At 48.5% G+C, this 57,671-nt stretch carries 37 protein-coding genes, 1 tRNA gene and 3 pseudogenes (2 of these 41 only partly in view); 35 read left to right on the top strand and 6 right to left on the bottom strand.

The window, feature by feature from the left end:
• Window positions 1–715, bottom strand: the 5' end (the start) of a protein-coding gene (locus IEU85_RS08885; protein ID WP_188355247.1) for a VWA domain-containing protein. The gene continues 2,369 nt to the left of window position 1, outside the view; only the first 715 of its 3,084 coding nucleotides appear in the window; its start codon is at window positions 713–715; the stop codon falls past the left edge of the window.
• 465 nt (window positions 716–1,180) lie between these two features.
• On the opposite strand from IEU85_RS08885, the gene IEU85_RS05600 reads away from it, so the two are divergent.
• The 8 genes and pseudogenes from IEU85_RS05600 to IEU85_RS05560 all read left to right on the top strand — a co-directional run bounded on the left by IEU85_RS05600 (window position 1,181) and on the right by IEU85_RS05560 (window position 10,596).
• Entirely contained in the window at window positions 1,181–1,420 is a 240-nt protein-coding gene (locus tag IEU85_RS05600) for a hypothetical protein (protein WP_188355371.1), read from the top strand.
• A gap of 449 nt (window positions 1,421–1,869) precedes the next feature.
• Window positions 1,870–2,253, top strand: a pseudogene (locus tag IEU85_RS08690) (Rid family detoxifying hydrolase); the annotation flags it as partial.
• A 7-nt stretch (window positions 2,254–2,260) separates the two neighbouring features.
• Window positions 2,261–2,443 (top strand): hypothetical protein, encoded by a 183-nt coding sequence (locus tag IEU85_RS05585; protein ID WP_188355244.1) that lies wholly within the window; start codon window positions 2,261–2,263, stop codon window positions 2,441–2,443.
• Between the two features lie 148 nt (window positions 2,444–2,591).
• Window positions 2,592–4,388, top strand: coding sequence for an arginine--tRNA ligase (gene argS / locus IEU85_RS05580; RefSeq protein WP_188355243.1), 1,797 nt, complete (start codon window positions 2,592–2,594; stop codon window positions 4,386–4,388).
• A gap of 242 nt (window positions 4,389–4,630) precedes the next feature.
• The gene (locus IEU85_RS05575) at window positions 4,631–6,253 is read left to right on the top strand and encodes a diaminopimelate decarboxylase family protein (RefSeq protein WP_188355242.1); all 1,623 of its coding nucleotides are present in this window, start codon (window positions 4,631–4,633) and stop codon (window positions 6,251–6,253) included.
• A 194-nt stretch (window positions 6,254–6,447) separates the two neighbouring features.
• Window positions 6,448–7,773, top strand: coding sequence for a homoserine dehydrogenase (locus IEU85_RS05570; protein ID WP_188355241.1), 1,326 nt, complete (start codon window positions 6,448–6,450; stop codon window positions 7,771–7,773).
• 194 nt (window positions 7,774–7,967) lie between these two features.
• Entirely contained in the window at window positions 7,968–9,266 is a 1,299-nt protein-coding gene (gene thrB, locus IEU85_RS05565; protein ID WP_188355240.1) for a homoserine kinase, read from the top strand.
• A gap of 1 nt (window position 9,267) precedes the next feature.
• A complete protein-coding gene (locus IEU85_RS05560; protein WP_188355239.1) occupies window positions 9,268–10,596 on the top strand; it encodes a Maf family nucleotide pyrophosphatase in 1,329 nt (442 codons plus the stop codon).
• Window positions 10,597–10,671: 75 nt separating this feature from the next.
• On the opposite strand, the gene IEU85_RS05555 is transcribed toward IEU85_RS05560, so the two are convergent.
• A complete protein-coding gene (locus IEU85_RS05555; protein WP_188355238.1) occupies window positions 10,672–11,616 on the bottom strand; it encodes an AEC family transporter in 945 nt (314 codons plus the stop codon).
• Between the two features lie 733 nt (window positions 11,617–12,349).
• Between IEU85_RS05555 and IEU85_RS05550 the strand changes: the two are divergent.
• The 4 genes and pseudogenes from IEU85_RS05550 to araA all read left to right on the top strand — a co-directional run.
• Window positions 12,350–13,636 (top strand): annotated as a pseudogene (locus IEU85_RS05550) (LacI family DNA-binding transcriptional regulator); the annotation flags it as partial.
• A 1,391-nt stretch (window positions 13,637–15,027) separates the two neighbouring features.
• Complete coding sequence (locus tag IEU85_RS05545) at window positions 15,028–16,677, top strand: xylulokinase (RefSeq protein WP_188355236.1); 1,650 nt, start codon at window positions 15,028–15,030, stop codon at window positions 16,675–16,677.
• A gap of 146 nt (window positions 16,678–16,823) precedes the next feature.
• Window positions 16,824–17,516, top strand: a complete 693-nt coding sequence (locus tag IEU85_RS05540) for an L-ribulose-5-phosphate 4-epimerase (protein WP_188355235.1) — start codon at window positions 16,824–16,826, stop codon at window positions 17,514–17,516.
• A gap of 214 nt (window positions 17,517–17,730) precedes the next feature.
• On the top strand, window positions 17,731–19,248 hold the full coding sequence (gene araA / locus IEU85_RS05535) for an L-arabinose isomerase (RefSeq protein WP_188355234.1): 1,518 nt from the start codon (window positions 17,731–17,733) through the stop codon (window positions 19,246–19,248).
• A 1,051-nt stretch (window positions 19,249–20,299) separates the two neighbouring features.
• On the opposite strand, the gene IEU85_RS05525 is transcribed toward araA, so the two are convergent.
• Together IEU85_RS05525 and IEU85_RS05520 are read right to left on the bottom strand one after the other, a co-directional pair.
• Window positions 20,300–22,234: an AMP-dependent synthetase/ligase gene (locus tag IEU85_RS05525; RefSeq protein ID WP_229714778.1), complete on the bottom strand. Its 1,935-nt coding sequence runs from the start codon at window positions 22,232–22,234 to the stop codon at window positions 20,300–20,302.
• Window positions 22,235–22,587: 353 nt separating this feature from the next.
• A complete protein-coding gene (locus IEU85_RS05520) occupies window positions 22,588–23,304 on the bottom strand; it encodes an MFS transporter (protein WP_188355233.1) in 717 nt (238 codons plus the stop codon).
• A 241-nt stretch (window positions 23,305–23,545) separates the two neighbouring features.
• Between IEU85_RS05520 and IEU85_RS08785 the strand changes: the two genes are divergently transcribed.
• The gene (locus IEU85_RS08785; protein ID WP_268234211.1) at window positions 23,546–23,668 is read left to right on the top strand and encodes a hypothetical protein; all 123 of its coding nucleotides are present in this window, start codon (window positions 23,546–23,548) and stop codon (window positions 23,666–23,668) included.
• 50 nt (window positions 23,669–23,718) lie between these two features.
• A complete protein-coding gene (locus tag IEU85_RS05515) occupies window positions 23,719–30,390 on the top strand; it encodes an invasin domain 3-containing protein (protein ID WP_188355232.1) in 6,672 nt (2,223 codons plus the stop codon).
• A gap of 217 nt (window positions 30,391–30,607) precedes the next feature.
• Here IEU85_RS05515 and IEU85_RS05510 read toward each other — a convergent pair whose 3' ends face one another.
• A complete protein-coding gene (locus IEU85_RS05510; protein ID WP_188355231.1) occupies window positions 30,608–30,895 on the bottom strand; it encodes a HigA family addiction module antitoxin in 288 nt (95 codons plus the stop codon).
• Between the two features lie 141 nt (window positions 30,896–31,036).
• Between IEU85_RS05510 and IEU85_RS05505 the strand changes: the two genes are divergently transcribed.
• The 21 genes and pseudogenes from IEU85_RS05505 to nusG all read left to right on the top strand — a co-directional run bounded on the left by IEU85_RS05505 (window position 31,037) and on the right by nusG (window position 54,695).
• Window positions 31,037–32,143: an ABC transporter ATP-binding protein gene (locus IEU85_RS05505; RefSeq protein ID WP_188355230.1), complete on the top strand. Its 1,107-nt coding sequence runs from the start codon at window positions 31,037–31,039 to the stop codon at window positions 32,141–32,143.
• Complete coding sequence (locus IEU85_RS05500) at window positions 32,140–33,228, top strand: ABC transporter permease subunit (protein ID WP_188355229.1); 1,089 nt, start codon at window positions 32,140–32,142, stop codon at window positions 33,226–33,228. Before IEU85_RS05505 ends, IEU85_RS05500 begins: the two co-directional genes overlap by 4 nt.
• A gap of 57 nt (window positions 33,229–33,285) precedes the next feature.
• Window positions 33,286–33,579, top strand: a complete 294-nt coding sequence (gene gatC, locus IEU85_RS05495) for an Asp-tRNA(Asn)/Glu-tRNA(Gln) amidotransferase subunit GatC (RefSeq protein ID WP_188355228.1) — start codon at window positions 33,286–33,288, stop codon at window positions 33,577–33,579.
• A gap of 15 nt (window positions 33,580–33,594) precedes the next feature.
• A complete protein-coding gene (gene gatA, locus IEU85_RS05490) occupies window positions 33,595–35,133 on the top strand; it encodes an Asp-tRNA(Asn)/Glu-tRNA(Gln) amidotransferase subunit GatA (RefSeq protein ID WP_188355227.1) in 1,539 nt (512 codons plus the stop codon).
• A 34-nt stretch (window positions 35,134–35,167) separates the two neighbouring features.
• Window positions 35,168–36,667: an Asp-tRNA(Asn)/Glu-tRNA(Gln) amidotransferase subunit GatB gene (gene gatB / locus IEU85_RS05485; RefSeq protein WP_188355226.1), complete on the top strand. Its 1,500-nt coding sequence runs from the start codon at window positions 35,168–35,170 to the stop codon at window positions 36,665–36,667.
• 249 nt (window positions 36,668–36,916) lie between these two features.
• Window positions 36,917–37,675: pseudogene (locus IEU85_RS08685) on the top strand (GNAT family N-acetyltransferase); the annotation flags it as partial.
• Between the two features lie 617 nt (window positions 37,676–38,292).
• Entirely contained in the window at window positions 38,293–38,604 is a 312-nt protein-coding gene (locus tag IEU85_RS05475; RefSeq protein WP_188355224.1) for a DUF2469 domain-containing protein, read from the top strand.
• Between the two features lie 434 nt (window positions 38,605–39,038).
• The gene (locus IEU85_RS05470) at window positions 39,039–40,625 is read left to right on the top strand and encodes an NAD(P)/FAD-dependent oxidoreductase (protein ID WP_188355223.1); all 1,587 of its coding nucleotides are present in this window, start codon (window positions 39,039–39,041) and stop codon (window positions 40,623–40,625) included.
• A 357-nt stretch (window positions 40,626–40,982) separates the two neighbouring features.
• Window positions 40,983–41,351 (top strand): 50S ribosomal protein L19, encoded by a 369-nt coding sequence (rplS, locus tag IEU85_RS05465; RefSeq protein ID WP_188355222.1) that lies wholly within the window; start codon window positions 40,983–40,985, stop codon window positions 41,349–41,351.
• A gap of 213 nt (window positions 41,352–41,564) precedes the next feature.
• On the top strand, window positions 41,565–42,320 hold the full coding sequence (gene lepB, locus IEU85_RS05460) for a signal peptidase I (RefSeq protein ID WP_229714777.1): 756 nt from the start codon (window positions 41,565–41,567) through the stop codon (window positions 42,318–42,320).
• Complete coding sequence (locus IEU85_RS05455) at window positions 42,320–43,153, top strand: ribonuclease HII (protein WP_188355221.1); 834 nt, start codon at window positions 42,320–42,322, stop codon at window positions 43,151–43,153. The genes lepB and IEU85_RS05455 overlap by 1 nt, the downstream gene beginning before the upstream one ends.
• A 90-nt stretch (window positions 43,154–43,243) precedes the next feature.
• A complete protein-coding gene (gene dapE, locus IEU85_RS05450; RefSeq protein WP_229714776.1) occupies window positions 43,244–44,506 on the top strand; it encodes a succinyl-diaminopimelate desuccinylase in 1,263 nt (420 codons plus the stop codon).
• 281 nt (window positions 44,507–44,787) lie between these two features.
• Window positions 44,788–48,078: an Rne/Rng family ribonuclease gene (locus IEU85_RS05445; protein WP_443093423.1), complete on the top strand. Its 3,291-nt coding sequence runs from the start codon at window positions 44,788–44,790 to the stop codon at window positions 48,076–48,078.
• A gap of 148 nt (window positions 48,079–48,226) precedes the next feature.
• The gene (gene rplU, locus IEU85_RS05440; RefSeq protein ID WP_188355354.1) at window positions 48,227–48,535 is read left to right on the top strand and encodes a 50S ribosomal protein L21; all 309 of its coding nucleotides are present in this window, start codon (window positions 48,227–48,229) and stop codon (window positions 48,533–48,535) included.
• A gap of 29 nt (window positions 48,536–48,564) precedes the next feature.
• Window positions 48,565–48,813, top strand: coding sequence for a 50S ribosomal protein L27 (gene rpmA, locus IEU85_RS05435; RefSeq protein WP_188355220.1), 249 nt, complete (start codon window positions 48,565–48,567; stop codon window positions 48,811–48,813).
• A gap of 161 nt (window positions 48,814–48,974) precedes the next feature.
• Window positions 48,975–50,645, top strand: coding sequence for a GTPase ObgE (gene obgE, locus IEU85_RS05430; RefSeq protein ID WP_188355219.1), 1,671 nt, complete (start codon window positions 48,975–48,977; stop codon window positions 50,643–50,645).
• 148 nt (window positions 50,646–50,793) lie between these two features.
• Window positions 50,794–51,906 (top strand): glutamate 5-kinase, encoded by a 1,113-nt coding sequence (proB, locus tag IEU85_RS05425; RefSeq protein WP_188355353.1) that lies wholly within the window; start codon window positions 50,794–50,796, stop codon window positions 51,904–51,906.
• Between the two features lie 84 nt (window positions 51,907–51,990).
• Complete coding sequence (locus IEU85_RS05420; RefSeq protein WP_188355218.1) at window positions 51,991–53,199, top strand: pyridoxal phosphate-dependent aminotransferase; 1,209 nt, start codon at window positions 51,991–51,993, stop codon at window positions 53,197–53,199.
• Window positions 53,200–53,386: 187 nt separating this feature from the next.
• Window positions 53,387–53,459: transfer RNA gene (locus IEU85_RS05415), tRNA-Trp, on the top strand.
• 35 nt (window positions 53,460–53,494) lie between these two features.
• Window positions 53,495–53,725, top strand: coding sequence for a preprotein translocase subunit SecE (gene secE / locus IEU85_RS05410; protein WP_188355217.1), 231 nt, complete (start codon window positions 53,495–53,497; stop codon window positions 53,723–53,725).
• 61 nt (window positions 53,726–53,786) lie between these two features.
• A complete protein-coding gene (gene nusG, locus IEU85_RS05405; RefSeq protein WP_188355216.1) occupies window positions 53,787–54,695 on the top strand; it encodes a transcription termination/antitermination protein NusG in 909 nt (302 codons plus the stop codon).
• A gap of 197 nt (window positions 54,696–54,892) precedes the next feature.
• On the opposite strand, the gene IEU85_RS05400 is transcribed toward nusG, so the two are convergent.
• Window positions 54,893–57,671: the 3' portion of a hypothetical protein gene (locus IEU85_RS05400; RefSeq protein WP_188355215.1), read on the bottom strand. The gene runs 608 nt beyond the window's last position; only the last 2,779 of its 3,387 coding nucleotides appear in the window; the start codon falls outside the window, past its right edge — the gene reads right to left on this strand; its stop codon occupies window positions 54,893–54,895.

Here is a 57,671-nt window from a genome sequence, read left to right as displayed (position 1 = left end):
CATCATTGCCGCCAGCAGTAAGCAGCACCAAACCTGTATGCTTGTCAAGATTATCAACCTGATTGAGAATGCCGTGCTGTGCTTCTCCGGTAATAGTAGCCCCAGAATGCGCGTAATTATTATAAATAACCTTCACACCTTGGCTTTGCAACCAGCGCATATAATGCTCGCTGTAGTTGAGATGTGAGCGGAATGGGCGCACGGTTTTGCCGTTTTCTTGGTAATCGCCATAGTAATTGCCGTACTGGCTGTAATCCATGCCCAAGTACCATTTAATGAGCTGGTCGATGGTCTTGTCCTTGCCGCCACCCGGTAGATTGGTGCCATTGCCAGCAGTGTATGAATCGCCAATTACTGCCATATTCAGCATGTATTGGAAAGTATTAGGGTCATTAGGATCGATATTGCCAGTGCAATGCTCAGCAGTATCTGAACCAACTCCTGGGGTGACGGAGCCATCGCAGATAGTGGGAGGATTGGCGGAAGAAGTTGAGGTAGTAGAGGTAGTAGAGGTAGTAGAGGTAGTAGATGTAGTTATAGATGTTGCTGTAGTTGCGGCTGGTGTTGTAGTTGGGATCGCAGTTGCAGTTGGGGTAGTAGACAGGGAATCTAGAGAATCGCTTGGTTCTGCGAAAGCTAAGCTTGGTGCCAAAGCCATACCTATAATCGCTACAGCTGCACTAATACGTGCAACAAAAGGTGTGTGTTTGTGCATATTTCCCCCCAACCGCTTCGAGGCTTTTGGCCTGTGCTCGGTACTGTGTTCCTGAGTCTGTGTTTCTCAGTCGCTATTTTCCGAGTCTGTTTTCTCAGTCTGTTGACTGGTTTGTTTATTAGTGTCTGTTTCGGCTACTTGGTTTTCCATATGGAATACTGTGTGTACAAGTAGTGCGTATGGTGTTTGCCGAGCATGGCGCTTGCAACTTCCCCAAAGTCTGCAATTGCCTAACCTTACCCATTGTATTTGAAAAAATGGTAAAACGCCAACCCCCTATCTACCACGATTGTATAGCCGTGTCTATTGTTGATATGGTTTTGAAAATCAGTAATAGTTGAGCTTCTCTGACATGCTATACTGTTAGCCACAAATTGTAGTATATGGCAGAAGTAAGGTGAGTATGGGCATATTTACTCCATTGACCGCGCAGTAAGAAGCTGCAAACCGAGCTTTTGTCCTTTCATGCCAACCGGACTTCTTGCGGCATATGTATTTGATACTCCACAGCGTGTAGTAGACCGTCTAGCTATCGAAATGCAGCGTACCAAACTCACGGATGTGGATATCGCAAATAAAACGAAAATCCCACTTGAAAAAGTACAAAGACTGATTACAACAGGACGTGCTGATATCCATGATGCCATAGCTATTTTTGATCTGTTCCAAATCAGACCGTCAACCTTTTTCCAGGTGCAATTATAAGTGCAATCGCAACAGTCGCAAGCATGAAAAATGTGTTCATCCAAAACAACGCTTTCAAGCTATGTAAAGTATGGGCGAATATGATGAGCGGACTTGTAGTACGTAGATTGGTCATTTCATGCGGAATTTGTATTTACATGAAAATGAGATAAATGCGGGGAAACGCAAATGATTGCGCATAAACTGTGTATCAATTGATTGTTGCGTACATGCGGCAGTATAACCACAATATGCAGTATGCGGACAATACATATGCATTATGTAGGCAATATGGTGAAGGAGTAAATATGTGTGCAGAAGAACCATGCAAGTGTGCAGAACATAAATGCCAAGGCGAGCAGAGCGCTTGCCAGTGCGAAAAGGGCGCTTGCCAGTGCGAACAAAAGCAATGCCAAGGCGAGCAGAATGCATGCCAGTGCGGTAAAAACAAGTGTGGATGCGGTGCACAGCAGCCGCTTGAGCAAGTAGCTACAGATCAAGCTCCAGCAGCACTAGGCGCATACTCGCAAGCAGTGAAAGCAAACGGTTTTGTATTCGTTTCCGGTCAGCTCGGCATTAATCCAGCCACTGGTGAACTTGCAGGAGCTACTGCAGGAGAGCAAGCAGCCCAAGCGATGAAAAATATAGCGGCAGTGCTTACTGCGGCAGGCTCTAGTATGGATCGTATTGTGCGCGCTACCATCTATCTCGCAGATGTTAACGATTTTGCTGAAGTAGACGCCGCATATTCTGCAGCGCTGACTGGTGCAGTTAAGCCAGCACGTGTGGCTTTTGGTGGTAACGCCATTCCAAAGGGTGCATTAGTAGAAATTGATGCTATAGCTGCGGTATAGTAGGCACGTGTTTTATGTGTTGCTTACATTCATTATGGTACTTGCGCTCGCAGTGTTCGTCAGTGCCATATATGGGGCTAAGCATACGCATATCGCATTCTTGAAAGTACTAGCCCATGCTGTAGCGCTAGTGGCTTTAGTAGTGTTAGTGGTATTTATTGGTATTACTATTGGAGCGGTGCTGAGCTAGATTGCGTTAACTTGATGCTGAAGTTGTACTGAACTAATGCTGAATTTGGTGTCGATTTTGTGCGGCGTTTGGCGCATCGGAGTATGCGTTATCACTAGTTTGGACGGATATCACGCTCCAATACGGCGCTATCGCTATGCTTATGTTCATGAGTCCAGAAGCGTTAAGTGAACTTATTGCACAAACAGCCAGCACTCTTGTAGAACGCGGAGAAGCTGGAGAACTAACTACCGACCAACTCCCATCAGTTGATGCCATCACCGTGATGCGACCAAAAGATCGCTCACATGGCGATTGGGCAACCAATATTGCTATGCAATGTGCTAAAAAAGCAGGACTAAAACCCCGCGAATTAGCACAAAGTTTCGCCAATGAACTAGAACAGGCATCAGGCATTGCCAAAGTAGAGGTGGCAGGACCAGGGTTTATTAACATCACCCTCGATGCGGCATCAGCAGCATCCATTGTGGACACTATTTTGAGTGAGGGCGAAGCATTCGGGCGTAATCAGCATCTTGCTGATAAAACCCTCAACCTTGAATTTGTGTCCGCTAACCCAACCGGTCCAATTCATATCGGTGGTACTCGTTGGGCGGCAGTTGGTGACTCCATGGCCCGCGTACTTGAAGCCAATGGTGCGACAGTAGTGAGAGAATACTACTTCAACGACCATGGCGAGCAAATCAACCGCTTTGCCAAGTCACTTGTTGCAGCAGCACATGGTGAGCCGGTGCCAGTAGACGGCTATAAGGGCGCCTATATTGATGAAATTGCTAACCGAGTCATCGAACAAGCCAAGGCAGAAGGCATTGATATTCTCACTCTACCTCGCGTAGATGGTGGCGTTGATGAACACGGTGAGCCATTCGGTGAAGGCGATTCCGAGCAGCGTGAAGAATTCCGCAAGCGTGCAGTGCCAATGATGTTTGATGAAATCAAACAATCCATGCGTGACTTCCGCGTCAACTTTGACGTGTGGTTCCACGAAAACAGCCTGTACGAAGACGGCGAAGTAACGCGTGCAATCGAAGACCTGCGCGAGCGCGGTGATATTGAAGAGCATGATGGTGCAACATGGTTTACATCCACCAAGCATGGTGATGATAAAGACCGCGTAATTATTAAGTCCGATGGGAATTACGCGTATTTTGCTGCAGATATCGCCTACTATCGCAATAAGCGCCATCGCAAGGTCAATCCAGCAGATGTTGCCATTTACATGCTCGGCGCAGACCACCACGGCTACATCGGCAGAATGATGGCTATGTGCGCTGCGTTCGGTGACACTCCAGGTGAGAATATGCAGATTCTTATCGGACAGCTCGTCAATGTAATGAAAGACGGTAGCCCAGTGCGCATGAGTAAGCGTGCCGGTAACGTCATCACTATTGACGATCTGGTAGAAGCAGTAGGTGTCGATGCTGCACGATACTCACTGGCACGCACTGACTACAACCAGAGCGTGGATATTGACCTCGACCTGCTACGCTCACACACCAACGAAAACCCAGTATATTACGTGCAGTACGCTCATGCTCGCGCATGCAACGTAGACCGCAATGCTGCGGCAGCAGGTGTCACACACGAAGGTGCAGACCTCGCGCTTCTCGATACTCAAGCAGACAACGACCTACTTGCCGCTTTAGCACAGTATCCAAGCATGCTCTCTGCGGCAGGCGATGGCCGTGAACCACATCGTGTAGCACACTACCTTGAAGATCTTGCAGGACGCTACCACAAGTGGTATGCGGCTGAGCGCGTAGCTCCAATGGCACTTACTGACGATGAAGAGCGTCTGCCAGAGCAAGAACGTGAAGCATTGCGCATTGCAAAGAATCCAAGTGCCGCACGAGCAGCAGCGCGTCTGCGCTTAAATGACGCGACTAAGCAAGTTATTGCTAATGGTTTGCAGTTGCTTGCTGTCAGCGCGCCAGAACATATGTAAAGCGCGCAGACATAAACACAGGTATAAGCCTAAGTATCCAATACTCAGTAGCTGTGTACATAGCTTATGCAATTCGCGCGTGATCACATGTGAGTTGCATAAGCTATGAGTTGCACATATAAGCGATGGGTTGCATAAGTGTGCAGGTCACACGAGTTGTGAGTTGCACAGGCTACAAGTTGTATACATTGTGATTCGCGAAATCAGTAACCAGCACCAGACGATACGGAGGAGGAAGTCGTATGTCGCAGCAGGAAACCTTGCCAGCACAAGCAGAAGGTCAACCAGTAAGCCCAATATGGCCTGAAGCTACGCACATTGATGCTCAAGGAGCTATAACATTCCATGGCATAAGTGCAGCAAGCCTACTCGAACAATACGGCTCACCGCTGTATGTAGTAGATACTGACGAAATTGCAAACCGAGCACAACGATTCGTCAACGCTGCACAAACGGCATTCAACACCACAACCACCCAAGTCAGCTACGCGGGCAAAGCACTACTTACCAAACGCATTGTGCGCATCATGCTTGACGCAGGCATGCATATCGACACCTGCACTATGGGAGAGATGCGCATTGCCCTCGCTGCAGGAGCGCCGGGACGACGACTGGTACTGCACGGCAACAACAAAACGGACGATGAGGTACGCCTCGCCATCAGCGAAGGCTTCGATAAAATCGTTGTGGACTCACCAGATGAACCAGAACGTATTGCACGCATCGCATCGCAGCTCGGTAAACGCGCTCGCGTGATGTTGCGCGTTACCTCAGGCATTCATGCAGGCGGACACGAGTATATTTCTACCGCTCACGAGGACCAAAAATTCGGTGTGCCGCTGCTACCTGTAGATGCAGACGAACATCTGCTCGACTTCCTAGATCTTGCCAACAATCAACAAGCTGTGGAAAGTGCTGGGGATAGGGCGTACAGCGAACAAGCACAAGAAGAGCAAACACAACTCGTACAAGCTATGGAATGCATAGCACAAGGATCCGCGCTCGCTGTCCTTCAAACCATCAAGCAACATAGTGAACACCTTGAATTAGTAGGTATTCACTCCCACATCGGCTCACAGATTCACGATGCTACAGCGTTTATCCATGCAGCTCAGCGTATAATGCTGCTGCGCAAAACCTTCTACGCTACTGACGGCATTACACTGCCAGAGGTTGATTTAGGTGGCGGCTACTCTGTGGCATACACCGATACACAAGATTCGATGAATATTGAGCAAGAGCTAGGAGCGCTCGCATCGGCCGTAATGAACACTAATCGTATGCTGGGCATGCCAATGCCAGTAATCTCATTCGAGCCAGGCCGCTGGATCGTCGCTCCTGCAGGTGTGAATTTATACACTGTTGGCACTGTAAAAGCTGTGCAATTGCAAGCCGAACAGCGTGCTGAGCATCCTGTTGAAGAAACTACACAAGTAGCGCAACCTGCACATATCACGAGAACCTATGTTGCTGTAGACGGCGGTATGAGCGACAATATACGTCCTGCGCTCTATGACGCACAATACACCGCTCGCATTGCTAATAGGTCAGCAGATGCACTCAATACCGCGGACTTGCCGGAGCCGAAGGATACGCAAGCGACTCCTCAGGGGGCAGTGCGTGCACGCATTGTTGGTATGCATTGCGAATCAGGGGATATTTTGGTGTATCACACATGGCTACCAGAAGATATTCACCGCGGTGATATTGTGGCAATTCCAGTAACTGGTGCATACGGGCGCACAATGGCCAGCAACTACAATCAGGCAACTATTCCAGCAGTGGTCGCCGTGAATGCTTCTGGCTCGTCAGTTATGCTACGCCGTCAAAGTGTGGACGATTTGCTTGAATTGGATCAAGACTAGTCTGTAATTGAAGCTGTAATCGAAGTTGTAGTTGACATAGCAATTGAACTTGCAACTGAATGCAGTTGAACTTGTACTTGAACATAATGGAAAGTAGTTGAACTTGTACTTGAAATAGTACGCCAATTTCTAGCGGAATTATGTAGTATTAGATGCAACACCATTGACTGCCAATCGCGGCTGTAGGAGGAAGTATGACAAACACGAACACTCCAACAAATACGCCAATTCGCGTAGCTTTACTCGGAGCTGGCACTGTTGGTTCAGCAACTGCAAGGCTTATCGTAGAGCAGCAAGAAGAGCTGGAAGCGCGCATTGGCCGTCCGCTACAGCTTGTGGGAGTGGCGACACTCAACCCAGACTCTGCAAAAAAGTATCCTTGGATTGATCCTTCCATTATTACTACTGATACTGCTGCCTTATGTAAACGAGCAGATATTGTTATTGAGCTGATTGGTGGTCTGGAGCCAGCCCGCACTTTTGTGCTTACTGCTATTGAGTCGGGAGCAAGCGTTGTTACAGCAAATAAAGCACTGATTGCTAAGCATGGTCCTGAAATTTTTGCAGCAGCAAAACAGCATGGTGTTGATATTTACTTTGAGGCTGCTGTTGGCGGTGCAATTCCAATTATTCGACCACTGCGCGAGTCTCTTGCAGGTGACCGCATTGACAATATTATGGGTATTGTCAATGGCACTACCAACTATATTCTTGACGAAATGACCACTAAGGGTTTGGATTTTGACACAGCATTGCGCGACGCGCAGGCTAAGGGTTACGCAGAAGCTGATCCAAGTGGCGATGTGGAAGGCTATGATGCAGCAAATAAGGCAGCTATTATGGCAACGTTAGCATTCCATACCAATATCAGTATTGACGACGTATCGGTAGAAGGTATTACGTCTATTACCGCAGACGATATTGCTGCAGCCACCGCTGAGCACAAAGTTATTAAGTTATTAGCAGTGTGCGATCGCAGTGAAGCAGGTGTTTCTGCCCGCGTGTATCCGGCGTTGATTCCTGATACACATCCTCTGGCATCAGTGCGCGGGAGCTTTAACGCAGTATTTGTTAAGGCGCAGGCTGCTGACGACCTTATGTTCTATGGCAGGGGTGCAGGCGGCGATCCTACAGCTTCTGCAGTAGTTGGCGATGTGGTGACTGAGGCTCGCCATATTGCACAAGGGTCTATTGGTCCTGACATTCCAATGTATGCGCAGCTTCCAATGGCGCCGGTAGAGGCATCTCGTAGTGCGTTTGCTGTGCGCTTTGTCATTCACGATAAGCCAGGTATTCTTGCTGCTATTGCTAGTGTTTTTGCCCAGCATGGTATTTCTATCAATGGTGTAAACCAAGATTTGAAGCCTACTTTGCATGAGCCAGGCTATAGCGGTGAATTACAGCAACTGCGTTTGGTTACGCATTTATGTGATGAAATTACCTTGCGTAAGGTGGTAGAGGAAGTTAAGCAGTTTGATGCTGTTACTGGAGATGCCACAATTTTGCGTGTAATGGATTAAGTAGGTATGTGAAGTAGGTATGTGCTGGACTAGTTCAGGTATGTGAAAACTAGTGCAAGTATGCGTTGGGCTAGTCCAGGTATGTGCTGACTGGCGCGAGCGCATGGTAAACGGGCATGAGTAAGTACTGAGCACGCACGAGCAGGTACTGAGATTGGCGATTTTGACAGTATGGTGGAAGTAGGAAGTCTGATATGAACACTTTGCATGATGCAACATATACGTGCCAGACGGTGAGCGTTTCCGTGCCTGCGACAAGTGCGAACTTGGGTCCCGGTTTTGACACCCTAGGTTTGGCGCTTGATTACCGCGATCATGCAACATTTACTCTGCTTAACTCTCAAAACCCTGCCGATGTGCAGGTAATTATTGAGGGTGAGGGGGCACAGAGCCTACCTACTGATGCCTCGCATTTAGTGATTCGTGCGTTCTATCAGGCGTGTGATGCATTAGGCTTACCAAAGCGTGCTGTGCGGCTTGAAGCACATAATACGATTCCTCAGTCTCGCGGTCTTGGCTCTTCTGCAGAAGCAATTGTTACTGGCGTGACTGCTGCGGCGGCATTTGCAGGGTTAACAGGAGAACAAGCAAAAGATTTCATTTTTGAACTTGCAGCACGAATTGAGGGACATCCTGATAATGTGGCACCAGCAGTATATGGCGCACTCACAGCATCATGGGTTACGGGAGATGCTTCTGAGCAGCACTATCATACGGTACGCTATCCAGTGCGTGCCGCTATTCATGCATGGGTAATAATTCCGGATTATCAGCTTTCGACGAAGGCTGCTCGGGAGGCGTTGCCACATGATGTGCCACGGGCTGATGCGCTGCTGAATGTTTCACGTGCAACACTGTTGCCGGCGGCGCTAGTTGATGGGATTGCTTATACCAGTACTATTGGTGCTGGTATCTCAACAACTGGGGCAAAGCCAACGGGCGCATGTGATTCTCCAGCTGCGCAACAACAGTCTGAAACAACCAATATTGAGGGCGGTCAAGCTGAAACAGCTAGCGTTGATGATGGTCAAGCTGGAATAGTGCAAACGAATGCAGTGCAAGCTCATAGATCACAAACAACTGCAGTGCAAACGAATGCAGCGCAAACAGCGCTTCCTGGGCAAGATTTACTGTTGGCAGCTACCGAAGATACCCTACATCAGCGGTATCGCAGTTCGCTTATGCAGCCTTCATGGGATGTGATGCAAGCGCTGCGTCAAGCTGGTTTCGCATCAACGATTTCCGGTGCAGGTCCATGTGTGCTCGTGTTGTTTAATAGCACTGATAATGCCGAGATCACTGATGGCGCTGAAATCGCTGATAATGCAGTTATCGCTGTTGATACGAATAGCTCGGTAGACGCTCAAGTAGATGAAGCGGATCGGCGCATCCGAGCAATTATCGAGCCTTGGCTGCACAATAGCGAGTGGCGTGTTATTCACCCAGCAATTGATGAGCACGGCGTAATGTGGCAGTGTACCAAGGAGGCATGAGTTGTCAGTTCCAGTGATTCTAGCATCACAATCAAAGGCGCGCCGTGATGTGCTATTTCATGCTGGTATACGCCCTACTATCCGTGTATCACATGTGGATGAAGATGCCGTTGTTGCCCACGCAGCGCAACAACGAGGAATACCTGTTGATGAACTGACCTGTCAGGAGCGCGTGCCAATTCTTGCCCGTGCCAAAGCCGCGGCCGTGTATCGCGACTATATGGCAATTACAGTAACTGCAGCCACTGCGACCGGTGAAGAAGTCATTAGCCGACCATTAGAAGATGGTTTTGGCACAGTACACCGCGTAGTGCCACTGCAAGAAGTATTTGAACAGCAGCAAGGCATGACCGATGCTCAAGTAGGACCGATTATTATCGGCTGCGACTCCATGTTTGAACTTGATGGCGTAGCTTATGGCAAACCCCACACCGTAGAGCACGCCCGCGAACGTTTGCGGTTGATGAGCGGACGCACTGGCACCTTGTGGACAGGGCATTGCGTTATCGATGCGGCAACAGGTCGCATGGTAAGTCGTGCCAGCGCCGCACAAGTCACCTTCTGCAATTACACCGAAGAAGATATCGAGCGCTATATTGCCACCGGAGAACCGCTGGAAGTCGCTGGATCTTTTACTTTAGATGGTTTTGGTGGCGCATTCATTGATCAGATTGTAGGAGACCCAAGTGGCATTATTGGTCTGAGCTTGCCACTTACTCGTCAGTTGGTAGAAGAGCTTGATATTACATGGACTGACTTGTGGAATATTGATAGGGCTGAGCAGCAGGGAGCGAAAAAAACAAGTCCCGCCGATCCTAAGGCGCCGCAAGATAATGTTAATCAGCCAGGAGATGGGTTTATTGACTGTACATGCGGCAAACAACATTGGGGATTAAACGGCGCTTCCGGAGTGCTACTGGCTCGCCGCGATCCAGAAACTGGCAATGTAACTGATGTGCTAATGCAACACCGAGCTTTGTGGAGTGCAGAGGGTGGCACATGGGGTATTCCAGGTGGTGCAACAGCTGACGGTGAGAACACCTTAGAGGGTGCGTTACGCGAAAGCCAAGAAGAAGCCAATATTCACCCAGAAGATATTATGGTGGTAGGCACTTATCTGGAGGATCACGGTCCGTGGGGATACACTACCGTATTTGCTTTTGAAAAGCCGGGGCATACGGTTCAAGCGCGTGCTAATGACGATGAAAGCCTTGAAATTGCTTGGGTACCAATTGATAAAGTTGGGCAGCTGCCACTGCTGAAGGCAATGAAAACTGACTGGCCATCGTTTGAGCAACGTTTGCAGCAGCTCAGCCATGCTATCCAGTAGTGTTAAGTAGTGTTTCGCAGGTAGCATGAGCAGTGCTAGTGTAAGCAGTTAGCGCAGTAATGTAGTAATAGTTCGTTAACTCAATAGTGCAGCAATAATCGCAATGAAAATCGGCGAAGTCATGGTACTGAGCAAAATGCCATCGCGGGCAAAACTCATACCAACATTGTAGCGAGCCGCATAATTATACACATTTTGTCCAGTTGGAAGCGCTGCAAGTACCACACAAGCATACAGTGTTGCGCCGCGGAAGCCCAATCCCCAGTATGCTAATGTAAACGCTAACAGTGGCATAATAATATTCTTAATCACAGCAACGGTAACGATTGCACCGCGATGCTGTGTCTTTTTCAGCGGCTTAGAATTATGCAGCGACATGCCAAAAGCCATCAAAATCATAGGAACCGCAGACTCGCCAATCATATTGATCGGGTCAAAAATATAATTTGGAATCACATACCAACCCAAATGCGCACTTAACGCAGAAACTGCAATACCGCCGAGTGAGCCAATAAGTAGCGGCTGATGCAAAGGTTGCGCAAGAATACGCTTTGCTGTGACTTTACCAGTAGTGGTGATGTCCAAAATAGTCAAGCCAATTGGCGTAAACACAGCTTGCTGCATCACCAGAATAGGCGCAACCAAAGCAGGATTGCCCAAAATGTATGTGGCAACCGGCAAGCCAATATTATTAGAATTCAAATATAGAGAATTGAGCGCTCCAATAGTTGCATCTGCTGCCGGCAAATGGAACCACAAACGATTGCACAGCAAGAACACCAGACCTGCCAGCATAGCTGAACCAAATGCCACAATAATTGACGAATGAAAAATCTCAAAAATAGGCTCTTTGGAAAGGATTGCAAACATCAGGCAGGGGCTAGAAATGAAAAAACTCACGCGGTTGAGCACCATCTGTGCGTCTTTACCGCCGATTTGCAAACGCGCTGTGACGTATCCGGTGGCAATCACAATACCAATGACCACAAAGCCTTGCATTGCGCTGATAAGTCCTGGCATTGAGACGCCTTCCTTTCTCTCCAGCTTTTCATTCTTGCTGTAACTTTGGTTGCGGCTTTAGTTTTGGTTAAAGCATTTTTGGTTATAGCATTTCAGTAGGAGCATGGTTTGCAATATGTGCAATACCTGCAATTCTCGCGATACTTGCGGCACACGCAATACATGCGACACGTATGACATGCGCAATGCGCGCGACTACTGAACGCTGTTACGTACTCTAGCGCGAAACCAAGTCAGCCAGACAACATGTTGGCAATATTTGGACAGAAGTATAGGGAGGAGATCGCCGCGAGTGAGTGGCGAAGAGGCTGTGGCGTGTGAGCGTGTGAAGATAGAAAATGCCAACTACTATGAAGAAATGCGTTATATAGTCTATGTGAGCGCTACCATGTGTATTATAAGTAGTGTTTGCGTAACAGCAATGTGATGCAGCGTCAAGCAAAGGTGCAGTACTTTGTAAGCATACAGTACCTGGTTCGCGGCAGAACATCTTGAGCAAGTGCGGTGCGTAGCGAGAATACAGTGCGTGGTGAGTGTGTATGGCTTAGTTGAGATGCTGAGCCCAGCTAAATGCACTGTTAAGCTGAAAAGTAGTACCTAGCTGAACTGAGACGCATTGCTTTGCGAGAGCACAGCACCTATGAGAGTGCAGTAGTACCTTGCACAAGCTGAGATAACTAGATGCTGTTGCAAATAGCACTGAGTGCAAGCAGTTGATTGAAGAGGGGACAACATGCCAACAAAGCGAGTATCAATTTTTCAAGTGGCGCAGGCAGCAGGGGTCTCACATCAAACTGTCTCAAGAGTAATTAACCAATCTCCCAATGTTTCCGAGCAAACGCGAGCGCGAGTATTGCAGGTTATTGATGAACTTGGGTACCGACCGAGTGGGGCAGCGCGTGCCCTTGCGACGCGCAAAAGCCGTACTATCGCTCTTATCGCAGGCGGAATTAGTTATTACGGACCATTGTCAACGATTGCATCAGTAGAATCAACTGCTCGCAAGCACGGTCTGCACGTCTCGATCTCCATTATGAATGAAGCTGAATATACTGAACGGGACTTTACGCAAGTGGCGCACTCGTCAATTGATCATGGGGCAGATGCTTTCGTGTTTGTTGCGCCAACGGATGCTATGCTGCTGGCTGCGTTGCAAGTAAAAGTAGATGTGCCGCGCGTTATTCTTACCAGTGCAAAGGGAAATGTGGATATTAAGCCATGGCTTGAGGAACTGTCAGCTGACACTCCTACTTCGCAAATCGCGATCCTGGGTATTGATCAGCAGAATGCTATGGAACAAATAGTTGCGCATTTAAGCCAGTTAGGACATCGACGTTTGCTCTACATGGCTGGTCCGCAAGAGTGGCGTGATGCGGCAACACGTAAAAGTGCCTGGCTTGACGCTATTCGCGCATCATTATCTACGGATGCGCCATTGCAGACGCAAATTATTGAAGTAGATGACTGGTCTGCCCAGAGTGCTTATGAGGCCATGAATTTGTATATTCAAATGTGGCAAACAAGCTGTACTCATCATGCGGTTGGAGCTGGTTATGCGGATTATGCGGGTATTGCTGGTAACGCAGGAACCTTTGGCAATGCAAGTAGTGCTGGCAACGCAGGTAGTGCTGATCATGGTGCCGATGTAGCAAGTCATAGTGTCGGTGCGGCAGATCATGGTGAAACGGATAAGCCTTTTATGCAAGATTCACGATCGATGGAGCGCCGAGCAGAGTGGCAGTCGGAACAATCGGTAGTGGGTGTGGAATCAGTGGAGGCGAAGGAACCTCCTCTTTGGGCTACGGCTATTGTTGCAGCGAATGATTTGCAGGCTTTCGGTATACGTAGAGCGCTGTATGAACATGGGATTCGTGTGCCGGAAGACGTGAGCGTTGTGGGCTTTGATGATATGCCGGTTGCGGATAATGCGATTCCGCCGCTGACCACGATTCGACCGAATTTCTCGAAGCTTGGTGTCGAGGCAATGGCAACACTGTTGCACATGTTAGGCGAGGGTGGAGCGAGTTCCAGTAATACGAATGCTGATGATGCAAACGCTGGCGATGTAGACGCTGGTGAGATGAGTGCTCTTGATGCAAATACTGACAATGCAAATACTAGCGGTAGAAGTATTCGCCTCTTTGACGCGCCGCTCGTGATTCGTCAATCCACTACCGCCCCTGCATCGTTTGTAGGCTAAGGGTTTGCTGACCATGGGGTTATTGGTCAGAGATTTTAGAGATTTATGCCCTAAGGTTTATGAGCTGGCATAGTTTGTGTGCTGAGCGTTTGTGTTGCGCACTTGTATTGGCGTAGTTTGCTGGCTAAGAGTGTGCTTGGTCACGGGATATGCGGGCTTAAGCTTTTGTAGGTCAACGATGTATGGACTGTTCATGTGCCTAGCTACTAAACTGCTAATCACTGCTTATTGGTCTTTTGGGGATTTGATGCTGGCTAAGAGTGTGCCTAGTCGCAAAATCGTTAATCTGGCTTTGGTGCGGCTGGTGGAGACTTGTGACGTGTTGCGTGTTGCATGCTTTAGACCAGTAGCAGGTCTTAGTAATGTGCCACGGGCGGTTCAATTGTTTGTTCGGACCGGTAGCTAGTTCTGTTAATACATTTTCGGTGTCTGAAACTGCTATTTGAGACGAGTAACTAGTTTCAGTAACACATGCTGAAACTGTTGAGCTGGCAGAATCCTCATAATAGCGGCACAAACCAGAAAACTGCTAATCAACAGTCCTTCGCATCGACTACATGGATGGGTGAGGTGCGTTCTTTGGAGTTAATGTCATACATCTCATGAGTTGTGAAGTGATTGATGGTGGTGAAGGGTGTAGTGGAATATGGTGATGCTTGGAAACCTTAGGTTTGTGGTTTAGATCTGAGGGAGTATGCATATCAATCACTTCACAACTCGATAGTGATAGTTCTGTTGTGAGGAATATTGAATCTGATTGGTATGTCCTGTGTAGGTCTAGTTGTGAAGTGATTGAGAGAAGAGAGTCGTGCGTGCTCTGATTGCGTTTGTTGGAGTTATGCGGATTTGTGATTTAAGGGTGAATAAGTGATGGGTAAATCACTTCACAACTCAGCGTTGGTTGTGATTGCATGAGATTGGATGTAATCGTATGGCGTTGGTTGTGATTGCATGGCGCAGACCGTGGCTGCATGGCACTGGTTATGATTTCACGACGTTCGATGTGAATATATGCCACCGGATGTGACTACACGGCGCAAGTGAGCCATGCGACACAACGGAAACAGTTTGCAAAATATACTTCGCATGGAGTACACTAACACACAGAATGTGAGCGTTCACACACAAGTGTTTGCAAACATTACCGGTCTGCACAACGTAGTGCCGGTTTGGCGGGTAACCATGCAAGCAACGAGAACTAGGGAGTGCACATGAGCAAAGCTGCAGACGCTGCACAAGCGACCACTGACATTGCAACAGTAAGCGACATTGCTGAGAAAATTCGCGCAGGAAAAACATCACTCGGTATCGAGTTCGGTTCCACCAGAATCAAAGCCGTGCTTATCGATGACACCTACCGCACCATTGCTTCCGGAGATTACAGCTGGGCAAGCCACTTAGAGGATGGCTTGTGGAGCTACACCGATGAAGAAATCTGGAAAGGTTTGCAAACAGCCTATGCTGAGATGGCACACGATGTTGAGCAGGCATATGGTGAAAAACTCACCAGAATCGGACATATTGGCTTCTCCGCAATGATGCATGGCTATCTCGCTTTTGATGAAGCGGGCAACTTGCTGGTACCATTCCGCACATGGCAAAACACCAGCACTCATCAGGCACATGAGCGCCTTTCTGAGCTCTTTCAGTTTAATATTCCAGAGCGTTGGAGTATTGCTCACCTCTATCAGGCGGTGCTGAACAACGAGGAGCATGTAGGAAAAATCGACTACATTACTACACTCTCCGGTTACGTGCATTGGAAGCTCACCGGACGCAAGGTGCTCGGTATCGGCGACGCATCCGGTATGTTTCCAATTGATCCGAAAAGCCACGAGTACGATCGTGCATTTATTCGCCAATTTAACGAACTTCCTGAGATCGAACAGCAGCCTTGGCGCGTGGAAGACCTGCTGCCAGAACCATTAGTTGCCGGTGTTCCTGCAGGTACACTAACTCAAGAAGGCGCGGCATTGCTTGACCCGAGCGGTACTTTGCAAGATGGCATCACGCTAGCCCCTCCAGAAGGCGACGCTGGCACTGGCATGATTGCTACAAATTCTGTACGCGTGCGTACTGGTAATGTTTCAGCTGGTACTTCTATTTTTGCAACGGTTGTTCTTGAGCATCGTTTGCAAGCCCTGCACCCCGAGGTAGATATTGTTGCTACACCAGACGGGTACTTGGCAGGTATGAGCCATGCGAATAACTTCACGTCTGATTTGAATGCTTGGGTAAATCTCTTCGGACAGTTTGCGGCAGCGACTGGCAATAGTGTTGATCCTGCAACACTGTATGGCACCCTGTTCCGCTCAGCAATTGCAGATGATACGGATGCTGATTGCGGCGGTTTGCTCAACTACCCATTCCGCACTGGTGAGTTTCTCGCTGGTCTTGAAGAGGGACGTCCACTATTTGCCCGCGCTCCAGAAGCTCGCATGAGCCTTGGTAACTTTATGCGCGCCCAGCTTTTTGGCGCATTCTCGCCGGTCAAAATCGGCATGGACGTGATGACTAAGGATGAGCATGTACCTGTGGATTCCTTGGTTGGTCATGGTGGCATTTTTACCACGCCAAAGGTTGCGCAAAAGATTCTCGCGGCAGCATTTGATACCCCAATCAAAGTAATGGCAACTGCTGCAGAAGGTGGCGCTTGGGGTATGGCAGTGCTTGGTGGTTACCTGTGGCATGCTGATCAGCCACTTGCAGATTATCTTGATGAGCGCGTATTCCATGATGCTGTATCGGTTACTGAGGAGCCAGATCCTGCAGACGTAGTTGGTTTTGAAACATTCTTTGCTAAGTTCCGCAAGGGGTTGGCAATGGAGCATGCTGCAATTGAGTCAATTGATTTGCAATAACCTACCTATACGGCGCCCACACAACGCGGTTACGGTATAGCGCTTAAATATTGCAAATACTACAAAATTTATAATTCAATACATCACCTTAAGTGAACGCTTTAAGTACATAGCTTAAGCAAATGCGTAGTGAAGAAAGGAATACTATGGCAACACTTGCAGATTACAGTGAAGCAACACGTGCAGAAGTTAAGCAAGTTCGTGAAATTGTGGCAAGCCTGCATGATCAGCTCATCAAATGGAATCTTGTGGTTTGGACAGCTGGAAACGTGTCCCAGCGCTTAAAAACCGCTGATTTATTCGTGATTAAGCCATCCGGCTTGCGCTACGAGTATTTGACACCAAGCTCAATGGTGGTTTGCGATTTGGATGGCAATGTGGTCGATGGCTCCGAAGCGCCATCCTCCGACACAGCGTCACACGCCTACATTTACCGCCATATGCCAGACGTCTACGGCGTAGTACACACGCACTCCACCTACGCTACAGCATGGGCTGCAACAGGACAGAATATTCCATGCGGGCTGACCATGATGGGCGATGAATTCGGCGGCGAAGTGCCAGTCGGTCCATTCCGTCTCATTGGTTCTGAAGCCATCGGTGAAGGCGTAGTCGAAACCCTCAAGAAGTATCCAAAGTCTCCAGCAGTGCTTATGCAAAACCACGGTCCATTCACCATCGGTAAAGATGCTGAAGGCGCTGTAAAAGCCGCTGCAATGACCGAAGAAGTCGCGCACACCATGTGGGCAGCTCGTCAGCTCGGCGATATCATCCCAATTCCTCAGGAAGATATTGATAAGTTGAACGACCGCTACCAGAACGTGTACGGGCAGCACTAATGCAATGGAGCGTCCTCGGCGTTGCTCAATGCTCGATGTACTGTTGTACACCTTCGCATTGTGCGTCTTTGCATTGTGCGCCTTGAGGTCACACTCATTGCATTAGCGCTGAAGTTTGACGCAAGAAGCTCTGCTAAACCGCCAAATTACGGATAAAACCTATACAACACATACAACTTATAACAATAACAATGAAGTAAGTAAAGGAACACCCATGGTAATGGAAAACCCATTTGAAGGTAAGGAAATCTGGTTCGCAGTAGGCTCCCAGGATCTCTATGGCGAAGAAGCACTGCGCCAGGTAGCACAGCAGTCCGCTGAAATGGTAGACTACCTGAACCAAACAGGCACCATCCCAGTGCGCCTTGTCTTGAAGCCAACATTGAAGTCCTCTGACGGTGTCAAGCAATTCATGGTAGAAGCCAGCGCCAACCCAGCAGTAATCGGCGTTATCGCATGGTGCCACACCTTCTCCCCAGCAAAGATGTGGATTCGCGGTCTTGAAGTGCTCACCAAGCCACTATTGCAGCTCAACACCCAGCACCACAAGGAAATCCCATGGTCCACTATCGATATGGACTTCATGAACTTGAACCAGGCTGCGCACGGCGATCGTGAGTTTGGCTATATTCTTTCCCGTTTAGGCATTGAGCGCAAGATTGTTGTCGGTCATTACACTGACCCAGAAGTCGCAGAGCGTATTGCAACATGGGCACGCGCATGCGCAGGCTGGGATGCTTCCAACAACATGAAGGTAATGCGTTGGGGCGATAACATGCGCAACGTAGCAGTTACCGAGGGCGACAAGACCGAAGCAGAGCGCGTATTTGGCGCATCCATCAACACTTGGGCAGTCAACGAACTCGTTGCCGCATACGAAGCAGTCAAGGACGAGCAGGTTAAGGATCTGATCGAAGATTACAAGACCAAGTATGACATCGCTCCAGAATTGCTTGATACACGCTATGATTCCCTTTTCATTGCAGCTAAAGAAGAAGCTGCCATGGTGAATATGATGCGTGAAAACGGATGCACGGCTGGCGTAGACAACTTCGAGGATTTGGGCGCACTCCCACAGCTTCCAGGCGTAGGGCCACAGCGCTTCCCATCAGAGTACGGTTTCGGCTTCTCTGCTGAAGGCGATTGGAAGACCGCAGTACTCGTGCGCATTGGCGTAGTAATGGGCTTCGGTCTTGAAGGCGGTGCTTCCTTGATGGAGGACTACTCCTACCACTTCGCAGAAGGCAATGAGAAGATTATGGGCTCCCATATGCTTGAGGTTTCCCCATCAATCGGCACAATGGCAAAGCCACGCTTGGAGATTCATCCACTTGGCATCGGCGGTAAAGCAGACCCAGTGCGCTTAGTATTTACCGGCGCTCCAAAGAAGGATGCTGTAGTAGTGTCCCTCTCTGATGTACGCGAACGCTTCCGCCTGCTCATGAACGTGGTAGATGTAGTAGAGCCAGATGGTGATTTGCCAGTACTTCCTTGCGCACGTGCTTTGTGGAAGCCAGAACCAAGCTTAAAGGTTTCTGCTGAGTGCTGGTTGCGTGCGGGTGGTTCGCATCATACTTGCATGACCACTTCTGTAGGTCGTGAGGCTTGGGAAGACTTCGCACGCATTGCAGGCGTTGAGTTGGCAACGATCGACGCGAATACTACAGCAGCTCAGTTCGAGAAGGATTTGCAGGTTGCTGAAATCTATCATCGTTTGCAAAATCAGCACTAAAACTGGCGTTAGTTTGGCGTCGGATTGGCATTAGTTTGACGTCGGATTGGTATTCGCTTGGTGCGGGATAGGCATTAAGCTGGTAGTAGGTGCGTGTGTGCGCTACAAGTCGGCATCAAGTTTGCTACTTAGCTGCATTAAGCTGGTATTAGGTCGGTATTAAGTCGGCAATAAGCTGATACTGAGTCGGTTTCAACTGACAGCGTAGCTAATGGTGTGCCTCTTGCTGTAGTACTATGTGTGACTACGGCGAGAGGCACATTTTTGTTCGGAAATACATGGTTTTGAATAGCAACGCTTTCTTGCCTATATGCCCATTCTTACCTGTGTGCCAACTATTACAACGTATCCATTTTCAGTAAGTATTTCTTGTCATTCCGTACCGGCTGCAATAGCTGCTATTGCGAAGTAGCCGTTTCGCGCTCTAGTTCTGTATGGTTTGAAACATCTGATATTCCAAAGTAGCGATTTTTTAAGAGGAGTTTTAAGGGGAGTGTACTTATTTGAATAGCTGCTATTCGAAACTAGCGGGTTTGCTGTGTTCTCTTCTTGGATTCTGTACGGTTTGCAATATCAGATATTTCAAAGTAGCTGGTTTTGTATGCAGAGTGTACGGTTTGGAATAGTTGTTATTGCGAAGTAGCGGGTTGTAGGGTGCGCGGGATGTAGGGTGCTGGTGCGTAGGAAGCGCGGTGCGTGGGGTGTGGGGAGTGCAGGGTGTGTAAGGAACGCAGGGTGCAATGTGCACGGTTTGCAGTGCGCGCGGAGTGTAGGATGCGCGGTTTGTAGAGTGCGCGTGGCGTAGAATGTGTGGGGCGTATCATGCATGGTTTGCAGGCGGTATGAGGCGGCGCCTTGTGTGTTAAGTGGAATGCATTGTGTGAAACTACGCGGAGTAGAAAGTGCCGAGTGGAATGCGCTGAGTATAAAAGAAAAAGCATTAAGCAAAAAGTGTGTTGAGCAGAACATGCGCTGAATGGAAAGTGCGTTGAGCGGAACGCGCTGAGCACACAAAGCGCTGATCGGAACATGCGATTAGCAGAAAATGCAGTTACTGCCGCTCATAAATCTCATGCTCAATCACTGGAGCAAATACACATAAAACAGCAGGGCGCACAACTTTCATAGAAGGCGTTAAACACCCGTTTTCCTGAGTGAACTGCTCGTGCACAATAGCGAATTTACGCACTGACTCAGCTCTAGACACACTCGCGTTGGCTCGGTTAATGTATTCTTGGATTTCTGCACGGATCGCAGCATGAATATCCAGTCGTTTCAACGCAAACTCAACAAGATTGAGGGATGCAGCATGGGATGCAGCGTGTGTTGCATCGTGGCTTGTAGCATGAGACGCACCATGGTTTGCAGCATGAGATGCATAACCAGCTCCCACTCCACTGCCAACCTCAAAACCCTGCGTTGGCAACCACAGCGCCAACGCCTCAGGATCAAGCGTCACCAAAGCACTCACAAACGGCTTCTGATCACCAATCACCACAGCATGCTCAACCAGCGGGCACTGCGCAATAGTCTGCTCAAGCGGAATAGGAGAAACATTCTTACCGCCAGCAGTGATAATAATATCCTTCTTGCGCCCAGTAATCGTAATGCGCCCAGCCTCATCAATCGACCCCAAATCGCCCGTTTTGAACCAACCATCTGCAGTAAACACTTCGGCTGTTTTCTCAGGCATATTATGGTAACCGCGGAACACATTAGGCCCTGACACCTGGAGCTCGCCATCCTCAGCGATACGTACAGAGGAACCGGGCGCAGGCTGGCCGACAGTACCAATCAGATTATCAGTGACGCGAGTAGCGGCAAAAGGCGCGGCGGTTTCAGTAAGCCCATAGCCCTGAATCATAGGCAAGCCGATACCGTTGAAGAAGTGGGCAAGGTTAGGGTCGAGAGGAGCCCCGCCACACGCCACATACTTAATCTTTGGTCCCAGAGCACCGCGAATAGCCTTATACACCAGCATCTCGTAAAGGGCGTGCTCGGCAATTGCTTGAGGGGAATGCGGGGTGCCAGCCTGCTCCTCTTTGCTCCACTCGCGCGCAGCAAGAGTGGCTTTGGCAAACAGTTTACCTTTCAACCCCATGCCAGCTTTTCGAGAAGCCGCGTTATACACTTTCTCAAAAACGCGCGGAACTCCCAGTACATAGGTTGGTTCAAAAGACCGCAAATCAGGCAAAAGAGACCTAGTATCAGCAACAAATCCAACTACACCATAGTCAGCATGAACCGACGCATACTGAATAAATCGTGCAAAACAATGCGCCAACGGCAAAAACAGCAGTAGGCGAGGATACCCATCCGCAATAATCTCATGCAATGCTGCACTCGCTCCGCGCGTAATGCTCATAAAATTACGATGCGTCAGCTCCACTCCTTTAGGAACTCCCGTAGAGCCAGACGTGTATACAATAGTCGCCACATCATCAGCGCGTACCGCATCAATACGCTGCTGCAACTGCGTATCACTTACAGTAACACCAAGCCCCTCAAGCACCCCCATAGCATTAGCGTCAATCATCAGAATCTGCCGTAAACTTGGGCAAGCCTTGCGCACTGAGGCAAGTTTATTAAACCGCTCTTGCGTATCAGCAAACGCCACACACACAGTAGCGTCGTTGATGATGCGTTGTGCCTGTGCTGCAGAATCAGTGTCATAAATTGGCACATTTACTGCCCCAATAGCAGCAAGCGCAAAATCAAGCACAGCCCACTCATAGCGAGTAGCAGAAAATAACGCCACTGCCTGATGTGCTTCAACACCTAGCGCAATCAGCCCCTTCGCCGCCTGCAATACGTGCGTATGAAACTCTCCACTAGTGACATTTTGCCAGCTGCCATCTGCTCTTTTATATGCGGCAATAGTAGTGCCCTTGCCGGTTCGTTTGATACGCTCAGTAAGAAGATTATAGAGAGATTCATTATCGCTCACAGCGGCGCTCTGCCCAGGTGTGGTGTATTCGCTTAGCATTACCTAACCTCGATCTCATTGCTTTTGGCATTGTTTGCTTGCAAGTAGCTGCTTGTGTTTACTCAATTTGCACAATTTACACAATGCAACAGTCTGAGATTGAGGCTAATAGATTTGCGACAATATTGCTTTATACACTTATACAAATAACTTGCAGAACTTTTGTTGATTTATACAAACAGGGTCTGCAACATAATTACAGGGGGAGTGCAGGCTAGTGGCACTTGGTAGAAGTTCAGAGTAACTGTTTAGGACGCTGGTTTATTGGCAAGGGCTTTGGCAAAGGAAAGATTACCTACGCCCTGCATAATATGCCACTACACACTGTAAAACGGCAGTTCCTGTAAATACCACTAATGCCAGCGTATGATTTGCCGTAATTTGCGTACGCACGCCAAACCCATAGTGCCACAGTAAGTAGGGCAGGCAATGCCCACATGCCCAAAGCCAGCTGCCAAGAATGAGCGTAATCTGCAAGCGGACTTGCAGTCAGCCCTGCGACAGCAGAACCAGTAGTTAATGCATGCAGAAGAAAATGCAGTAGCCGCAGGAACATGATTGCCAAAATCTCGGCGGATAATCACCGGCACGAGCACATTGCCAACAGCCATTGCAGAAGAAAAGAGCACTGTACCAAGCCACAGCCCGGGAGCGGCGCCGAACGTGCGCATAGCATTACCCACAGCAATAGCGAGTAAGGCGATCAGCATGGTATGGTCTGAGCCTAAACGAGCAGCAAGAGGAGTGACTAGCGGACTAGCTGCGGCAAAAGCAACCAGCGGGATAGCGGTAAGGATGCCAAGCGTTGCAGGAGTGTAGCCAAAGGTTGTGCCGATTTGTTGTAGCACAGGGCCTACGGCGACAATGCTTGGGTGCAGATTTAGAGCAACTACGAAAATAAGTACGCTCCAAGCGCTGATATGCCAAGAGCTGAACTGGTGAACAGTGGTGTTTTGGTGAGAGCTGCTGGCGATACGCAGAGATTGACGAGTGTGTGGCGCTAATTGGTTGGTATGTTGAGTAAGTTTGCTGGTATTTGGCGCATGTTGGTTGCTAGGCGATGTGGGCATACGGCAACTTTAGGACGATGGGTGTAAGAGTGTTGCAGTATGTTTAGTTGTCGTCAAAGAGAGTACGTTGTCAAAGTTGTGACATACCCTAGAGAGTGGAAGAAACTCAGGGTTGCAGGTAGGGGACTGTTCAAATACACAGCCAAATGTACTCAACGCTGTTTTAGAGCGTAATGTATCGCGAGGAACCTTGCGCAGTGCAGTTGTAACCCGAGTTTGAAGAACGAATGAAGGGAAAGCCATGCATATTGCTAAGTCCAGAGGGCTTAAAGCATTACTTGCTGGTGCACTTGTGGTTGGGATGTCTGCAGGACTGGTACCTGTAGCAATCACCGCCCAAGCTGCCGACACCACCCCCCCCTAACTAATGAGGGGCTAAACATTAAAGCATCTGATTATTTAGAATCAGACTATATGTCCCGTTGGTATTCTTCATATTTTGAGGGAATGGGATTAGGTTCTGTCTCTGCACATGATCGTGTGGCTCGAGCTGTTACTGTTGAGCCTGTTGGCGATGAAGATGCAAATTACAACCAGAAGTGGAAGATTACTTGGAACGCCGGTGATCCTGCGGATAAAACCGGTAAGGGCACAGGAGCTCTTCCTTCACAGACAGCAAAGTATAACTTCTGGGATTCGTCAAGCCCAATGTTGACCATGGCCATTTCACAGGATCTTGAAGTATTGGGAGATGCTGAGCACAAGCCAACATGGACTTTTAAGGATCGCTCTGATAGTACAACCCATGTCAAGCAGCTTAATCTTTGGCAAACGTTAAGTGGCGATCAATGGAATGATCTGACGAACGCAAAAGGTTCCAATAATACTGTAACGAACATGTATTATTTTGGTCAGTATCCTGGCTATGACAATGGTAAGAAAGTCTCTGCAGATGGAGATTGGCAGGTTAAGGCGCGTTCATGTCTCGCTGGTAATAAGAGTGCCTCATGGGCTACCAATGGTAAGTATAAGAGTAGTCTCTGTGAGAACTCTGTTGAATGGCTTAATAACTCATATGAGAGCTTTAACAGTGGTATTGAAGGGATGAAAGCAGACGGTTCTGGTGGGCAGACTTTTGATTTTTCCGATAGCCCAGATGAAGCTCGCAATGCGAACCAACAACAGCTCTTCAGCTACTACTCTCAGAAGATTGGTGGTATCCAGACCTTCCAGATGTATACGCGTAACGCTAATACGCGTGACATGGTTGTAAGTCTTGAATTTACGACTCATCGCACTCCGTGGGCAGGTGCTCAGGAGGTGGGCACGAAGCGTAGCTTTGTCGTAGCTTCCTATAAGTCATTCGATACAGCTCCAAGTGATTGGGGTGGAACATATTGGCAGGCCTTTGCATCAAAATACAAGGAATTTGAAGACATTGATACCGATGGCGATGGTTTGACTGACCGCTTCGAGTTGGGTATTGGTTCTGATCCTAAGAATAGGGATACTGACGGCGACGGCATTGAAGACGGTGTAGAAGTTGAAAGCAAGACACCAGTGTGGACGCCAACCGGTTTCAAGATTACTGGTACTGACCCAACAGTGGCACCACAAAAGCCATCAAACCCTGCAAAACCTACAGGAAAGCGTGGTGAAGTCATTACTGGTCAAACTAAGCCATTCATGACTGTGGAACTCTATGACGTCACAGGTAAGAAGCTGTTAGGCTCTACCGTTGCTGACAAAGACGGCAACTATAAGCTCACTGTAGGCAAGGCACTACAGCGCAAGGGGATTAATAAGTACGGCAACAATATTGATTTTGCTGACGAAGCAAATCGTGTCCCGACGTATTACGATTTGCCAGCTGAAAACGATATTGCTAAAGGTGATACTGCTGCTCTGAATTTCTGGTCGGACGGTATGGACACACTGCCAAATTCCGAGGTCACACGCCCACAGTTCTCAAAGCCTACGGGCACGCTTGCTGTTGCACCAAAAACCGAACCAGTCGAAGTGAAAGATCCAAGCAGCCTCACAGACGCTGAGAAGAACCAGATCAAAGAAGAAGTGAAGAAAAACTTCCCAGACGCTGGTGACGGTGACATTACGATCAACCCTGATGGCTCCGCTACAGTGAAGGTGCCGGTAACGAATCCGACAACAGGCGAGAAAACCACATCTGTTGTTACAATTCCTGCAGAAGATACGGTCAAGCAACCATTGCCACCAGATGCTGGTAAGTCAACCATTGGCGACCCAAGCAAGAAATCTGTACCTGTTTCTGACGGTACTACGGATGAGGGTAAGACGAGCTTTACTGTCACACTGAATGATAAGAATGGTGATCCTGTCAAGGGTGCTAATCTCAATATCACTCGTAAGGACGGCAAGGCTCTTAACGATCCTGAAATCAAGGATAATGGTGACGGTACCTACACGGTAACTGTTTCTTCCAAGGAAGCTGGAGAGTCCGCACTGACTGTTAAGGCTGGAGATGTAACTATTGGTGATACCAAGCCAGTTACATTCAAGCCAGGTGCAGCTGACCTTTCCAAGTCCACTGCTGAGGTGACGAAGAATAATGCTTCGATTTCCACCCCAACGCACAAGGATGCAAATGTTATCACAGTAACTTTCAAAGATCAGTTTGGTAACCCAACTGATGAGGGTGTAAATGCAGATAGCATTTCACTCACTGGTACTGAGAGCTCAGCAACACCATCTGTTAAGAAAACTGACAACACCGGTGTATATGAAGTTTCAGTAAGCTCCACAGAACCAGGTGATTTCAATAATATTGCTGTCAATCTTGACGGAAATCCTGTAGCTGGTACGGATAGCAACGGTCTGGCACTCAGCTTCACTGATATTCCTGCCGATGCAGACAAGTCCACATTTACTGTGAAACCTGCAGATAGCAGCACTACCAAGCCAAAGACCGGTGATACCACGACAGTAGGTGGCACTATCAACGATAGTGAAGGCAATCCACTGCCAAACCACAACCTGACTGTGGTACTGCCTGATGGCACTCAGATTTCTGCAACCACTGATAAAGATGGCAAGATTGTTGCTAAGAAAGATGGCAACGGTCAGACTGCTGGCAAGCCAATTACTTTCCCAGCACAAGCTGGCGATGTGAAGCTCTTTGATGGTACTGATACTTCCGGCACTCCATTAAAGACTGCACCAATTGCAGTATCTGATCCAGCATCTGCAGAATTCAACAAGGACACCGTTCCTGCACAGGTTGAGCAAGGCAAACCAGTTTCTGGCATTACCGCAACCGTAAAGGATGCTGCAGGCGACCCTGTTCCAGAAGGCACCAAGGTATATGTCACTGTGCCAGGTGCTGATAAACCAGTTGAAGCAACTGCTGGTAAGAATGGTGTAGTAACGGTTCCAGCCTTCACCGCACCAAATGCTGGTGAACAGACTGCTATTACTATCAGCTCTGACGCTGAGGGTAAGAAGCCAATAACCGAGCAGCCTCTGAACATTCCAGTAGTTGACAAGGTGATTAACACCAAGGATTCCGAGATTAATGTTGCTCCAAGTGACAAGGCTGATAAGGAAATCAACCCTGGCGATAAGGTAACCGTTACCGGCAAGATTGTTGATAACGACGGCAGTCCTATTGCTGGACGTGACCTGACTGTGACCCTTCCTGATGGCACCGAAATTCCTGCAACTACTAACGATAAGGGTGAAATTGTTGCTAAGGATTCTGACAATGGTCAGACTGCTGGCAAGCCAATTACTTTCACTGCAGGTGATGCTGACGGTGAAGTAAAGGTGCATGACGGTACTGATACCACCAAGAAGCCAGTTGAGACGGCAACTGTAGACGTGAAGGATCGCAGCCCTAAGACTGCTGAGTTCCAGAATGTTCCTAAGTCTGGTTTCACCGGTACTCCTGTTACTGGCGTAACTGCCACGGTGAAGGATGGCGAAGGTGATCCTGCTACTGAAGGCACTAAGGTATATGTGAAGGTGCCGGGTGCTGATAAGCCTGTTGAGGCAACTGTTGGTAAGAATGGCAAGGTTAATGTTCCTGCATTCGCTCCAACTGCCGAAGGCGATGCAGCAATCCAAATCTTCGCAGATCAGGACGGTACCAAGGAAATCGGCAAGGCAACTGTTCCAGTTACCAAGCAGACTATTGATGCTGATAAGTCCAAGGTGACTGCGAAGCCAAGTGCTGATGGTGATAAGACTATCGACACTGGCGATGAAGTAACCGTAAATGCTACGTTGAAGGACGGCGATGGCAACCCTATCGCTGGTCGTGACGTAACAGTGGTACTGCCTGACGGTACTAAGGTGAACGGTAAGACTGACAAAAACGGTAATGTGGTGGATGCTGAAGGCAACCCAATCACCTACACCGCTGGCGAAGATAATGGAACTGTCAAGATCTTTGATGGCAAGGATGCAGATACAAGCGGCACTCCTGTAATCACCAAGGATGTACCAGTACACAATCCTGCTCCTAAGACTGCTGAAGTGACTTATCCTAAGGATACTGACGCTACGGTTGCTCATCCAGTTAAGGGCGGCGAAGTAGTAGTTAAGGATAAGGACGGTAACGCTGTTCCTGATGGCACTACTGTCTATGTGAAGGTGCCGGGTGCTGATGCTCCTGTGGCTTTGCAGACCAAGGATGGTAAGGTTTCCGTTCCTGAGTTCACACCAACTGAGACTGGTAATGCAACAGTGACTGTTTCTACTGATGAAGCTGGTAGCAACGTCATTGGTACAGGTACTGTGCCAGTTGCAGCTCAAGAAGTTTCTAAGGATAACTCCGAACTTTCCGTAAACCCAACTGATAGCAAGGATGGTGAGCTCAACCCTGGTGATAAGGCAACTGTTGAGGGCACGATCAAGGACGGTAATGGCACGCCTATTGCTGGTCGTGATGTGACTGTGATGCTTCCTGATGGTACTCAGATTCCTGCAACCACCAATGATAAGGGTGAGATTGTTGCTAAGGAAGATGGCAACGGTTACAAGGCCGGCGAGCCAATTACCTACCCAGCTCAAGATGGTGCGGTAAAGGTTTACGATGGCGATTCCGCTGACGGCGACCCAATCTTGACCCAGACAGTTGATACCAAGGATCGCAGCCTCAAGACTGCTGAATTCAAGAAGGTACCAGAGACTGCTTTCACTGGTACTCCAATCAGTGGTGTAACTGCCACGGTGAAGGATGCTGAAGGTGATAATGCTCCTGAAGGTACTAAGGTCTATGTGAAGGTGCCGGGTGCTGATAAGCCTGTTGAGGCAACTGTTGGTAAGGATGGTAAGGTTAATATTCCTGCATTCACTCCAACTGAAGCTGGCGATCAGAAGATTGTTATCAGCAGCGATCCAGAAGGCAAGACTGTACTCGGTGAATCTGATCCTATCAAGGTAAACAAGCAGACTATTGATGCTGATAAGTCCAAGGTAACTGCGCAGCCAAGTGCTGATGGTGATAAGACTATTGATACTGGCGACAAAGTGAATGTGGATGTCACTTTGAAGGATAAGGATGGCAATCCTATTGCTGGTCGTGACGTGACCGTGGTATTGCCTGATGGCACTACTGTCACCGGTAAGACTGGTAAGGATGGCAAGGTTGTTGATGAAAACGGAAACCCAATCACCTACACCGCTGGTGAAGACGACGGCACTGTCAAGGTGTACGACGGCACTGACACCACTGGTGATCCAGCTGTAGAACAGGAAGTAAAGGTACACAACCCAGCTCCAAAGACTGCTGAGGTGACTTATCCGAAAGACACTAATGCTACAGTTGCTAATCCGGTTAAGGGTGGCGAAGTAGCAGTCAAGGATAAGGATGGCAATGCTGTTCCTGATGGCACTAAGGTGTATGTCACTGTGCCAGGTGCTGATAAGCCAGTTGCACTCGAAACCAAGGATGGTAAGGTTGCTGTTCCTGAGTTCACACCAACTGCTGCAGGAGACGCTAAGGTAACCGTTTCTACTGATGAAGCTGATACCAATGTCATCGGTGAAAAGACTATTACTGTGGCTGCTCAGACACCATCCACCAAGGATTCCAACATTTCTGTTACCCCATCAACTGATGGCGATACTGAGTTGAACCCTGGTGATAAGGCGACTGTTGACGGCACTATTAAGGACGGTAATGGTACGCCTATTGCTGGTCATGATGTGACTGTGGTGCTTCCTGATGGTACTGAGATTCCTGCGACCACCGATGAAAACGGTAAGATTGTTGCTAAGGAAGATGGCAACGGTTACAAGGCTGGCGAGCCAATTACCTATCCAGCTGGTAAGGATGGCGATATTAAGATCTATGACGGTAATGATACTACCGGCGATCCAATCATCAGCCAGCATGTGGATGTCAAGGATCACACTCCAGCAAAGGCTGAAGTAACTGGTCTGCCAGAGGATGCAACTGTTGCAAACCCTGTCAAGGGCGGCACTATCACTGTTACCGATGAAGATGGTGACCCAGCACTTGATGGCACCACCATCTACGTCAAGCGCCCAGGCTCTGACGAACTGGTACCAGTAACCGTAGGCAAGGATGGCAAGGCTGAGCTCCCAGGCTTCACACCAACTGAGCTAGGAACCTACACCATCGAAGTTTATGCAGATCCAGCTGGCGCTACCAAGATTGGCGAAAAGACCATCACAGTAGTTGCTCAGACACCATCTGCTGACAACTCCAGCCTCACTGTAAACCCACAGAACCCATCGAAGGGTGAAACTGTAACAGTGACTGGTCAGATCAAGGATAATGCTGGTACACCAATCGCAAACCATGATGTCACCGTGGTACTGCCAGATGGCTCCAAGGTTGAAGCAACCACCGATGAGAACGGCAACATTATGCGCCGTAGCAACGGTGAAGCAATTACCTTCGTAGCAAACGGCAGTGGCGAGGTTAAGGTCTACGATGGCGACTCCACTGATGGTGACGCCTTGTTGAGCCAAAACATCACACTGAAGGGTGATGTCAAGGTAGATGCTGGTACCAAGAATAGCGACAAGAGCGGTTCTGCTCTGGCAAGCACCGGTGCAGCAATCAGCGCCGTGTTGGCTCTTGCAGTAGCCGCTGTAATCGCAGCTGCGGGCATGCTTGCACTCCGCCGCCGCAACTAGGCAACGCAACTAGTTAACTAGTAGTAAACTCTTGCACATGATTAGCAGATATCTAATGAGTGGATGGTTTGCTAGTAGCTACTAGTTACCAATAAGTAAGCTCTCCTAGGGAAACCTCTAGGAGAGCTTTTGTATGTCGGATTTTATGGTTGTACCAATTTGCAAGTACCGCTAAATAAACGTAGCTATATAAATATAGCCACATGAGTAGTGGTTTTTACACTAGTTGCTGAATGTTATCGATATGTGAACTATCGAATGACAAGAGGTCGTAATCACGCTGCAGGTTAAGCCAAAATTCAGGGCTAGTATTCAGCGCTTTGCCTAGACGGTATGCCATATTCACGCTAATAGAGCGTTTTCCAGCAATGATTTGACTAATAGCAGTCTGTCCTACGCCAACTGCTTGTGCAAGACGATATCGGCTAATGCCAAGTGGCTCTAAAAATTCTTCTTGCAATATCTCTCCGGGCGTACTGAGATATTGGTTAGTGGTGGTAGTCATCGAAGTAGGAATTATACGCTTCGCCTGTAAAACACGCTACCGTGAAAGTGAGATTTCGATCTATACAACATGCGTATGGACGGAGCCATGAAAGCACCAAAGCAATCAGGTATAGTAGAAGCAGTATGCAAAGGGGCGCTCATGATAGTTGTAGACCAGCTGACTAAGCAATTTGGCAAACAAACAGCAGTAGATCATGTAAGTTTTACTGCGCAAGACGGTAAGGTGACTGGATTTGTGGGGCCAAATGGTGCTGGAAAATCCACAACCATGAAAATAATACTCGGGCTCATTCACCCAGATTCAGGCACTGCGCTTATCGATGGCAAGCCATACAACAAACAACGTGCGCCACTGACCGCTGTAGGGGCAGTGCTTGATGCGAGAAGTGCTCATAAAGGCATGAGTGCTCGCAACTACCTCAGTGCCATTGCTGCAACACATCATATCGGCAAGGAGCGTGTGCAAGAAGTAATGCGCATTACGGGCATTACTGAGGTGGCATCGCGTAAAGCCGGGTCGTTTTCGCTTGGTATGAGCCAACGCCTTTCACTTGCTGCAGCACTGCTTGGGGATCCGAAAAATGTGATTTTAGACGAGCCAGTCAATGGTTTAGACCCTGAGGGCGTGCGCTGGGTGCGTGATATTTGCAAGTACTTGGCAAGCGAAGGCAGGGCAGTGCTACTGAGTTCGCATTTGATGGCAGAGGTTGCGCTTACTGCGGATGAAGTCGTGATTATTGGACGAGGCAAAATTCTGCGCCAACAGTCGGTGCAAAGCTTTGTGGATGAACATTCTCAACACACTATTCGTATTACCACGCCAGATATGGCACGTCTAACTGCAGCATTAGCACCATTACCGCAAGTGCATGTAGAAGTGCTGCCAATGAGTAACTCAAATGGATTTAATGCGAGCAGAGTTAGCGCAGGCGAAGCCAACTCAGCTGGCTTCAATAGTGGGGGCGTAGTACACACATTGCGCATTCATGGCGCGAATATTGCACAAATTGGACAGATAATTGCACAACACCGCACAGTGATTTATGAGCTTATAGAGGAAAAAGTGTCGCTTGAGGATGCGTTTATGGCTCTGACACACCAAGATGTGCAATACCAGTCCACACTGCCGGCACAATCTACGTTGCCCATGCAACAGCCTGTGCTACCTACACAACATCCTACGTCGGCTCAACAGCCTACATTGCCCACGCAAGAGTCACTGCCTATGCAAGGAGACGCACGATGAGCACTAGCACTACGCATTCACAACCATCAGTATCAGCTGTTTCTTCAGGAGCTGCTCCAAAGGTTTCCTCATCGACAGAGATTTCCTCATTAACAGAGACATCTTCCTCGGCAGCAACAGTCACCTTTCCAGCAGTGTATCGCCCGCCACGCACTTACTCACGTGCAGGCAAACGCAAATACCGCGTTACCCTATGGCGGATGCTGGTCAGTGAATTGATAAAACTGCGCTCACTAGTATCCACATACTGGTTACTGGCTTTAACATTGGCATTTGCCATATCCATTACCGCGATCAGTGTGTGGACAATAGGTTTTACAGCACGCATAGACTCTGAGGGCAATATGCATGACACCATACAGCGCTCTGTTGAAGCAACGCTGCTCTGGCAGTCAGTAAGTGCCTCGCTTAATATCGTCATTATTGTAGTAGCCATTCTTGGCGTGCTGAATATGAGCGGTGAATATTCCACAGGTCTTATTCGCTCAACACTACTGGCAAGCCCGAGCCGCTGGCGCGTGTATCTCGCAAAAGTAATGGTTATCGCTGCCACTAGTTTTGTAGCAACATTAGTAGCATTTTCGCTATCTTGGGCGTTGGCTTCGATAATGAGTGCTTCCTGGGATGTGCACGCGCTAACCGATAGTCAGTGGCGTTTGCCATGGGTAGTGCTTTTACTTGGTCCTGCGCTGGCTGCACTTATTGCACTTATCGGGCTTGGTTTTGGCGCATTGACACGCTCTACCGCAGGTGGCATCGGTATTGTCATTGTGATTATTTTTGTGCTACCTACAGTATTTAGCATTATCAGCATTGCTTCTTCGGAACTTTCTTGGTTTGAATCAGTAAATGCCTGCCTGCCAAGCCATGCCATTGATATTGCTATGTCTGGCGGTTTGTCTGCTGATAGTGCGCAAGAGGCAGTAAGTGTGTCAGCAGATGGACAAGCAATTGTTGATGCAGCGCAAACTGCGGCGAAGCAATGGACACCGAACTGGTGGCAGTCTGCCCTAGTAGTTGCCGCGTGGAGCATGGTGATTAATATTGCAGGATATGCAAGGTTTGCTCGTTCAGATGTGCAATAATCGTGGCATTAGCGTCATATTACACACTCGTCATGTTTGCGCCCTATAGTAAAAGGTATGCCAACTACATTTGATCGTGCACAGATTGAGCATTTGGGCGACCTTGCCCGAATAGCGCTCACCGATGACGAAATTACGCGCCTCCAAGGTGAATTGAACGTTATCGCAGATTCTATAAATAAGATTCAAGAGGTAGCCACTGACGATGTGCAGCCTACCGCAAACCCAGTGCCGCTGGAAGCCTATATGCGTCCAGATGAGCCGGCAACACCATTAACTCAACAGGAAGCCACAGCAGGCGCTCCGGCAGTTGAGCATGGCATGTTTGTGGCACCACAAATTCAAGGCTGACGTCAGGGAGACAATATGACAAATACAAGCAATGTGGTACAACTTTCTGCCACACAAATGGCTGAGGAATTACGCAATGGGGAAGTCTCCAGCCGCGAACTCGTAGATGCTCACCTTGATGTTATTGAACAAGCTGAGCCAAGCATTCACGCATTCTTGCAGATTGCAGGAGAGCAAGCACGTGAGCAAGCAGATGCATTTGACGCACTGAGTGCAGATGATAAGCAGGCACTGCCAGAGCTTGCCGGTGTGCCAATTGCCATTAAGGACATGATTGTCACTAAGGGCATTGAAACCACTGCTGCTTCTAAGATTTTGCAGGGTTGGATTCCTCCATATGATGCTACAGTAATTGAGCGTCTTAAGGCAGCTCACATGCCAATTTTGGGTAAAACCAATTTGGATGAGTTTGCACAGGGCTCTTCAACCGAACATTCTGCCTATGGTCCAACGCGCAATCCTTGGGATACCGCGCGCGTACCAGGTGGTTCTGGCGGCGGTTCTGCTTCCGCAGTTGCAGCTTTTGAGGCGCCTCTTGCTCTCGGTACTGATACTGGTGGTTCTATTCGTCAGCCGGGTGCCCTCACTGGTACCGTCGGCGTTAAGCCAACTTATGGTGGAGTAAGCCGTTATGGTGCTATTGCTATGGCAAGCTCACTTGATCAGATTGGCCCTGTGACGCGCACTGTACTTGATTCTGCATTGTTGCAGGAGATTATTGGCGGTCATGATCCAAAGGATTCCACATCTATCCCAGCTCCAGCACGCCCAATGGCAGCGGCGGCACGTGAAGGCGCCACTCGCGACCTTAAGGGCATGAAAGTTGGTTTGATTAAGGAAATTGGTGGCGAAGGCTTCCAGCCAGGTGTTGAAGCACGTTTCCGTGAAGCAGTGGCACAGCTTGAAGCAATGGGTGCTGAAGTGGTAGAAGTTTCCTGCCCGCACTTCCCATACGCTTTGGGTGCATACTACATTATTATGCCTTCCGAAGTAAGCTCTAATTTGGCTCGCTATGACGGTATGCGCTATGGTTTGCGCGTTATGCCACCTGCAGGCGTGCCACAAACTGCCGCTAATATGATGGCGTACACACGCGAAGCTGGCTTCGGTGATGAGGTGAAGCGCCGTATTATTTTGGGTACATACGCATTGTCTGCTGGCTACTATGACGCATGGTATGGTTCTGCTCAAAAAGTGCGCACACTGATTATTGAAGATTTCAATCGCGCATTTGAGCAGGTTGACGTGCTGGTGTCTCCAACAAGCCCTTCAACAGCCTTCAAGTTCGGTGAAAAGATGGACGACCCAATGTCCATGTATATGAACGATATTGCAACCATTCCTGCAAATCTTGCCGGCGTTCCTGCTTTGAGCATTCCTGCCGGATTAAGCGACGATGGTTTGCCAACTGGTATTCAGTTCATTGCTCCACAGCAGCGCGATGAAGTGATGTATAAGCCAGCGGCAGCGCTTGAAGCAGCATTAGAAGAACAATGGCATGGTCCAATTTGGCAGTCTCTGAACACTCCTTGGCTTGAGGGCCTTGGTGCGTAGGGGCTTGGCATAAAGCATAGTGTAAAGGAATATCATGGCAGAAAAATTGATGAAATTCTCCGATGCTGTTGCCAAGTATGACCCAGTAATCGGTTTGGAAGTCCACGTAGAGCTGAGCACAGAAACAAAACTCTTCTGCCCAGCACATATTGAGTTTGGTGGCGAGCCTAATACTCAGCTCACTCCAGTGTCACTTGGTTTGCCAGGTAGCTTGCCAGTAGTGAATAAAACCGCAATCGACTATGCGGTGAAGCTTGGTTTGGCCCTGCACTGCGAGATTGCAGAGTGGAGCCAGTTTGCGCGTAAGAATTATTTCTACCCAGACATGCCACGTAACTACCAGATTTCCCAGTATGATAAGCCACTTAATGGCAACGGGTATTTGGATGTTGAGCTGGAGGACGGCGAAATATTCCGTGTACCAATCGAGCGTGCCCATGTGGAAGATGATGCGGGTAAGAATACTCACGTTGGTGGCGCTGACGGTCGTATTGAGGGTGCAGACCACTCCTTGGTAGATTACAACCGTGCTGGTGTGCCACTGATTGAGATTGTTACTAAGCCAATCGAAGGTGCTGGCGCTCGTGCTGCAGAAGTTGCAGGCGCGTATGTGAAGGCAATTCGCGATATTGTGCGCACGTTGAATATTTCTCACGCTCGTATGGAGCAGGGTAATATGCGTGCCGACGTGAATGTGTCGCTGCGTCCTAGCCCAGATGCTCCATTTGGTACACGTTCTGAAACTAAGAATGTGAACTCTTTCCGCGGTATTGAGAAGACGATTATTTATGAGATTCGTCGCCAAGCTGCGCGTTTGGAAGAGGGCAAGGAAATTTTGCAGGAGACTCGTCACTGGGACGAATCCACGCAAACCACTGCTGGCGGCCGTGTAAAGACCGACGCTGACGATTACCGCTACTTCCCAGATCCTGATTTGGTGATGGTGCATGTCACGCCTGAGCATAAGGCCGAGCTTGCCGCGCAGATGCCTGAAATGCCACGCGAACGCCGCAACCGTTTGCAGGCTGAGTGGGAGCTTACCGATTTGCAGATGCGCGATATCATTAACGCAGACGCTCTCGATTTAATTGAGCAAACTGTAGCTGCTGGCGCCTCCGCTGCTGGCGCTCGCAAGTGGTGGCTTGGTGAGCTGTCTCGTGAGGCAAATGCGAAGGAAATTTCGCTCGAAGAGTTGCCAATCACTCCAGCGGATGTGGCCAGTGTAGAGGCTCTGATTGCTTCCGGCAAGCTCAACGATAAACTCGCCAAGCAGACCGTCTCTGGTGTACTCGCCGGGGAAGGCACCCCTGAACAGGTCGTGGAGAAGCACGGCTATAAGGTGGTTTCTGACGATGGTGCTATCGAGAAGGCTGTGGATGACGCTTTGGCTGCAAACCCAGATGTGGCTGAGAAGCTCAAGTCTGGCAATATGAAGCCAATGGGCGTTATTATTGGCGCTGTGATGAAGGCTACGCGCGGTCAGGCTGATGCGAAGGCTGTGACCGCTGTAGTGATGAAGCGAATCAAGGGCTAAGCAAGCGTCTCATAATAGCAAACTGCTCGGGTGTTACGGCACTCGGGCAGTTTTGTTATGCGCGGGGCGTAGTTCAAACAGCACAATATACGCAATTCAGTGAAGATACTGCACAACTCACTCGATAAGTATGTGCCCATGAGAGCGTTGCAACAAAAACACGTGTATTGTAATGAATGGTACTTTTGACAAACTATGCATTATGGGTGCATATGGTCATGCATACATAAACAGGACGGTGAAGCGGCGATGGGTGATTCTGTAGAAAATGAAGTGTCACGCACACTACCTGATACCATTACTATCCCGGAAATTAACGGCGAAATGGTCCATTTGCGACCAGCAACATTAGCAGACTGTGCCATTATGGACGAGCTTGAAGCATACTACAATGCTTCACGCATTACTGGCAAAGATGAGGCAGCAGAACGCGCACTCGTACATACTTGGGTTGGTAGGTCTGTCGCTTGGTCTCAAGGATTATCTTCGCATGAATCCGGAGTAGGAGATCCAGAATCTCGCCGCACTATTGCATGGGCTGTAGTTGCTGATCCGACTGGCGAATTAGAGCCTAAAGACGGCAAAGTAATTGGCATGATTTTTCTTATTGATATTGATGGTTGGGCAAAGTCTGCTCGTATTCAAATCATGCTTGGTAAAGACTATCGCGGGCGTGGGTATTCTCGTGATGCCATGCCTCGTGTGATGACCTATGGTTTTGCTTGGGCGCCAGCTGGCTTGGGTATGCATAGAATCTGGGTGGCAGTTCCAGAGAAGAATACGCGCTCGCTATCGGTATACCAGTCGCTTGGTTTTGTGTTAGAAGGCACTTCTCGCCATGCGCTATGGGATGATGCGGATCAGCGTTATCAAGATCAGATTGTGCTCGGTACGCTGGTTGACGAGTTTGATCCGATTCGCTCGTTGGATGCTTTTGGCATGCATTTAATTGAGGATAATCCTGGTGTGCGCGAGGCATTGGCGGCGCGCGAACATTCGATGAGCATTATGCGCGATAAAGTTGCTCAGCAGTTGCGTAATCAACAAGCGCAATCCTTAAAGCCAAATGTTGAAGGCGGCGAACAAGATGCTGCTTCTAGTGCTGCTTCTAGTGCTATTTCTGATACTGCATTACATACTGCATTAAACCAAGAACAGGCAGTGCAGGATGGGCAACAAACTGATAGCGTAGAAGCAACCCAAAATGCTGATAGTTCCCGAGCACAGCAAGGTGCAACTGATACCTCTTATCAGTCGCCAACATCTCAACTCGAGCATACAGTACAAGCGCAAGCGGCATTGGATGCAGCACATGATAAGCGCAGTATGCAAGAGCGTGAAAGTAATGCTAATCACGACGCACCTGAATCTAGTAAGCTCACTAAAGCAGGTAATGCAGAAACTGCACGACATACTGCGGGGCTTCATGCCGCTGACCAAAGCGCAGAACAGGTTCCGAATAAGCATGGCCAGCAAGATGCTGATGCTGTTGCCGATTCTGACGCCGATACTCAGCACAATACTAAGGGTGGCTCCTCGTGGTCATATGCTGATAAAACAGCAACACATTCAAAACGTGCATGGTGGCGTAATCTAGGCAAAAGTCGTACTCGGGAGAATAATGAATGAGCGCTGAAGATTTAGATAATTACGAAACTGAGGCGGAGCTTGCCCTCTATCGCGAGTATCGTGACGTAATTAAATTATTCACCTATGTTGTGGAAACAGAGCGACGCTTTTATTTAGCGAATAAAGTAGATTTTAATGTGCGTTCTGCAGGGCAAGATGTGTACTTTGATGTGCAATTAACAGATGCATGGGTGTGGGATGTGTATCGTCCAACACGCTTTGTGCGCAATGTTCGCATTGTGACGTTTAAGGATGTGAATGTTGAGGAAGTGCAAAAAACGGATTTAGATATTCCAGATAGTATGTAGCATACGCATGTAGTGTGTGCAATGTGTACTCAGCTATGCAATATACGTGCATGCAATGTGTACGCAGCTATGCAATATCTAACATTTTGCTCGTATTATTGCATACTCACGTGCAAGAATTGTGAACACTGCTCTTGTTCGTTATGCCCTTGTACTATGCTTAACGCTAGCTAATTGTGCTCTAGTGGCTTAACTAGAGCGCGTAGTGGTTTGACCGTAACGTGACGTGCGAGCTGTCTGCTAAGCCATGTTTATCGCATACTTGGCGTGAGGAGTGCTGTAATAAAGCGTTTCTGCGCGTAGTAAGTATGTATTGCGGTAAGTATGTGTTGTAGTAAGCGCAGTACTAGCACGCGAAAACGTAACAACGATATACAACGAGATATATAGAGAACCATACTGAAAAGCGGCGGCGCCGCGAGTAGGAGTACACTTTGTCAGAACGTAAGTCAGTGGTTATTATTGGCGGCGGTCCAGCAGGTTTAACCGCAGCTTGGGAATTGGTAAAAGACGATACACACGAGTATGACGTCACTGTGCTGGAGGCAACCAAGGAATTTGGCGGCATCTCTCGCACAGTAAAGCACAACGGCAACCGCATGGATATTGGTGGACACCGTTTCTTCTCAAAAGATGACCGCATTATGCAATGGTGGAAGGAAGTACTGCCACTACAGGGTGCTCCTTCGTATGATGATCGCAAACTTGGGCGTCACCACGATTTAGAGCCAGGCGGTCCAGATCCTGAAAAAACTGATAAGGTAATGCTTAAGCGCCATCGCGTCAGCCGCATTTACTGGAATCGTCACTTCTTTGATTACCCAATTTCTCTGTCTCCTAACACGATTCGTGCTATGGGCTTGCCATTGACTTTTGTGGCTGGCATGTCGTATTTGAAGTCGGTATTCCATAAGCTGCCTGAGACGAATTTGGAGAACTTCTACATTAACCGCTTCGGTCGCAAGCTCTACTCCATGTTCTTTGAAGGATACACTGAGAAGCTTTGGGGACGTCACCCATCGCAAATTTCTGCAGATTGGGGAGCTCAGCGCGTCAAGGGCTTGAGCATTATCGAAGTGTTAAAGAATGCTTTTATGAAGTTGCTTCCTAAAAAACAGGATTCCTCTAAAGTAGAGACTTCGTTAATTGAAGAATTCTGGTATCCAAAGTTGGGTCCAGGTCAGCTCTGGGAAACTGTTGAAGAAAACTGCCGTGAGCATGGTGTGCAAGTTATTACCGATGCTCGCGTGACCAAGATTAGTCAAGACGCAGGGCGTATTGCTTCAGTAACCTACACTGATCCTGCTGGCAATGAGACGGTGCTTGAGGCAGATGAGTTTATTTCTTCTATGCCGTTGAAGGACCTGGTTAATGCAGTTGATGCTTCTGCGGCTGGTGCTCCTGAAGATATGAAGACCATTGCTAATGGGTTGCCATATCGTGATTTTGTTACTGTTGGTCTGCTATGCAAGCGCCTGCAAATTCGCAATACCACCAATATTCCAACACTTGGTACGCCTCCAATTGTGCCAGATTGCTGGATTTATGTGCAAGACCCTGGCTACAAGGTAGGTCGTATCCAGATTTTCAACAACTGGAGCCCATATTTGGTGAAGGATGTGGACCATACTGTATGGATTGGTCTGGAGTACTTCTGCGAAGAAGGCGATGAATTCTGGAATTTGAGTGAGGAAGAAGCACGTGCTTTTGCTATTCGCGAACTCACTCGTATGGGGATTATTCGCGGCGAACAGGATGTGCTTGACGCTCATCGCGAGCGTGTGCCAAAGGCATATCCAGCGTACTTTGATACCTACAGTCGTATTGATGAGTTGACTGAATGGCTTGATTCCTTCGGTAATTTGTACTGCGTTGGACGTAATGGTCAGCATCATTACAATAATCAGGATCATTCCATGGCCACTGCAATCGAGGCTGTCAGCAATATTCGTACTGGCAAGACTTCGAAGAAGAATGTGTGGTCGGTTAATACGGAGAAGTCGTATCACGAATCTAAGTAGCAACTAGGTAGTATCTAGGTTGTAACTAGATAGGCAGCATTTGCATAGTATTTCTAGCAACTGGGCACTATCTAGGTAGAAACTAAATAATACTTAGGCAGAAAAGTTAGAGTTTGTAGTGCATTGAGTGTCGCAGTATTTAGTTACACTTAATGCGGTGCTCGGCAGTTGCCGCCGTATGGGCGATTGTCGCTTGAGTCTAGGTTTCACAGAAGTGAAGCAACCGGATAGCACACCCCCGATGGCAAACCAGAGGGGAACGTTTGAGCGCTGTACAACAGTAGGGCAATTAGGACAATGTGTTCCGTGCAGTGCTCCTTATCTGGAGCCGACATACGGCGGTGATGGAGGATTATCATGGTTAACGCCATTGAAGCATTTGATGCTAAGCATATGAAGGACGTTGCTACTATTCCAGCATTCCGTCCAGGCGATACCGTTAAGGTAAACGTCAATATTAAGGAAGGTAACAACACTCGTATTCAGGCTTTCCAGGGTGTTGTTATTGCACGCCAGGGTGCTGGTTTGCGTGAAACCTTCATGGTGCGCAAGATTAGCTTTGGTGTAGGTGTTGAGCGTCGCTTCCCAGTACACTCCCCAGCAATCGACTCTATTGAGCTCGTGCGCAAGGGCAAGGTACGCCGCGCTAAGCTGTACTACTTGCGTAATTTGCGCGGTAAGGCAGCTCGTATCGTTGAGCGTCGCGACAATACTCAGAACGCCTAGTTTAGCGTCTGATTACATACGTAAAACCCGTTGGTGTAGAGCTGGTTTACAGTTCTTGACCACGGGTTTACTGATATTTGTATACAGTTGTCCGTATACAGTACTCATATACAGATTCAGAGATATTTCAAAATTCAGAGATATTTCAAAGTATTGCACAGTAAACTTGTATAACCTGTATAGTGTTGTGCAATTGACAAGGCTTGGAGAGGTATGCTCAGACAGTCACGAGTAAGTGGTTCACATATCGCATCAAGGCGGAATATGCCTGTGCGTGTTGTGCAGTCTGGGTTTCGCACTTCTCAATTACAACAGTCCCAGTCTTCGGAGCCGGAAGCCTTTACGTTCAAAGACTTTGCTATTTGGGGCGGCATTCCTATTATTGTGGTGCTGCTGCTGCGATTATTTGTTTTTGGTGTGTATGAGATTCCCTCAGGTTCCATGATGGATACTTTGCAAATTGGGGATCAGGTTATTACTACGCGCTTAACCCCCGGGATAGGGGGTGGCATTAAACGCGGCGATGTGATTGTGTTTAAGGACCCGGCACATTGGTTAGAGGGTGCTACAACCTCCTCGCGACTGTTTTCTATTGATACGAAAGAATATTTGATTAAACGTGTTATAGGTTTGCCGGGCGATGTGGTTGCGTGTAAGGGCAATGGAGCGCCAATTACTATTAACGGTGTAGCGATTGATGATTCTGCTATTCGCAAACCGGGAGTAAACCCTAGCGATATACCGTTTTCTATTACGGTAACTGATGGTAATCTGTTTGTAATGGGCGATAACCGCTCAAACTCGGCAGATTCGCGTCTGCACCAAGAAGATGGTAATCAAGGGCTTGTGCCAATCCACAATGTGGAGGGTGTGGCACTTGCTGTGTATTGGCCTGTGACACAGTGGTCGTCTCTTGCACGACCATCGGGTATGTTTGATGGTGTAGGTGGTATAACGGAGGTTCGGTGATGGCGACTCTTATTCCTCGTCTTGTTCCAACACTCGATATCGAGCATCAGCTTGCTCAAAAAGAGCATAATGTGGTTGTTGGTTTTGATGAGGTTGGTCGCGGTTCACTTGCCGGTCCTGCTATGGTCGGCGCTGTGGCGCTGTTAGCGCGTGATAGTGAGGAAGAGGCGCAGTGGCGCGTACCTTCTGGTGTTGCCGATTCAAAGATTCTTACTGAGGTGCGCCGTCAGTCACTACTACATCCGTTGCAACATTGGTGTGCTGCGTGGGCAGTTGGTGCGGTAAGTGCTGGGGAAGTCGATGAGTGGGGCATTACTTATGCGCTTGGTGTTGCTGCAGTGCGCGCGCTTAATGAAATTGAAATGCTGCTAACTACTGGCAAGCACACGGAGCTAGGGGAGTCCGGTTTGGCGGCTTTGGCTCCTAATTGCGTGATTAGTCCTCAATGGAATGGCACGATCGCCGGTTTGGGTTCACAAACTCCGCAAGTGCCTGTATTAGCGCGGCATGAGCTTAAAGTTGCCGGTATTTTGGACGGTCCCAATGATTACATTACGCCGGTGGTTAGCTCATTTGATGCTCCCGAATTATTAGAGCCGATTGCAGTAGATACTTTGGTAAAAGCTGACAGGCAGTGTGCAAGTGTGGCTGCTGCTGCGGTAATTGCAAAAGTGATTCGTGATGAACTGATGGGTAATTTGGCTCATGCAAACCCGCAGTGGGATGATTATGCATGGGCGAGCAATAAGGGCTATGGTTCTCCTGCTCACCGCAGTGCCATTGCTCAGCATGGTCCAACTGCATATCATCGGTTGACTTGGCATTTGTTCTAGTTCGCAGTAGCATAGTCTCACTATATGAACGGTGATTAGCATATGAACTAATTATGCCATGCTAAAGCTGCATGCGGTAGCATAAGTGCCATGACTCAGCCAGAAGTAATGCCAAATAATGCAACGGCAACACTAGAACAAGTCGTACAACACCATATTGATACTGCACATGCTGCAGTGCGCACTTCGTCGGGCGAAGCTCTTGACGCATTGTTATGGGCACTCATGAATATGGAATCCGTTTCAGATCATGAGACGGCACTTGCTGACGCTTTAGAACGAGTATTGCGACAGGCGCCACATTTAGAGGTTAAGCGCCACGGCGATACGCTTGTTGCCACAACATCATTTGGTAAAACACAGCGCGTTATTTTGGCTGGACATATTGACACGGTGCCTATTATCGACAATTTCCCGCCGCAATGGCTTGAACCAGGCGATCCAAAAATTCGTCAAGATGTTAAAGAAGTATATCCAACTGATGCAGTGCTTTGGGGACGTGGCGCCACCGATATGAAAGCATCGGATGCGGTGATGCTGTACTTAGCATTGACAGCGACTGATGCGCAATACGATATTACTTATGTATTCTATGACCATGAAGAAGTAGTTGCAGAAAAGAATGGATTAGGCAAAGTAGTACGCGATCACCCAGACTGGATTACTGGAGATTTTGCCATTATTGGAGAGCCAACGAGTTGTGGAATTGAAGGCGGATGCAATGGCACTATCCGCTTTGATGTGATCTGCCATGGTATTGCTGCGCATTCGGCGCGTGCGTGGATGGGAGATAATGCTATCCATCATGCGGCAACTGTGCTTTCTCGTCTTGAAGCATATGAGCCACGCAATATTGAAGTAGGAGGGCTTGTATATCGGGAAGGTCTTAATGCTACTTTGATTCAAGGTGGTACAGGTACAAATGTAATTCCAAATGAATGCCGCGTACACGTCAATTATCGATTTGCTCCAGACCAAAGTATTGCTCAAGCCAAAGCCCATGTAATGGGTGCCGATTGTGCGGCTGAATTAGGCAATGGAGAACATATTGCAACAGGTGGCATTTTTGAAGGATTTGGCATTGAAATGCATGATGAATCTCCTGCAGCTAAACCCGGTATGGATACTCCAATGGCGCAATCTCTTGCAGATCTTGTGCTCGAACAAACAGGGCGTGCGCCACTTGCAAAAATGGGGTGGACTGACGTGGCACGCTTCTCGCAGCTTGGTATTCCAGCAGTGAATTTAGGTGCTGGCGACCCATTATTAGCGCATAAAGCAGATGAACAGTTGCCGCATAGTCAGCTGACAGAACTTGCTCAAATTTTGACGAAGTGGCTTAATGTTCAGTAGGTGACACACCCGAAGCGCCTTGAAATAACGTATATGCCAACACTCGGGCATGAGTTGTGCCATACTAAAGAAGGTAGAACTGCATACTACTTATAGTGTGTGCGTTGATCCCCCTCTCGCGTGAGGTTGTATGAGACGGAGAGGGCGTGGTGTCCGCACAGGCATAGACGTTTTTGAGTAAGTCAAGTAGGGCGCGCAAGTGGCGTCGCTGTGCGTGGTGAGAGTACGCCAGAGTGACTTGGAGAGTACGGTATGATGCAGCATGCCGTCAAGGAGCATTCGTGACAACTGAACAACAAGAATCTGCTGCGCACAGCGGTCATGTATCCGTTGTGTCCCATAGTGCTGAGCAGACAGAAAGTCAGGGAGTTACTGGGACAACAACGCGCCGCCGTCGAGGTGGACGTCGTGTAGTGCGCGCTACTGGAGCTGCAGGCGCGAAATTACCAGTGCATGTGCAATCTGATCATCAGGAACAGGCTCATCAAGAGCCCAGTGTTCAAGATGTGCAGGCAGTACAAGAAACTCAGCAAGAAGCACAAGAGGCTCAAACTAAGCAGGAAGTGCAGTCTGATAAAGCAGTAGAATCAAATAACGCTACGCAGCCTCATCAGGAACAAAGCAAATCTCAACGCACACGCGGTACCAGCCGTAAACGCAGCGCTCAGTATACTGGTGCTACTGGTACACGAACTATAGATATTGCTCGTAAAGCACGTATCGACGCTTTAGCACAAGAATTCTTTACCGACCCTGGTATTGAAGATGAAATTGAGCAAAAGCGGTCTCAAGCGCTAGAACGAGTAAGCCATGAACACAAGGTACTGGCTCGTCAAGCTGATGTGCAAAACCAGCATCAAGCGCAGCCACAAGCACAGGCGCAATCATCGCAATCACAATCATCACAATCACAGGATAGTGTGGTAGATACAGCACAGCCACAGTCGGCTCATGTGCACCGTCCGCAAACGGCAGTGGCATTTTCTGCACTTCCTGAGGAAGAACATCAAGCCCTTCCTCCGGTGCGCCCAATGACTTCACTACTCTTCCAAGAGCCAGTATTGCCAGCGCATACACGCAACTCATACGCACAGCGCAATAATGAAGCAGATGATACGGCAGATGCATCAACGCAGCACGACACTTCACGGCGTAATCGCCAAGATAAGCAAGACCGTCAGGATCGCTCAGATCGTCAAAATAAGTCGCGCACTCGTCGTAACCGCCGTAGCCAAGAAGAAGAGCAGGCTACTCAGCAAGCAACATCGCATACTCATCGCCATGAAGTTGAGCAAGATAATCAGGATCGTACAGACCATGTGCGCGGTAACCGTGATGCAGTAGAACAGGAAACTACACAAGCAACCCGTAAAAAGAGCCGCAATCGCAGGCTTAATGCGCAAGAACGCAGAGCGGCGGCAGAAGTAGAACATATTGAAGAAGATCTGCAATATGACGATATTGATTACACGCCAATCGACGAATTAGATAATGAAGAAGGTGCAGACTTTTCTGATTTTGACCTTGACGCTGAAGAAGAGTCCACACCGATGCGTACTCGCCGTCGCCGCCGTCGTGCAAGCCATTCACGGTCGAACCAAGATCGCGATCGCCAAGGCCAAACATCACAGCGCCATGATGAAGACGAGAACGCCTCAGAACATGAATCAGCGTCATTGGATGAAGAGCACGATAATGCTCGAGATGAACGCACAGCTGGGCGCAGTGCAAAGCGCAATCGCAATGCCAACGCCAATACAGATGACGATGACGCTACTACCACACTGACGCGCCGTCGTCGCCGTCGTCGCAAAACAGACGAAACCGAAGAAGAGCCAACGATTCGTCGCTCTCGCAAGCAGCAGTATATTGACGAAATTACCGATATCGAAGGCTCTACACGTCTGGAAGCGAAAAAGCAGCGCCGCCGCGATAATCGCCGAGATCGTTCGCGTCAATCCACACTTCTTGAGCAAGATTTCCTTGCACGTCGCGAGCACGTGAACCGTCTCATGGTAGTGCGTGAGAAGGATCAGCACACACAAATCTCGGTTATTGAGGACAGCATTCTTGTAGAACACTATGTGTCTGATATTCAAGAAGTATCAGCAGTAGGCAATATTTATTTGGGTCGCGTGCAGAATGTGCTACCAAGTATGGAAGCGGCATTCGTTGATATCGGACAGCCACGCAACGGTGTGCTCTACGCCGGAGAAGTGAACTGGGATAGTACGCGATTAGAGGGTCAGCCACGACGCATTGAACTTGCATACAAGTCAGGTGATCCAGTCTTAGTGCAGGTCACCAAAGATCCAATTGGGCATAAAGGCGCTCGCTTAACTTCACAAGTAACGCTTGCCGGCAGGTTCTTGGTATTAGTGCCATCTGGCGGTATGACAGGTGTAAGCCGTAAGTTGCCAGAGCGTGAACGTGCCCGTTTGAAGTCGATTATTGCCAATATTGCGCCAGAAAATATGGGCATTATTATTCGAACTGCGGCAGAAGGCGCGTCTGCAGAAGCTATTGAAAAAGATCTGCAATCTCTGGTGCGTCAGTGGGAAAAAGTGCAGAAAAATGAAGAAAAAGCACGTAATTCCAAGCGACCAAAGCTACTTAAAGGCGAACCGGATGTTGCTATCCGCGTAGTGCGTGATATTTTCAACGACGATTTCAACAAGCTCGTCGTCGAAGGTGATACGGTGTATGACCGTATTCAAGAATACCTTGAGACTATGGCTCCTGACTTGCAAAATAAACTTGAGCGTTGGGACCCAGCAGAGCACCAAGGCAATGATGTATTTGATCAATGGCGTATTGACAGCCAGTTGCGTAAAGGCATGGAGCGCAAAGTGTACTTGCCTTCTGGTGGTTCGTTAGTCATTGACCGTACAGAAGCCATGACCACTATTGATGTCAATACCGGACGTTTTATTGGCAAAGGCAAGTCTTTAGAGGAAACAGTAACCAGATGTAATCTGGAAGCTGCTGAAGAAATTGCTCGCCAATTGCGTTTGCGTGATATTGGCGGCATGGTAATGATTGACTTTGTTGACATGGTAATGCCAGCAAACCGCGATCTGGTGTTGCGCCGACTTGTCGAATGTTTAGCAAGAGACCGCACAAAACATCAGGTTGCAGAAGTAACTTCGCTTGGTCTTGTCCAAATGACACGTAAGCGTGTAGGGCAAGGCTTAGTGGAGGCATTCTCAGAAGAGTGCCCAACATGTAAGGGTCGTGGATTTATTTTGCATGACGAACCGACAGTTTCTGCAAAATATGATGATCCATATGCGCTTAAGGGTGGCGATCCATTTATTAGCACACATAAGTATGTGCATAATGTGGAGAGCAAACCTGCTAAAGAAGATACTGCTATTCCGCAAGCGTCTTCTCAGGAAGTCAAAGATAAGTTGGCTCGGATTGCTGCCGCGGCTCAAGCTGCTAGTGAAGAGCGCCGAGCACAGGCGCATGAGGCACAGGATCACGAAGCGCAAGCACATGAAGTGCCAAACCATGAGCAAGAGCAACATGACTCCGCTTCATCTGAGAATGAATTCCAAGATAATGAGTAGAAATTTGGACGTGTTGCCATATAAGTTGCAAAAGTCTTGGCATATGTGTAGTCTTGATAGTCGGTGTCTAGCCATGCCTGCATGAGGCGTGTGCAGCTAGATGGCAAGAAGCGTTGAAAACAGGCAAATACAGGCAAGGATACAAGCTATGTACGCGATTGTAAAGGCCGGTGGCCACCAAGAAAAGGTTGAGGTTGGCAGCACAATCATCGTCAACCGTCTTGAGGCAAAGAAGGGCGAGACTGTAGAGTTCCCAGTAGCTCTGCTCGTCGATGGCACAAAGGTTGTTACCGCAGCTAAGGATTTGGCCAAGGTGTCAGTCAAGGCTGAGGTTGTGGATGATGAGGCTAAGGGTCCAAAGATCCACATTCAGAAGTTCAAGAACAAGACTGGTGTGGCTCGTCGCAAGGGTCATCGCCAGAAGTTGACCGTGGTGAAGATCACCGCGATCGCCTGATTTGGCTTGCGTTCGAAAGGAATCCTAACATGGCACATAAGAAGGGCGCGTCCAGCTCACGCAACGGTCGCGATTCGAATCCACAGTACCTCGGTGTTAAGAAGTTCGGCGGCGAAGCAGTAGTAGCTGGAAATATTATTGTTCGCCAGCGTGGCACTAAGTTCCACCCAGGTCAGAATGTTGGTTTGGGCAAGGATCACACCTTGTTCGCATTGGCAGATGGCACCGTTAAGTTCGGTGTACGCCGTGACCGCAAGGTTGTTGACGTTATCGCCTAGTAGGCGAAACGCATACGCGCAAAACGTAAGCCGCACCCACACGGATGCGGCTTTATTTGTATATTATGGATACTTACATATGTAAGTATGTAAGCATGCAAGCACTTGGGTCTTGAAGAAGATATATACGAGAAGCACTACATGAGGGGCAGCAAGGATAGATGAGTGATTTTGTAGATCGCGTAAACGTTCATGTTAAGGGCGGCGACGGCGGAAATGGTGCGGCATCAATCCGCAGAGAAAAATACAAGCCACTCGCAGGTCCAGATGGCGGCGATGGCGGGCACGGCGGATCCGTTATTTTCGTAGCAGATACCAATGCTACCAGCTTGCTTGATTTCCGCTATATGCCACATCGTGTAGCTTCCAGTGGCACACAAGGACTAGGTGACGATAAAGACGGGCGCAATGGTGAAGATATGATTCTGCCAGTGCCTGTAGGAACTGTAGTTTTTGAAGCTAAAGACCTAGAAAAAGCAGAGCGTAAGCATATTCGTGCGGTGCCATTAGCAGATTTAACACGTCCGGGAGACCGCTTTGTAGCTGCGCGTGGCGGTGCTGGCGGCTTAGGAAACCGTTCGTTAGCGAATAAAGCACGCCGTGCTCCAGGCTTTGCACTACTTGGCGAGCCGGGTGAAGAGCATGATTTGGTACTGGAATTGAAGTCTATTGCTGATGTGGCATTAGTAGGTTTCCCATCAGCCGGAAAATCATCGCTTATTGCTGCTATTAGTGCTGCTAAACCAAAAATCGCAGACTACCCATTTACCACGCTCGTGCCGAATTTAGGCGTAGTTCAAGCTGGTGAAGGGCGCTTTACAGTAGCTGATGTGCCGGGATTGATTCCAGGAGCATCACAGGGTAAAGGCCTAGGGCTGGAATTCTTGCGCCATATTGAACGCACAGAAGTAATTGCACATGTTATTGATTGTGCAACACTAGAGCCAAACCGCGACCCGATTTCTGACTACCATGCACTAGAAGAGGAACTTGCGCTATATGCGGCAGAACTTGATTTGCCATTGGGTGCAGTACCAATTGCCGAACGCCCACGAATTATTATTTTGACAAAAATAGATGTGTTGCAGGCGCGAGAACTTGCCGAGTTTGTGCGTAAAGACTTTGAAGCTATGGGACTGCCGGTATTTGCAATTTCTACTGCCTCACATGAGGGGCTTAAAGAACTCGTCTTTGCCTTGGCACGCACTGTTGATGATATGCGAGCAAAAATTGCGCAAGAACAGAGCGAAGCAGAAGCAGAGCGCGTAGTAATTCGCCCACTTGACGATGTCGCGCGCCGCCGTCGTAGAGGAGAGCGCGGTCTTGGCATTGACTTTGAAGTAGAGCGCAAACAGGACGGCAACGGCAATGTGTGGTATGAAGTTACAGGTGAAAAGCCAGAGCGATGGGTGCTACAGACTAACTTTGACAATGAAGAAGCTGTAGGCTACTTGGCCGATCGTCTGGCAAGTCTTGGTGTCGAAGATGCTTTGCGTAAGCGTGGTGCTCATCCAGGTGATGAAGTGCACATCGGTAAGGGAGATCGTGCGGTAGCGTTTGACTGGGATCCTACAGTCAGTGCTGGCGCAGAAATGCTTGACGGTACTCCACAAAATGCACGCGGTGAGGATTTGCGTTTGCAAGAAGCCCAAGGTCGCAATCGTAGGCGCACAAATGCTGAGCGTCGCCGCGAATACCATGAGTGGATGGATGCGAAGGCTGCCGTGCGTGAGGCGATGCGACAAGAGCGAGAAGCTGGACATTGGGCAGATCCTACAGTACTTGATGATCCAACAGATAGCACGAGTAAGATCAATAAGCTCAGTGAGTAGTAAGTTGGAGAGTATGCAAGCAGCATCAACATCAGAGGAAGCGACAGTATCAGTCGAAGCAGGAACTTCTGCAGGGACTTTTGCAGGAACTTTTGCAGAAGCAACAGCAAGCGACACTACGCAGTACACGCATGAGCAAGTGCGTCGTATGCTCAGCGAGGCACAAACTATTGTGGTAAAAGTAGGGTCGAGTTCTCTGACAGCACCGAGCGGGCATTTAGATCGAGAAAAACTCCATGCTCTTGTTGATGCGCTGGCTAGAACAGCACATTTAGGCGCGCGTATTGTGCTGGTTTCCAGCGGTGCTATTGCAGCCGGTTTTGGGCCTCTAGGATTTGATGCGCGACCGACTGATGTGGCCACGCAGCAGGCAGCGGCATCAGTCGGGCAAGGCATGCTGATGAGCGAATACGAGTCTGCCTTTGCTCGATACGGTTTGCGCGTGGGGCAAATCCTTATTACTGCTCGAGATACTATTACTCCTGCTCAATACCGCAACGCTCGGCGTACACTTAACCGTTTGCTCGACTTAGGTGTAATTCCTATTGTCAATGAGAATGACGCGCTCGCCAGCAATGAGATTCGCTTCGGTGACAACGATAAACTTTCTGCGCTTGTCGCCAATATTGTACAAGCAGACGCTCTGGTACTGCTTACCGATGTGGATGGATTGTATACAGCACCACCGTCACAGCCAGGATCGCAGCGTATCGCGTATGTGCAGAATGTGCATGAAGTATTAAACGCGGTTACTATTGGTGGCACTGGTTCAGCTGTCGGCACCGGAGGTATGCATACGAAACTTGATGCTGCTCGTGTAGCAAATGAATCAGGCATTCCAGTGGTGCTCACTCGTGCAGCCTTCGCAGGTCCAGCTTTGATGGGCGATGCAGTGGGTACAGCCTTTGCTCCGGTAAAAGCTCGCGGAAGTGCCCGCCGCCTGTGGATTGGCTTTGCGGCACATCCACGAGGCAGTCTGGTTGCTGACGAGGGTGCGGTTACTGCGATTCAAGCAGGTCGCGCAAGTTTGCTTGCCGCTGGCGTAGTGGGTGTTATTGGCGATTTTAGTGCTGGTGACCCGATTAGTATTACGGATGAGCAAGGTACTGTAGTGGCTAAGGGTATTGCCGCTTACGATGCCGAAGAAGTACCACAAACTTTGGGCAGGACGACAGCGCAAATTAAAAAACTCCTCGGTGAAGAATATGCACATCCACTTGTACATCGCGATGATTTAGTGCTAGTGGATTCGGTGCAGTAACACAACACCTCGTGTGCGTTCCATAACGTGGACAATGGTGACACGAAGTATAGCTCGTTCGGCTCTTCGCGATAGGCTGGATATATGGCACAATTGACAGCATTAAGCACACGTATGAGCAAGGTTGCACCATCGGCGACACTTGCTGTAGACAGCAAAGCAAAAGCACTGCAGGCCGCAGGTGTCGATGTTATCGGATACGGAGCAGGCGAACCCAATTTCCCAACACCACAGGATATTGTTGCCGTGGCAGTTGCAGCGGCTCAAGATCCAGCAAATTACCGCTATACGCCAACTGCTGGTTTGCTGGCACTCAAAAAAGCTATTGCGGCAAAAACATTGCGTGATAGTGGTTATGAAGTAGATCCTGCACAGATTGTTGTGACCAACGGTGGTAAACAAGCAGTGTATGAGACCTTCCAAGTGCTCATTAGCGAAGGCGATGAGGTTATTATTCCAGCCCCATACTGGACTTCATATCCGGAAGCCGTAAAGTTAGCTGATGGCACGCCAGTAGCAGTATTTGCTGGTGCTGAGCAGCATTTTATTCCAACAATCGAAGCCTTAGAAGCAGCTCGAACTGAGCATACAAAAGCATTAGTGCTCAATACTCCAACGAATCCAACAGGTGCAGTATGGCCTGAGTCGCTGCTCGTGGAGATCGGGCAGTGGGCGCTAAAGCATCATATTTGGATTATTTCTGATGAAATTTATGAACACCTCACTTATGACGGTGTTACTGCGCCTCATATTGGCGCTCTGGTGCCGCAAATTCGTGAACAATTGATTGTGCTTAATGGCGTTGCAAAAACCTATGCCATGACTGGTTGGCGTGTGGGCTGGATGATCGCTCCGCTGGTAGTGGCAAAAGCGGCATCCACATTGCAAGGACATCTAACTTCTAATGTGAATAATATTGCTCAGCAGGCGGCTCGTGCAGCGTTAGAGGGATCTTTAGAGGCTGTGGATGCGATGCGTCAGGCTTTTGATGTGCGTCGTAAGGCTATTGTCAGCGCGTTGAACGATATGCAGGGAGTGCATTGTCCAACGCCAACGGGCGCGTTTTATGCTTTTGCTGATGTTCGTGAATTGCTGGGTAAGCCTTTGGGTCCTTCGGGCACAGTGAGTGAGACTTCTGCTGATTTAGCTGCGGCACTGCTTGATGAGGCACATATTGCGGCTGTTCCCGGGGAGGCATTTGGTGCTCCTGGGTATTTACGATTCTCTTATGCGCTTGCTGATGACGCATTAGTAGAAGGTATGCGTCGTATGAAGACTTGGGTTGAGGCTTAGGCTCAAGCTTAAGTCGTACTCGGCTCAAGTCAATCTCAACTCAAACTCAGTACTGTGCGACACGGCGACATGCTTAGAGCTGGACTTCGTAGGCAGAAACCGCTATAGTTTCCTTTCGGCGAAAGTTCAGCTTTAGCATGCCTGTGTCTCTTGTTCTACGGGTATGTGTAAGATAGGCTACGCACTTAGGGGTCTGGCGCAATTGGTAGCGCAACGGTCTCCAAAACCGTAGGTTGTGGGTTCGAGTCCCGCGGCCCCTGCTAGGAACAATAGATCAAGATGAGCGAGGATACTTATGGCGAAGAAATCAAGCGCAAATGCAAGTGCTGTTAAGCCAAATGTATTCATGCGTATTGGTCTGTTCATCAAGCAGATTATTGACGAACTGCGTAAGGTTGTGACACCTACTAGCAAGGAATTGTTCATGTGGTCCCTTGCAGTGTTTATTTTCGTAATTCTGTTAATGGTTGTTGTTACCGGTCTTGACTTTGGCTTAGGTAAGCTTGTTATGTGGATTTTTGGCTAATGCCAATACTACTGGTATAAGACTTGGGGCAACGCAGAAACTTCAGCTGTAAGGAATATAAATGACTGATGAACTGAATGTTGATGACGTCACTTCTGATGACATCGATAGCACTGCCCAGTCTGATGCAGCGCAGCCTGTACAAGACGAGCCAGTAGAAAGCGAGCAATCAGCAGAAGAGTCGTTGCCTGCTGAACCTACTGAAGATGTGGCTGAGCCTGTTGATGGCAAAGAAGATGCTGTAGAGTCTGCAGATGAGCCAGAAGCTGATAGTGAAGAGTCAAGCGAGAAGTCAGCAGACACTGATGAGGATGCTGCTGATGAAGCTGATACTGATGCTGAAGAGCCTAAAGATCCTGGTCAGCTTGCTGTTGAAGCATTTTCTAAGTCTTTGCGCACGCTTGAAGGTAAGTGGTATGTATTGCATACCTATTCCGGTTATGAGAAGCGTGTGAAAGCTAATATTGAATCTCGCGTTACTTCATTTGGTATGGAGAACTTGATTTTCCAAGTTGAAGTGCCAATGGAAGAAGTGGAAAAGCACACGGATAAGGGCAAGAAAGTATTAACTCGTGTCTTTATGCCTGGCTATGTGCTTATTCGTATGATTCCAGACGAGGATGCATTCCGTATTGTGCGCGAGACCGAGGCTGTTACAGGCTTCGTTGGGCAAGACCGTACTCCTGTGCCACTGATGCGCAAGGAAGTTGTACGCATGATGGCGCCAATGATCGAGTCTGAGGCGTTGAAGTCTGCTGGAGATAAGCCAGCTGCTGCTAAGCGTCGCACTGTGGAAGTCAGCTTCAAGGTTGGCGAATCTGTTACCGTGAATGATGGTCCATTTGCTTCTATGCCAGCAGTTATTTCTGAGGTATCTGCTGCTACACAGAAGCTCACTGTGTTGGTATCCATCTTTGGTCGCGATACACCTGTGGAGCTGAATTTTGATCAGGTAGAAAAGATCCAGTAGCATTCAATTATCTGGTTCTGACTATCGTATTTAGAGTTTTAAGAAGGAAGTTCAGTAGCCGCTGTCTTGTACAGCGGCTTTTTCATTTTCAAGTGGCTTATTGGGACTATATATCCTAATAACACTCGGGGGGAGTCTACACCAATATCCACTCCATGCTCATCCTCTAAACCACTCTCAAATACGAAGAACCAGTTTTATTTACGGCGTATTGTTTGCACAATGCCCACACCCAGCATAAGTACAATCAGCATATTGGCGCCAATGAGCGCTGCTACGCCCCATGCGCCAGTCATAGGCATGGAGCTTAGTGGCGTGGTGCTGTCATTAACCAGCGTCACCGTAGATCCGTCCGGAGATACCGAGCAGCCACCTGAACCCTTGGTGCCTTTTGGTGCAGTATCCACGCAGGCGATATGTACTGTTGGTGTGGCAGTAAGTGTTTTTTCATCTTCTTTATATCCAACAGTAATACGCGCTTCCCATGTAGTATTGCGATAGCCATCATGTGGTGTTATTTCTTGTAATACATACTTCCCAGCTGGCATATGATCCCAGTCGTAATGGTCGATGTTGTTATAGGTTTGCTGATATTGAGTATGAGTGTCTGTTCCTGCACTAGTTTCAGCACTAGCCGAAGTCTTTGTTCCAGCAAAAGTCTGCTGATCGCCATCCCATCCAGTAAGATCAGCACTCAGTTTCACTGCACCTACAGTAAGCGCATTGCCGTGCGTATCAACTTTTTTGAAGGAGAACGATCCAAAGGATGTTTTCACACTAGAAGGAATGGTTTGTACGGGGTTGCGTCCATCTACAGAAAAGGCTGCCGCATTAACCGACTGGATTGTTGGATTAGCTTTGTTGAGTAGTGCTGTATCGAGCGATGTATTAGCGTCTGTCTTCTTAATACCGATATCCTCAGGTATTTTTGTCGGTAGAATCAAACGCACACGCGAAAATGCTGGAACATCACCAAAATCAATACGGAATCCAGTAATATCATCCCAAGGAATACTCGTATCAACCATAGTAGTGTCCGTAATCGTAATACTGGAATCTTCCTGAGCCTGCGCCCACGTTAGCGTTGTTGCTTTAGCGTCGGTAGTATAGTGAATTGTGAGCTTCGATAAATCATAGTCTGTGGTTTTGCCAGTTTGGAAGTTATAGAGTACAGCACTAATTTTTCCTGCCAAGCGTACCGGGAATTGTGTGCCACGCGCCTGCCCATTAACTGGCATCACATCGTCAACATTTGGGGCAGTGTCAAACATCGACAAATTCTTACGAATATTTGAACTGGAGTTGTTATAGCTCAGCGCCCAGTACACAGTCCGCCCCGGAGCAATGGTCATACTTGTCTCGCCAGTACCCATAGAGGTGTGTGCAGAAACATAATTGCCGTAGAGACTTTTAATAAAACTATCGCCCTCAGCAGTCATAGTCGTGTATGAGCCCATAGAAAAGACAATATTCTTATTAGGGCCGAAGTGAATACTGTCCTCGATTGTGGTACTTGGATCATCTTGTACCGGTGCATTGTCGGCAGTGAAAAACGCCGTTACTTTATTTGCACCATTTCCAGCTAAAGACTTGGAAAAATCTGCTTTACCATTAACTTCTATCCACATTTTGCCCTGCGGATACAATGCAAATGCTTCTTTTGCGGCCTCCTGATTAATGTGAAAAATCAGAAAATCCTGTCCAGTACCTTTGTAATTCGTAACTTTTTCCCAAGAATCCACGAATGAGTACTTCCATGTATCAGGTAAGCCGTACGCATTTTGATTATGCGTACCCGTCATGGTAAAGCCTGGAGGGATTGGGGCAAGCACACGCAAATCTTTATAGTCTTTATCTGGATCCAAGAAAGCCTGAACCTCGTAAATCAGCAGAGGATCAGAACCGTCTTTAGTGAGATTGTTATTGTATGCAGAAGCCTTAAGTACCAGTTTTTCTGGTGCCGGTGGCAACATATGTGTTTCTGCTTTTGTCCAGCCGGTATAGGTGGATGTTTGCTCAGTTGACGCATATTGTGCTGTCATATCAGCATTATTGGTAACAGTATTATGAGAAGTCGTCTCAGTATCGTAGTGCATGGTGGAAGGGTCTTTCCATTGAGTATGCACTACAAGGTTTATCTGCTCACCATAGTTGAGGGCGAATTGCTCTGGTAGTACTACTTGTACAGCAATATATGTTTTTGTCGTATCAAAGGTGATTGCATTGGCGGTTGTGCCATCTGCAGACCATGTTACTGGATACGTATCTGTTGTGCCATCTGCTGTAGTTGCAAGAACTACCGTCTTTCCAGCTTTGGCAAGCATGGTAAGATTCGGCCACCAGTAGTTGCCGCGTGGACGTATATACAGCTGGTCGATACCAGAGATTTTGAAACGCGAATCATTGGTAAGCGACTTTCCGTTGCTATCTGTGGTAGAGCGGTCATGCAACACAATATGCGTCGCTGGAATATTTGATGTATTGGTCCAGCGAATAGTCCAACTGAGTGGATCATTCTTACGAGCAGCCGTTTGTGTGAAATCTCCCGGAGCACCTTTGTAAGGGCCTGCTGACTTCACAAATCCGGCAACAACAACCGTCTGAGGAGCGCTTGCAATATTAGTACGCTGCACAACAGTATCGGCTGGGTTATTGGCATATGCATCGATGTATGCCTGGTTGGTTATTTGGGTGGAAGGGTTGCCGTCGGTGGTGCTGGTCATGGGTAAGTATGGGAAATTCAAACCAATAGAATACTGTGGTAAAGAACGTCCTAAACTATGGTTCAGGGCAATTTCTCCATACTGATCATTACTAGAATTTGCGGTAAAGCAAGCTGTAGTACCATCTTGCGATAGTGCCCATCCAGCTGATTTTGAGTCTTGTGAGAGCTCTGCGGTATGTTGCTTACCATCGGCGCCGGTATAGGTCGGCAATATATCGCAAATATCATACTTGCTGACAGTGCGCAGATTG

Origin of the sequence: Galliscardovia ingluviei, from assembly GCF_014635685.1 — a bacterium.
In the GTDB taxonomy this organism is placed as follows: domain Bacteria; phylum Actinomycetota; class Actinomycetes; order Actinomycetales; family Bifidobacteriaceae; genus Galliscardovia; species Galliscardovia ingluviei.
The sequence above is the reverse complement of the archived record's forward strand: the minus strand, read 5'-3'. Positions and strand labels throughout refer to the sequence as shown.

Coding starts and splice junctions, on each gene's coding strand:
- IEU85_RS05600 (WP_188355371.1), top strand. CDS start 1,181: ATGCCAACCGGACTTCTTGCGGCATATGTATTTGATACTCCACAGCGT.
- argS (WP_188355243.1), top strand. CDS start 2,592: ATGAGTCCAGAAGCGTTAAGTGAACTTATTGCACAAACAGCCAGCACT.
- IEU85_RS05575 (WP_188355242.1), top strand. CDS start 4,631: ATGTCGCAGCAGGAAACCTTGCCAGCACAAGCAGAAGGTCAACCAGTA.
- IEU85_RS05570 (WP_188355241.1), top strand. CDS start 6,448: ATGACAAACACGAACACTCCAACAAATACGCCAATTCGCGTAGCTTTA.
- thrB (WP_188355240.1), top strand. CDS start 7,968: ATGAACACTTTGCATGATGCAACATATACGTGCCAGACGGTGAGCGTT.
- IEU85_RS05555 (WP_188355238.1), bottom strand. CDS start 11,616: ATGCCAGGACTTATCAGCGCAATGCAAGGCTTTGTGGTCATTGGTATT.
- IEU85_RS05545 (WP_188355236.1), top strand. CDS start 15,028: ATGAGCAAAGCTGCAGACGCTGCACAAGCGACCACTGACATTGCAACA.
- IEU85_RS05540 (WP_188355235.1), top strand. CDS start 16,824: ATGGCAACACTTGCAGATTACAGTGAAGCAACACGTGCAGAAGTTAAG.
- araA (WP_188355234.1), top strand. CDS start 17,731: ATGGTAATGGAAAACCCATTTGAAGGTAAGGAAATCTGGTTCGCAGTA.
- IEU85_RS05525 (WP_229714778.1), bottom strand. CDS start 22,234: ATGCTAAGCGAATACACCACACCTGGGCAGAGCGCCGCTGTGAGCGAT.
- IEU85_RS05520 (WP_188355233.1), bottom strand. CDS start 23,304: ATGCCCACATCGCCTAGCAACCAACATGCGCCAAATACCAGCAAACTT.
- IEU85_RS08785 (WP_268234211.1), top strand. CDS start 23,546: ATGCATATTGCTAAGTCCAGAGGGCTTAAAGCATTACTTGCTGGTGCA.
- IEU85_RS05515 (WP_188355232.1), top strand. CDS start 23,719: ATGTCCCGTTGGTATTCTTCATATTTTGAGGGAATGGGATTAGGTTCT.
- IEU85_RS05510 (WP_188355231.1), bottom strand. CDS start 30,895: ATGACTACCACCACTAACCAATATCTCAGTACGCCCGGAGAGATATTG.
- IEU85_RS05505 (WP_188355230.1), top strand. CDS start 31,037: ATGATAGTTGTAGACCAGCTGACTAAGCAATTTGGCAAACAAACAGCA.
- IEU85_RS05500 (WP_188355229.1), top strand. CDS start 32,140: ATGAGCACTAGCACTACGCATTCACAACCATCAGTATCAGCTGTTTCT.
- gatC (WP_188355228.1), top strand. CDS start 33,286: ATGCCAACTACATTTGATCGTGCACAGATTGAGCATTTGGGCGACCTT.
- gatA (WP_188355227.1), top strand. CDS start 33,595: ATGACAAATACAAGCAATGTGGTACAACTTTCTGCCACACAAATGGCT.
- gatB (WP_188355226.1), top strand. CDS start 35,168: ATGGCAGAAAAATTGATGAAATTCTCCGATGCTGTTGCCAAGTATGAC.
- IEU85_RS05475 (WP_188355224.1), top strand. CDS start 38,293: ATGAGCGCTGAAGATTTAGATAATTACGAAACTGAGGCGGAGCTTGCC.
- rplS (WP_188355222.1), top strand. CDS start 40,983: ATGGTTAACGCCATTGAAGCATTTGATGCTAAGCATATGAAGGACGTT.
- lepB (WP_229714777.1), top strand. CDS start 41,565: ATGCTCAGACAGTCACGAGTAAGTGGTTCACATATCGCATCAAGGCGG.
- IEU85_RS05455 (WP_188355221.1), top strand. CDS start 42,320: ATGGCGACTCTTATTCCTCGTCTTGTTCCAACACTCGATATCGAGCAT.
- dapE (WP_229714776.1), top strand. CDS start 43,244: ATGACTCAGCCAGAAGTAATGCCAAATAATGCAACGGCAACACTAGAA.
- rplU (WP_188355354.1), top strand. CDS start 48,227: ATGTACGCGATTGTAAAGGCCGGTGGCCACCAAGAAAAGGTTGAGGTT.
- rpmA (WP_188355220.1), top strand. CDS start 48,565: ATGGCACATAAGAAGGGCGCGTCCAGCTCACGCAACGGTCGCGATTCG.
- obgE (WP_188355219.1), top strand. CDS start 48,975: ATGAGTGATTTTGTAGATCGCGTAAACGTTCATGTTAAGGGCGGCGAC.
- proB (WP_188355353.1), top strand. CDS start 50,794: ATGCTCAGCGAGGCACAAACTATTGTGGTAAAAGTAGGGTCGAGTTCT.
- IEU85_RS05420 (WP_188355218.1), top strand. CDS start 51,991: ATGGCACAATTGACAGCATTAAGCACACGTATGAGCAAGGTTGCACCA.
- secE (WP_188355217.1), top strand. CDS start 53,495: ATGGCGAAGAAATCAAGCGCAAATGCAAGTGCTGTTAAGCCAAATGTA.
- nusG (WP_188355216.1), top strand. CDS start 53,787: ATGACTGATGAACTGAATGTTGATGACGTCACTTCTGATGACATCGAT.